The 54742-nt window shown below is 62.9% G+C and carries 56 protein-coding genes (2 of these 56 running past the window's edge); 26 read left to right on the plus strand and 30 right to left on the minus strand.

Features of this window, described 5'->3' with window-relative positions:
- Together D906_RS04185 and D906_RS04190 are read left to right on the plus strand one after the other, a co-directional pair.
- Positions 1-914, plus strand: the 3' portion of a protein-coding gene (locus tag D906_RS04185; RefSeq protein ID WP_027615333.1) for a nitrous oxide reductase family maturation protein NosD. Its footprint begins 559 nt before the window's first position; the window shows 914 of its 1473 coding nt (coding positions 560-1473); its start codon lies beyond the left edge, outside the window; the stop codon is at positions 912-914.
- Between the two features lie 129 nt (positions 915-1043).
- A complete protein-coding gene (locus D906_RS04190) occupies positions 1044-1424 on the plus strand; it encodes a hypothetical protein (RefSeq protein ID WP_003254641.1) in 381 nt (126 codons plus the stop codon).
- Between the two features lie 6 nt (positions 1425-1430).
- Here D906_RS04190 and D906_RS04195 read toward each other — a convergent pair whose 3' ends face one another.
- Entirely contained in the window at positions 1431-2267 is an 837-nt protein-coding gene (locus tag D906_RS04195; RefSeq protein ID WP_016711920.1) for a S1 RNA-binding domain-containing protein, read from the minus strand.
- Between the two features lie 130 nt (positions 2268-2397).
- Between D906_RS04195 and D906_RS04200 the strand changes: the two genes are divergently transcribed.
- Positions 2398-3258 carry a DUF6279 family lipoprotein gene (locus tag D906_RS04200; protein ID WP_019098515.1) on the plus strand — a complete coding sequence of 287 codons (861 nt, stop codon included), beginning with the start codon at positions 2398-2400 and terminating at the stop codon, positions 3256-3258.
- Between the two features lie 46 nt (positions 3259-3304).
- Here D906_RS04200 and aceK read toward each other — a convergent pair whose 3' ends face one another.
- Complete coding sequence (gene aceK / locus D906_RS04205; RefSeq protein WP_027609394.1) at positions 3305-5014, minus strand: bifunctional isocitrate dehydrogenase kinase/phosphatase; 1710 nt, start codon at positions 5012-5014, stop codon at positions 3305-3307.
- A 126-nt stretch (positions 5015-5140) separates the two neighbouring features.
- Here aceK and D906_RS04210 point away from each other — a divergent pair, with 126 nt between their 5' ends.
- Positions 5141-6016: a DMT family transporter gene (locus D906_RS04210; RefSeq protein ID WP_019098513.1), complete on the plus strand. Its 876-nt coding sequence runs from the start codon at positions 5141-5143 to the stop codon at positions 6014-6016.
- A gap of 13 nt (positions 6017-6029) precedes the next feature.
- Positions 6030-6488, plus strand: a complete 459-nt coding sequence (locus D906_RS04215) for a DUF4265 domain-containing protein (protein WP_016711924.1) — start codon at positions 6030-6032, stop codon at positions 6486-6488.
- Between the two features lie 3 nt (positions 6489-6491).
- Here the strand turns inward: D906_RS04215 and D906_RS04220 are convergent, their stop codons facing one another.
- The 4 genes from D906_RS04220 to cysK form a co-directional block, all read right to left on the minus strand.
- Positions 6492-7373 (minus strand): DMT family transporter, encoded by an 882-nt coding sequence (locus D906_RS04220; protein WP_016711925.1) that lies wholly within the window; start codon positions 7371-7373, stop codon positions 6492-6494.
- 114 nt (positions 7374-7487) lie between these two features.
- A complete protein-coding gene (locus D906_RS26580) occupies positions 7488-7649 on the minus strand; it encodes a hypothetical protein (protein ID WP_174244679.1) in 162 nt (53 codons plus the stop codon).
- Between the two features lie 115 nt (positions 7650-7764).
- Positions 7765-8700, minus strand: a complete 936-nt coding sequence (locus D906_RS04225; protein ID WP_025753893.1) for an aspartyl/asparaginyl beta-hydroxylase domain-containing protein — start codon at positions 8698-8700, stop codon at positions 7765-7767.
- Between the two features lie 173 nt (positions 8701-8873).
- Positions 8874-9848: a cysteine synthase A gene (gene cysK / locus D906_RS04230; protein WP_019098511.1), complete on the minus strand. Its 975-nt coding sequence runs from the start codon at positions 9846-9848 to the stop codon at positions 8874-8876.
- A 134-nt stretch (positions 9849-9982) separates the two neighbouring features.
- Between cysK and D906_RS04235 the strand changes: the two genes are divergently transcribed.
- The 3 genes from D906_RS04235 to D906_RS04245 all read left to right on the plus strand — a co-directional run bounded on the left by D906_RS04235 (position 9983) and on the right by D906_RS04245 (position 13322).
- On the plus strand, positions 9983-11056 hold the full coding sequence (locus D906_RS04235; protein ID WP_019098510.1) for a DUF748 domain-containing protein: 1074 nt from the start codon (positions 9983-9985) through the stop codon (positions 11054-11056).
- A 228-nt stretch (positions 11057-11284) separates the two neighbouring features.
- Positions 11285-12130, plus strand: a complete 846-nt coding sequence (locus D906_RS04240) for a MoxR family ATPase (protein WP_012273667.1) — start codon at positions 11285-11287, stop codon at positions 12128-12130.
- A 13-nt stretch (positions 12131-12143) separates the two neighbouring features.
- Complete coding sequence (locus D906_RS04245) at positions 12144-13322, plus strand: VWA domain-containing protein (RefSeq protein WP_019098509.1); 1179 nt, start codon at positions 12144-12146, stop codon at positions 13320-13322.
- Positions 13323-13352: 30 nt separating this feature from the next.
- On the opposite strand, the gene D906_RS04250 is transcribed toward D906_RS04245, so the two are convergent.
- From D906_RS04250 to D906_RS04265, 4 genes are read right to left on the minus strand one after another with little or no spacing between them, the layout of a single operon-like run.
- On the minus strand, positions 13353-14270 hold the full coding sequence (locus D906_RS04250; RefSeq protein ID WP_019098508.1) for a biotin-dependent carboxyltransferase family protein: 918 nt from the start codon (positions 14268-14270) through the stop codon (positions 13353-13355).
- Positions 14267-14953, minus strand: a complete 687-nt coding sequence (pxpB, locus tag D906_RS04255) for a 5-oxoprolinase subunit PxpB (protein ID WP_019098507.1) — start codon at positions 14951-14953, stop codon at positions 14267-14269. Before pxpB ends, D906_RS04250 begins: the two co-directional genes overlap by 4 nt.
- Entirely contained in the window at positions 14950-15729 is a 780-nt protein-coding gene (locus D906_RS04260) for a 5-oxoprolinase subunit PxpA (RefSeq protein WP_027615334.1), read from the minus strand. The genes pxpB and D906_RS04260 overlap by 4 nt, the downstream gene beginning before the upstream one ends.
- A 9-nt stretch (positions 15730-15738) precedes the next feature.
- The gene (locus D906_RS04265) at positions 15739-17025 is read right to left on the minus strand and encodes an MFS transporter (RefSeq protein WP_019098505.1); all 1287 of its coding nucleotides are present in this window, start codon (positions 17023-17025) and stop codon (positions 15739-15741) included.
- 130 nt (positions 17026-17155) lie between these two features.
- Between D906_RS04265 and D906_RS04270 the strand changes: the two genes are divergently transcribed.
- The gene (locus D906_RS04270) at positions 17156-18070 is read left to right on the plus strand and encodes a LysR family transcriptional regulator (protein ID WP_016711934.1); all 915 of its coding nucleotides are present in this window, start codon (positions 17156-17158) and stop codon (positions 18068-18070) included.
- A 45-nt stretch (positions 18071-18115) separates the two neighbouring features.
- Here D906_RS04270 and D906_RS04275 read toward each other — a convergent pair whose 3' ends face one another.
- Genes D906_RS04275 through D906_RS04285 form a run of 3 tightly spaced genes read right to left on the minus strand, consistent with a single transcriptional unit; the run spans position 18116 to position 19935 of the window.
- Positions 18116-18637, minus strand: a complete 522-nt coding sequence (locus D906_RS04275) for a DUF2937 family protein (RefSeq protein ID WP_025753894.1) — start codon at positions 18635-18637, stop codon at positions 18116-18118.
- A gap of 9 nt (positions 18638-18646) precedes the next feature.
- A complete protein-coding gene (locus tag D906_RS04280; protein ID WP_016711936.1) occupies positions 18647-19420 on the minus strand; it encodes a class II glutamine amidotransferase in 774 nt (257 codons plus the stop codon).
- A gap of 17 nt (positions 19421-19437) precedes the next feature.
- Positions 19438-19935, minus strand: coding sequence for a hypothetical protein (locus tag D906_RS04285; RefSeq protein ID WP_025753895.1), 498 nt, complete (start codon positions 19933-19935; stop codon positions 19438-19440).
- Between the two features lie 92 nt (positions 19936-20027).
- Here D906_RS04285 and D906_RS04290 point away from each other — a divergent pair, with 92 nt between their 5' ends.
- Entirely contained in the window at positions 20028-22070 is a 2043-nt protein-coding gene (locus D906_RS04290; protein ID WP_027615335.1) for a S9 family peptidase, read from the plus strand.
- 102 nt (positions 22071-22172) lie between these two features.
- Here the strand turns inward: D906_RS04290 and D906_RS04295 are convergent, their stop codons facing one another.
- Positions 22173-22451 (minus strand): hypothetical protein, encoded by a 279-nt coding sequence (locus tag D906_RS04295; RefSeq protein WP_019098502.1) that lies wholly within the window; start codon positions 22449-22451, stop codon positions 22173-22175.
- 132 nt (positions 22452-22583) lie between these two features.
- Between D906_RS04295 and D906_RS04300 the strand changes: the two genes are divergently transcribed.
- From D906_RS04300 to D906_RS04310, 3 genes are all read left to right on the plus strand, one after another.
- On the plus strand, positions 22584-22955 hold the full coding sequence (locus tag D906_RS04300) for a YajD family HNH nuclease (RefSeq protein ID WP_016711940.1): 372 nt from the start codon (positions 22584-22586) through the stop codon (positions 22953-22955).
- 72 nt (positions 22956-23027) lie between these two features.
- On the plus strand, positions 23028-23498 hold the full coding sequence (locus tag D906_RS04305) for an RNA methyltransferase (RefSeq protein ID WP_016711941.1): 471 nt from the start codon (positions 23028-23030) through the stop codon (positions 23496-23498).
- Between the two features lie 194 nt (positions 23499-23692).
- Positions 23693-24031 (plus strand): YgaP-like transmembrane domain, encoded by a 339-nt coding sequence (locus tag D906_RS04310; RefSeq protein WP_019098501.1) that lies wholly within the window; start codon positions 23693-23695, stop codon positions 24029-24031.
- Positions 24032-24076: 45 nt separating this feature from the next.
- Here the strand turns inward: D906_RS04310 and D906_RS04315 are convergent, their stop codons facing one another.
- Together D906_RS04315 and D906_RS04320 are read right to left on the minus strand one after the other, a co-directional pair.
- Positions 24077-25285, minus strand: coding sequence for a hypothetical protein (locus D906_RS04315; protein WP_027615336.1), 1209 nt, complete (start codon positions 25283-25285; stop codon positions 24077-24079).
- Positions 25286-25326: 41 nt separating this feature from the next.
- A complete protein-coding gene (locus tag D906_RS04320) occupies positions 25327-25776 on the minus strand; it encodes a YcgN family cysteine cluster protein (protein ID WP_025753897.1) in 450 nt (149 codons plus the stop codon).
- Between the two features lie 143 nt (positions 25777-25919).
- Here D906_RS04320 and D906_RS04325 point away from each other — a divergent pair, with 143 nt between their 5' ends.
- Complete coding sequence (locus D906_RS04325; RefSeq protein WP_016711945.1) at positions 25920-26513, plus strand: nitroreductase family protein; 594 nt, start codon at positions 25920-25922, stop codon at positions 26511-26513.
- Positions 26514-26581: 68 nt separating this feature from the next.
- Here D906_RS04325 and D906_RS04330 read toward each other — a convergent pair whose 3' ends face one another.
- The 4 genes from D906_RS04330 to D906_RS04345 all read right to left on the minus strand — a co-directional run bounded on the left by D906_RS04330 (position 26582) and on the right by D906_RS04345 (position 30679).
- A complete protein-coding gene (locus D906_RS04330; protein WP_027615337.1) occupies positions 26582-27514 on the minus strand; it encodes a D-2-hydroxyacid dehydrogenase in 933 nt (310 codons plus the stop codon).
- A gap of 2 nt (positions 27515-27516) precedes the next feature.
- Positions 27517-27810, minus strand: coding sequence for a YcgL domain-containing protein (locus D906_RS04335; RefSeq protein ID WP_025753899.1), 294 nt, complete (start codon positions 27808-27810; stop codon positions 27517-27519).
- Positions 27807-28940 carry a ribonuclease D gene (rnd, locus tag D906_RS04340; protein WP_025753900.1) on the minus strand — a complete coding sequence of 378 codons (1134 nt, stop codon included), beginning with the start codon at positions 28938-28940 and terminating at the stop codon, positions 27807-27809. Before rnd ends, D906_RS04335 begins: the two co-directional genes overlap by 4 nt.
- Before the next feature lie 101 nt (positions 28941-29041).
- Entirely contained in the window at positions 29042-30679 is a 1638-nt protein-coding gene (locus D906_RS04345; protein WP_019098496.1) for a phosphoethanolamine transferase, read from the minus strand.
- 252 nt (positions 30680-30931) lie between these two features.
- Between D906_RS04345 and D906_RS04350 the strand changes: the two genes are divergently transcribed.
- Complete coding sequence (locus D906_RS04350; protein WP_019098495.1) at positions 30932-31168, plus strand: YdcH family protein; 237 nt, start codon at positions 30932-30934, stop codon at positions 31166-31168.
- A gap of 61 nt (positions 31169-31229) precedes the next feature.
- Here D906_RS04350 and D906_RS04355 read toward each other — a convergent pair whose 3' ends face one another.
- On the minus strand, positions 31230-32411 hold the full coding sequence (locus D906_RS04355) for a PLP-dependent aspartate aminotransferase family protein (protein ID WP_027609390.1): 1182 nt from the start codon (positions 32409-32411) through the stop codon (positions 31230-31232).
- Between the two features lie 91 nt (positions 32412-32502).
- Here D906_RS04355 and D906_RS04360 point away from each other — a divergent pair, with 91 nt between their 5' ends.
- Positions 32503-32964, plus strand: coding sequence for an Lrp/AsnC family transcriptional regulator (locus D906_RS04360; protein ID WP_016498365.1), 462 nt, complete (start codon positions 32503-32505; stop codon positions 32962-32964).
- Between the two features lie 56 nt (positions 32965-33020).
- On the opposite strand, the gene D906_RS04365 is transcribed toward D906_RS04360, so the two are convergent.
- Positions 33021-35351, minus strand: coding sequence for an FdhF/YdeP family oxidoreductase (locus tag D906_RS04365; RefSeq protein WP_019098494.1), 2331 nt, complete (start codon positions 35349-35351; stop codon positions 33021-33023).
- A 234-nt stretch (positions 35352-35585) separates the two neighbouring features.
- On the opposite strand from D906_RS04365, the gene moaA reads away from it, so the two are divergent.
- Both moaA and D906_RS04375 read left to right on the plus strand, forming a co-directional pair.
- A complete protein-coding gene (gene moaA / locus D906_RS04370; protein WP_016711953.1) occupies positions 35586-36590 on the plus strand; it encodes a GTP 3',8-cyclase MoaA in 1005 nt (334 codons plus the stop codon).
- Between the two features lie 20 nt (positions 36591-36610).
- Positions 36611-37510 (plus strand): bestrophin family protein, encoded by a 900-nt coding sequence (locus D906_RS04375; protein WP_019098492.1) that lies wholly within the window; start codon positions 36611-36613, stop codon positions 37508-37510.
- Between the two features lie 20 nt (positions 37511-37530).
- On the opposite strand, the gene moaB is transcribed toward D906_RS04375, so the two are convergent.
- A complete protein-coding gene (gene moaB, locus D906_RS04380) occupies positions 37531-38070 on the minus strand; it encodes a molybdenum cofactor biosynthesis protein B (RefSeq protein ID WP_012273701.1) in 540 nt (179 codons plus the stop codon).
- A 141-nt stretch (positions 38071-38211) separates the two neighbouring features.
- Here moaB and D906_RS04385 point away from each other — a divergent pair, with 141 nt between their 5' ends.
- Complete coding sequence (locus tag D906_RS04385) at positions 38212-39099, plus strand: LysR family transcriptional regulator (RefSeq protein WP_019098491.1); 888 nt, start codon at positions 38212-38214, stop codon at positions 39097-39099.
- Here D906_RS04385 and D906_RS04390 read toward each other — a convergent pair.
- Positions 39087-39869, minus strand: coding sequence for an AraC family transcriptional regulator (locus D906_RS04390; RefSeq protein WP_025753902.1), 783 nt, complete (start codon positions 39867-39869; stop codon positions 39087-39089). The genes D906_RS04385 and D906_RS04390 overlap by 13 nt on opposite strands.
- A 294-nt stretch (positions 39870-40163) precedes the next feature.
- Here D906_RS04390 and D906_RS04395 point away from each other — a divergent pair, with 294 nt between their 5' ends.
- The 5 genes from D906_RS04395 to D906_RS04415 all read left to right on the plus strand — a co-directional run bounded on the left by D906_RS04395 (position 40164) and on the right by D906_RS04415 (position 46730).
- Positions 40164-41777: an APC family permease gene (locus tag D906_RS04395; protein ID WP_027615338.1), complete on the plus strand. Its 1614-nt coding sequence runs from the start codon at positions 40164-40166 to the stop codon at positions 41775-41777.
- A gap of 23 nt (positions 41778-41800) precedes the next feature.
- Positions 41801-42727 (plus strand): 4-hydroxyproline epimerase, encoded by a 927-nt coding sequence (locus D906_RS04400; protein ID WP_016711959.1) that lies wholly within the window; start codon positions 41801-41803, stop codon positions 42725-42727.
- A gap of 41 nt (positions 42728-42768) precedes the next feature.
- Positions 42769-43716, plus strand: a complete 948-nt coding sequence (locus tag D906_RS04405) for a dihydrodipicolinate synthase family protein (protein ID WP_016711960.1) — start codon at positions 42769-42771, stop codon at positions 43714-43716.
- A 186-nt stretch (positions 43717-43902) separates the two neighbouring features.
- Positions 43903-45480: an aldehyde dehydrogenase (NADP(+)) gene (locus D906_RS04410; protein ID WP_027615339.1), complete on the plus strand. Its 1578-nt coding sequence runs from the start codon at positions 43903-43905 to the stop codon at positions 45478-45480.
- 2 nt (positions 45481-45482) lie between these two features.
- Positions 45483-46730, plus strand: a complete 1248-nt coding sequence (locus D906_RS04415; RefSeq protein ID WP_019098487.1) for an FAD-binding oxidoreductase — start codon at positions 45483-45485, stop codon at positions 46728-46730.
- A gap of 33 nt (positions 46731-46763) precedes the next feature.
- On the opposite strand, the gene xenA is transcribed toward D906_RS04415, so the two are convergent.
- Positions 46764-47855: a xenobiotic reductase XenA gene (gene xenA / locus D906_RS04420; protein WP_016711963.1), complete on the minus strand. Its 1092-nt coding sequence runs from the start codon at positions 47853-47855 to the stop codon at positions 46764-46766.
- 85 nt (positions 47856-47940) lie between these two features.
- Here xenA and D906_RS04425 point away from each other — a divergent pair, with 85 nt between their 5' ends.
- Positions 47941-48240, plus strand: a complete 300-nt coding sequence (locus D906_RS04425) for a helix-turn-helix transcriptional regulator (protein ID WP_025753907.1) — start codon at positions 47941-47943, stop codon at positions 48238-48240.
- A gap of 84 nt (positions 48241-48324) precedes the next feature.
- Here D906_RS04425 and mqo read toward each other — a convergent pair whose 3' ends face one another.
- Both mqo and D906_RS04435 read right to left on the minus strand, forming a co-directional pair.
- On the minus strand, positions 48325-49962 hold the full coding sequence (gene mqo, locus D906_RS04430; protein ID WP_027615340.1) for a malate dehydrogenase (quinone): 1638 nt from the start codon (positions 49960-49962) through the stop codon (positions 48325-48327).
- Positions 49963-50289: 327 nt separating this feature from the next.
- Positions 50290-50481, minus strand: coding sequence for a YhfL family protein (locus D906_RS04435; protein WP_003254720.1), 192 nt, complete (start codon positions 50479-50481; stop codon positions 50290-50292).
- A 189-nt stretch (positions 50482-50670) separates the two neighbouring features.
- Between D906_RS04435 and D906_RS04440 the strand changes: the two genes are divergently transcribed.
- Positions 50671-51288, plus strand: a complete 618-nt coding sequence (locus tag D906_RS04440; RefSeq protein WP_016711965.1) for a LysE family transporter — start codon at positions 50671-50673, stop codon at positions 51286-51288.
- Between the two features lie 78 nt (positions 51289-51366).
- Here the strand turns inward: D906_RS04440 and D906_RS04445 are convergent, their stop codons facing one another.
- The 3 genes in view from D906_RS04445 to D906_RS04455 are tightly spaced (at most 10 nt apart) and all read right to left on the minus strand, a layout consistent with a single transcriptional unit that may run on beyond the window.
- A complete protein-coding gene (locus D906_RS04445; protein ID WP_025753908.1) occupies positions 51367-52575 on the minus strand; it encodes a hypothetical protein in 1209 nt (402 codons plus the stop codon).
- A gap of 10 nt (positions 52576-52585) precedes the next feature.
- Positions 52586-54463, minus strand: coding sequence for a hypothetical protein (locus D906_RS04450; protein WP_027615341.1), 1878 nt, complete (start codon positions 54461-54463; stop codon positions 52586-52588).
- Between the two features lie 8 nt (positions 54464-54471).
- Positions 54472-54742: the end of an SH3 domain-containing protein gene (locus D906_RS04455; protein ID WP_016711968.1), read on the minus strand. The gene runs 590 nt beyond the window's last position; 271 of the gene's 861 nt are visible here — the last part of the coding sequence; the start codon falls outside the window, past its right edge — the gene reads right to left on this strand; its stop codon occupies positions 54472-54474.

Raw genomic sequence — 54742 nt, forward strand, 5'->3', positions numbered from 1 at the left:
GTGCCGGTAACCCCACCGCCACCACCACGAACAACAACAAGGTGCTGCGCAACCAGCTGATCGACAATGGCGACGGCCTGGAGCTGACCCGTGGCGCGGCGTTCAACCTGGTGGCCGACAACCTGTTCCGCTCCACCGCTGCCAACCCGGAGCCCTCGCAAGGCATCGAGATTCTGCTGGGCAACGACAACAGCGTGGTGCGCAACCGCTTCGAGAACTACTCCGACGGCCTGCAGATCAACTGGGGCAAGCGCAATTACCTGGCAGCCAATACCTTCAGCGGCAACTCGATCGGGGTCAGCGTGACCGGCGAGGGCAACGTCCTCGACGGCAACCTGATCCACGGTAACCGCATCGGCGTGGCCCTGCGCCCGGAGCCGGACACGACCGCCACGCGCCTGAGCGCCAACCGCATCTGGGGTAACACCCAGGATATCCGCCGCTGCGAGGCGGGCGGCTCCTGCGTGCCTGACCAACGCACGGGCGCCATCGTGTTTGGCGTCCCGGCGCAGGCGCATGCGCTGTATGTAGGTTCGCGCGGGGTGGGGGCCGATTTGCCCAAGCAGGACCAGGCGATCATCTGTGATGCCAAGGGCGAGCCCAAGCCTTGCCAGCCGCTGCCTAACCACAACCAACAGGCGCCACGGCTGATGGCGCTGGAAGGCAATGTATTGCGCGGCGAGGTGCAGGGACCGGTGTCGAGCCTGTTGCGCGTGGAGTTCTTTGGTAATGCCCAAGCCGATGGCACCGAGGCGGAGCAGTACCTTGGGGACGTGCTGGTGAACAGTGACGAGCAGGGGCAGGCGCGGTTTGCCCAGGTGCTGGAGAACATCGGCGGGTTGCGCAGCTTTACTGCAACCGTGACCACTGCCGATGGGGCAACCTCCGAGTTGAGCCTGCCGGTTCGGCGGTAAGGCTACTGGCCTCTTCGCGGGTAAACCCGCGAAGAGGCCGGCACAGGCACCGCAAATCACAAACCTTGCCCCGCCCCGTGCCACCCCTCACAATGCAGGCCTTCATAGCGTCAACCCGCAGGAACCTGCATGAAACTCGACAAACCCGCCGCCATCGCCCGGCGCAACGAAGCATTGGCCCGGCCGGTGCTGACCAGCAGCAACACCCTGTTCGCCATCCTGGACAACAAACGCAACCTGTGGTGGTTCGAAGTGCCCGTGGCGCTGTTGGGCAAGGGCCAGGCCGACTGGGTCAACCTGCTGTTGCACACGCCAGAAAGCGATGAGCTGCAGCACCTGAAGGTGCCCACCAACTTCCTCAAGGCTCACCTGGAGCAGATGGAAGTGCGCAAGCCCGGCAAGCGCCGCTCGACCATCAGCCTGGCCCTCAGCGCTGACCGCGACTCGCTGCTGCGCGACACCCGTCCGGGTGGCGAGCAACTGGACTTCCGCAACTTCGTACAGGCGTAAGGGCAGTCAGACCTTTTCGATACGGTCGTCATGGATGACGATCAGGCCCTGCTTGAACAACCCGCCAATGGCCTTCTTGAAGTTGCCTTTGCTGACGTTGAACAGCTTGCTGATCAGCGCCGGGTCGCTCTTGTCGCACACGCCCAACACCCCACCTTCAGCCTCCAGGCGTGCCATGATCTGTTCTTGCAGGCTGTCGGACAGGGCCGCGCCCACTGGCTGCAGGCTGAGGGCGATCTTGCCGTCGTGGCGCACTTCCTTGATGAAGCCCTTCTCGTGCATGCCCGAACGCAGGAACTTGAACACCTCGTTCTTGTGAATCAGGCCCCAGTGACGGTTGTTGATGATGGCCTTGAAGCCCATCGGTGTTTCACCGGCGACCAGCAGCTCGACCGGTTGCCCGACCTTGTAGTCAGCCGGGGTGACGTCGAGGTAGCGGTCCAGGCGTGAAGTAGCGGTGATGCGGCGGGTGCGCTTGTCGAGGTAGACGTGCACCACGCAGTAGTCGCCGATCTTCAGCGGCCGTGCCTCTTCCGAATACGGCATCAGCAGGTCCTTGGACAGGCCCCAATCCAGGAAGATGCCGGCACCGTTGATATCCTTGACCTTGAGGCTGGCGAATTCGCCGACCTGCACCTTGGGCTTTTCGGTGGTGGCGATCAGCTGGTCTTCGCTGTCCAGGTAGATGAACACGTTCAGCCAGTCATCCACCTCGGTTTCGGCGTTTTTCGGGATGTAGCGCCCGGGCAGCAGGATCTCGCCGTCGGCACCGCCGTCCAGGTACAGGCCGAAGTCCACGTGCTTCACGATTTGCAAACTGTTGTAACGCCCAAGCAGAGCCATTTCTGATGATCCTCAAGACAAGGGGGCTATTCTACACCTGAAGCCATCACACCGTCCGACCGCTGATGCAGTGGAACCGTCCGTGCTCCTTGGCGTCTACGGTCTGGCCCGATTCGGGAAGGAACAGTACATGCCTGCACGCCTGTCCAAAGCCCTGCTTGTCGCTATCGGCTTCGCCCTGGCCTTGGCCGCCTGCAGCCGTATCGACCTGGCTTACCGCAACCTTGATCGCCTGGTGCCGTGGTCGCTGGGCGATTACCTGGACATGAACCGCGAGCAGAAGGCCATGCTCGACGACCGCTTGCGCGAGCACCTGGCCTGGCATTGCAAGACCCAACTGCCCGGTTACCTCGACTGGCTGGACCGGGTACGCGGCATGGTCGCTGACGACCAGGTGACCGACCAGGCCCTGCAGCAACGTACCCATGAGGCCCGCGAGGCGATTGGCCGGGTGGCAGAGGAAATCACCCCGTCGGCCACTGAACTGTTGCGTGGCATGAGCGACACCCAAGTGGCGGAAATGCGTGATGCCTTTCGCGACGACATCAGCGAACGGCAGAAGCAGTATGTGGATACACCGCTGGCCAAACAGATCGCCCGCCGTACCGAGCGCATGGAAAAACGCCTGACGCCATGGCTGGGGGAACTGACACCAGTGCAGAAACAGCGGGTGCAAGCCTGGTCGCAGGCGCTGGGTGACCAGAACCGCGAATGGATCGCCAACCGCGCCCACTGGCAGCAGCAATTGCTGCTGGCGATGAACCAGCGCAATGACGCGAGTTTCGAGCCGCGGCTGGCGACGTTGCTGCAGCGCAAGGAGAGTTTGTGGACGCCGGCGTATCGTGCGGCGTTTCAGAATACCGAACGACAGGCCCGGAGTTTACTGGTGGACCTGGTGCAGCAAAGCACGCCGCAACAGCGGCGGTTTTTGCAGGATAGGTTGGCCAAGGTGCGAACGGATTTCAGTGAGTTGAAGTGTTTGAGGGGATAATTGTGCTCAACAGGCCTGGCCTCTTCGCGGGCCTGCAAAAACAGGTTTACCGAGCCTTGCGCCGATAAGGAAACACATCAATCACCTTCCCTTCCCTGATCGCCGCCTGCAACCCCTTCCAGTAATCCGCGTCATACAACTCCCCATGCAACCGGCTGAACAACCGCCGCTGGCCGATATCGGCAAACAGAAACGGCGGAAACTCTTCGGGAAACACATCATGCGGGCCGATCGAGTACCACGGTTCGCCCGACATTTCGTCTTCCGGGTAACGCGGCGGCGGGATATGGCGGAAATTCACTTCGGTCAAAAAGCTGATTTCGTCATAGTCGTAGAACACCACCCGGCCATGACGCGTCACCCCAAAGTTCTTCAGCAACATGTCACCCGGGAAGATGTTCGCCGCCGCCAACTGCTTGATGGCCAAACCATAGTCTTCCAGCGCCTCATGCACCTGGCCTTCGCTGGCATGCTCCAGGTACAGGTTCAGCGGCGTCATGCGCCGCTCGGTCCAGCAGTGGCGGATCAGCACCGTGTCACCCTCCAGCGCCACGGTCGATGGCGCCACCTCCAGCAGCTCGGCCAGGCACTCTGGCTCGAACTTGTCACGCGGGAAGCGAAAGTCTGCAAATTCCTGGGTATCGGCCAAACGCCCGACACGGTCGACACTTTTCACCAGCCGGTACTTGTCGATCACCGTGGCGCGGTCAACGGTTTTCGAGGGCGAAAAACGGTCCTTGATGATCTTGAACACCGTATTGAAGCCCGGCAGGGTAAACACGCTCATGACCATGCCACGCACACCGGGTGCCATGACGAAGCGGTCGTCGCTGCTGGCCAGGTGGTTGATCAGCGCCCGGTAGAACTCCGACTTGCCGTGTTTGTAGAAACCGATTGAAGTGTACAGCTCGGCAATGTGCTTGCCGGGCAAGATGCGCTTGAGGAAGTTGACGAACTCGGCCGGCACCGGCACATCGACCATGAAGTACGAGCGGGTGAAGGAAAAGATGATCGACACCTCGGCCTCGTCGGTAATCAGCGCATCGGCCTCTACACCATGCCCTTCGCGGTGCAACAGCGGGATCACCAGTGGCCACTGCTCGTCGCTGTTGTAAAGCCGACCGACCAGGTAGGCCCCCTTGTTGCGGTACAACACCGGTGAAAACAGCTCCACCGCGAGCGTCGGGTCCTTGCAGACCCAGTCCGGCAGGCATTCGCGCAGTTGCTCCTCAAGGCGTGACAGGTCGCTTTCAAGGTCGCCATAGACGAATGCGTAGTCGGCGAAGATCGCGCGCAACAGGCCCTTGAGGCTGCCATCGGGGCAATAGGTACGGGTTTGCGCAGCGCGCTGATGGCTGCGGATCGACGGCCGGGTGGTGTGGATGAACATGCAGCCGTCGCTGATCTGGTCATGGCTGAACAGGCTGCAGAACAGCGAGTTGTACCAGGTCTCCGACAGTTCATCGTCCAGGCGCGGGTCGATCAGGCCTATGTAGGCACTTTTCACCAAGGGCCACTGGCCGACCTCCAGCAGCACCTCGTCATCGAACGCATCCCGCAACCAGCCGTTGACCTCGCCGACCTTCTGCTCATACAGGTTGATCCGTGCGGCAGCGGCGCGCTGGCACGCTTGCCAGCGCGCCTGTTCGAAACGCTCACGGGCACCGAGGGTGATGCGGCGAAAATGCTCGCGATAGTCGTCAAAGCCATCGAGGATCATCCGGGCGATCTCGCCGGCAGGCCAGTGCTGGGTCATGCGGGACACCTCGGTGCGGGGTGAGATAGACAGCTTAGCCGCACAGGATTACACCGCAAGAAAGCACAAGAATCTCCCCGCCCCCTCGCGTAAACTCGCGCCCCTGCCCTGCCTCCGGAGACCGTTGTGAGCCCCATCGCCCTAGCCCGCCTGCTAACCCTTGCCGCCGTCTGGGGAGCGAGTTTCCTGTTCATGCGCATCATCGCCCCCGAGTTGGGCACGGTGCCGACCGCGTTCTTCCGTGTGTCCATCGCTTGCCTGGGCCTGGTCGCCATCGTCGCCGCCGCCCGCGTACGCTGGGATTTCCAGGGCAAGCTCGGCGCCTGCCTGGTGCTGGGCATGATCAACTCCGGCATCCCCGCCACCTTCTATTCCGTAGCGGCCCAGGTATTGCCGGCTGGCTATTCGGCCATTTTCAACGCTACCACGCCGCTGATGGGCGTACTGATCGGCGTGCTGTTCTTCCGCGAACCCATGACCCTGCCCAAGCTCTGCGGCATTTTCCTGGGCCTGTTCGGGGTCGGCATCCTCAGCGGCGCTGGCCCGGTGGCACTGGACATGGCCTTGGTGCAAGGCGCCCTCGCCTGCCTGGCGGCCACCACCTGCTACGGCTTTGCCGGGTTCCTCGCCCGCCGCTGGGTCAGTGGTCTGGACAGCCGCCTGTCAGCACTGGGCAGCATGCTCGGCGCCACCCTCATGTTGAGCCCGCTGTTCGGCTGGAGCGCACTCACCCAACCGCCCGCCAGCTGGGGGGGCTGGCAGGTATGGCTGTCGCTGCTGGGCCTGGGCCTGCTGTGCACTGCATTCGCCTACATCCTGTACTTCCGCCTGCTGGAAGAAATCGGCCCGGTAAAAGCCAGCACCGTAACCTTCCTGATCCCGGCATTCGGCGTATTGTGGGGGGCGTGGTTGCTGGACGAGCCGCTGTCGATGGCACACCTGTACGGCGGCTTGCTGATTGGCGTGGCACTGTGGCTGGTGCTGCGCCCGGCGCGCAGTTGAAGCGGGGTACACGATGAACAGCGCGTACAAGAAAGTCCTGTTCCGCCTGGAACAGGACGAGACCGGCTACCCACCGGCCTCGGTCGAGGGCCTGTGGGCAAAAGCCGTGGAAGGTGGCTATGCCGTCGACAATATTCCCTTCCACGTTTACGGCATCGCCCCGGGCGACGTGATCGGCACCCGTGAAGACGCCGGCGAGACCTGGTTCGCCGAACTGCGCCAGCGCAGCGGCAGCTCGGTGTTTCGGGTGGTGGTCAAACCGCCGGAAACCCTGGACCAGGTACGCGCAGCGTTGCAGGACTTCGGCTGCAACTGCGAAACCGAGCAGGCCGTGAAGATGCTGGCTGTCGAGGTGCCATCGCAGCGGTCGCTCGATACCCTGCTCTACTACCTGCTCACCCAGCGCGAAGCCGGCCTGCTGGACTTCGAGGAAGGCGTGCTGCGCCACACCATCCCCGAAGAGTTCCGCTAAGGCTTACGCCTCGGCCAACCGGGCAGCGGGTTTGCGAAACACGAACAGCAGGCCCACCACGATCAGCCCCATGCCCAGCAGGCTGAGCGGTGCCAGGCGGTTACCGAAGATCAGGAAGTCCATCACTGCGGTCACTGCCGGCACCAGGTAGAACAGGCTGGTGACATTGACCAGGTTACCCTTGGCGATCAGCCGGTACAGCAGCAGGGTCGCCAGCAACGAGACCACCAGGCCCATCCACAGCAGCGCGCCGATGAAGCCGCCGGTCCACTCGACCTGCAGCGGTTGCAAAGGCGCGAACAGCGCACACATGGCAAAACCGGCCAGGTACTGCAGCGGCAGCGTGCCCATGGGGTTGTCGGTGATGCGCTTCTGCAGGATCGAACCCAAGGTCATGCTGGCCAGCGCCAGCAGGGCGAACAGCATCCCCGCCAGCGACACGCCGCCCAGGTTGATGCCCTGGTAGACCACCATGATCAAGCCAGCCAAGCCCAGCCCCAGTCCGAACAGACGGCTCCAGGAACGTTGCCGCTCCATCAGCACCACGGTCAGGATGGGTTGAACCCCCATCACCGTGGCCATGACGCCCGGGGTGACATGGGTATTGAGCGCCAGCAAATAGAAGATCTGGTAGGCGCCGAGCAGCACACACCCGGTGCCCAGGGCACGCAGAATGGCCCCACGGCTACGCGGCCAGCGCAGCCCCAGCAACGGGCCGATCAACAGCAGGCCCGTCAGCGCCAGCGCCGAGCGCAACAGCAGGAAGGCAAACGGGCTGGCATGCGCCAGGCCCAGCTTGGAGACGATCGCCCCGCTGCTCCACAGCAGGACGAACAGGCTGGTAGTGGCCGCCGAGGCCACGGATGTTTTGGAAAAGACAGACATGTATGCACCTGTATTCGGGCAAATAAGCCGAACGGTGGGCGTAGACTTCAGCAGGGGAAGTAGCCGACCGTGTTCAGTAGGTTGCGTGTGCGAAAGGGTTCGGCCAGAAGCCGATCAGCCCAGCACGACCACGCAAGGAGGCGGTGCTACGCCGCCTACAACGCCACTGACAGGTGGTGGGTAGTGACTGATCATGGCCGGCTGCTGGCTGCCACGCACGACCATGCCCGCGACTGGCGCGATGGCAAAGTTTGCGGTGGAAGGGGTGGCTGGCATGTTCAGGTCTTCAGGGAAGATATGTGTTTCGGAATATAACGGTGAATGCTGGATTGGGCAACAACCTGAGCCGGCCAGTTCGCGGCTAAACCCGCAAAGAGGCCGGCCCTGCCGGTCAGAACAACCAACGATAAAGCAAATAGGCCACCAACACCGCCAGCACCGGCCGCAGCACGCGGTAGGCCTTGGGGTTGGCGCGCTTGAACTGCTTCACATGGCCGCTGATCCTGTTGCTGAAGCGCTTGCTCCAGGCATACGCCTGGTTGATCCCGCCCACGCGCTCGTCATCGGTATTCTGCGGCGCGGTGGCGCGACCGAGGAAGGCACTGACCTGGCGGTTGATGCGGGTCATCAGCGGGCTGCTCAGCGGGCGTTCGATGTCGCAGAACAGAATGACGCGGGTAACGTCGGTCTCGTTCTTGACCCAGTGCACATAGGTTTCGTCGAACATCACGTCTTCGCCATCACGCCAGGCATATTCCTCGCCATCGACGTAGATGCGGCAAGCATCGGAGTTGGGGGTGGACAGGCCCAGGTGGTAGCGCAGGGACCCTGCGAACGGGTCACGGTGCGGGTTCAGGTGGCTGCCGCCAGGCAGCAGGGCAAACATCGCACCCTTGACGTTGGGGATACTGCTGACCAGCTCGACGGTGCGTGGGCACAGCGTTTCGGCCGAAGGCAGAGGTTTGTCGTACCACTTCAGGTAAAAACGCTTCCAGCCTTTCTTGAAGAACGAGCCGAAACCGGCGTCGTTGTCCTTCTCGGCGGCGCGGATGTAGCCCTCGTCGAACAGGCGCATGGCCTCTTCGCGGATTTCCTGCCAGTTGTCTTTCAACACGTCCAGTTCAGGGAAGCGCTGACGGTCCAGGTAGGGCTTGGACGGCACGCCGGAGAACAGGTACATCAAAGCGTTGTACGGGGCGAACAGCGCCGAATGGTTGACGAACTGGCGCAACACTGGCAGGCGGGCCTTGCCGCGCAAGTGCACGAACAGCACGCTGCCGAAAAACACCAGCAAGACACCCGCCTTGGCTGCAAAGGAAAAGGTCATGCTTTCACTCCTTGGGGAAGAGCCAGGGCTGCGCGTCCTGCTCTCCTGAAAATCATCCTGCCATCATAAACCGATCCCGCCGAGGTAAAAACAACCCGGGCGGGATCGCATTCATGAAGATTTTGCAATAAACCAGGCCGCCGATTGTTGCGCCGGGTCAGCGGCGAGGCCGATTACTGCTGGTTTTCCTGCTCGCTGAACATGTCGCTGAACAACATGCTCGACAGGTAACGCTCGCCCGAATCCGGCAGTATTACGACGATGGTCTTACCTTGCATTTCCGGCTTTTCGGCCAGGCGCACGGCGGCAGCCATGGCTGCGCCACAGGAAATACCGCAGAGGATGCCCTCTTCCTGCATCAGGCGGATGGCCATGGCCTTGGACTCTTCATCGGTTACCGTTTCCACCTGGTCGACGATGGACAGGTCGAGGTTTTTTGGCACGAAACCGGCGCCGATGCCCTGGATCTTGTGCGGGCTGGGCTTGAGTTCTTCGCCGGCCAGGGTCTGGGTAATCAGCGGCGACGACGCCGGCTCAACGGCCACCGACAGAATGGCTTTGCCCTGAGTGTGCTTGATGTAGCGCGATACACCGGTGATGGTGCCGCCGGTGCCCACACCCGCCACCAGCACGTCGACTGCGCCGTCGGTGTCGTTCCAGATTTCCGGGCCGGTGGTTTTTTCATGGATGGCCGGGTTGGCCGGGTTTTCGAACTGGCCCGGCAGGAAGTACTGGGCCGGGTCGGACGCGACGATTTCGTTGGCCTTCTCGATGGCGCCTTTCATGCCCTTGGCCGGGTCGGTCAGTACCAGTTCGGCGCCCAGTGCCTTCAGTACCTTGCGACGCTCCAGGCTCATGGAAGCGGGCATGGTCAGCATCAGTTTGTAACCACGGGCAGCGGCGACGAAGGCCAGGCCGATACCGGTGTTGCCCGAGGTGGGTTCGACGATGGTCATGCCCGGTTTGAGCTTGCCGCTGCTCTCGGCGTCCCAGACCATGTTCGCACCGATGCGGCACTTGACCGAGTAGCCTGGGTTGCGCCCTTCGATCTTGGCCAGGATGGTCACACCACGTGGGGCGATGCGGTTGATCTGCACCAGCGGCGTGTTACCGATGGAGTGGGCATTGTCTGCAAAGATACGGCTCATGGCAGGGGTCCTTGGCATGAAAAAGAGCAGGGAAAGACCTCAAGGGTAAGCCCCGGCCAGTGGCCCGTAAAGCCTGTTCGAACTCAACCGGGGGCATTGCGGTCAACCGCACATCCCGCCTTGGAGACGCCCCGATGAGAGCCCGTTATCGCTGGCCGCTGATCGGCATATGCAGCCTGGTCGTGCTGTTGGTAACGCTGCACCTGGCCCTGCCCTACCTGGTGCGCGACTACCTGAACGACAAACTGGCCAACATGGGCGACTATCGGGGCCAGGTGGCCGACGTGGACCTGGCCTGGTGGCGCGGCGCTTACCAGATCAACGGGCTGAAAATCGTCAAGACGAGCGGCAGGGTTCCGGTGCCCTTCCTTGATGCACCGCTGATCGACCTGTCGGTGAGTTGGGCCTCGCTCTGGTACGACAAGGCCGTGGTGGCCACAGTGACCTTCGCCCGTCCTGTGCTGAATTTCGTCGACGGCGGCAGCAAACAGGCATCGCAGACCGGCCGGGGAACCGACTGGCGGCAACAACTGGAAAAACTGCTGCCCATTACGCTCAACGAGGTGCGTATCGACAACGGCGTGCTGACCTTCCGCAACTTCAACTCCAAACCACCGGTCGACCTCAAGGCCACCCAGCTCAATGCCAACATTCGCAACCTGACCAACGTGCGCAACAAGCAGGGCCGGCGCGACGCCAGTCTGGAGGCCAGTGCCCTGCTGCTGGGCGATGCCAGGGTCGAAAGCCGTGCCACATTCGACCCGTTCAGCGATTTCGACGACTTCCAGTTCCGCTTGCGCGCCACGGGCATTGAGCTGCGCAGGCTCAATGACTTTTCCAGCGCCTACGGTAAGTTCGATTTCAATGCAGGCCATGGTGACCTGGTGATCGAGGCGCAGGCCGAGAATGGCCGGCTTACGGGGTATATCAAACCGTTATTGCGTGATGTGGACGTGTTCAACTGGCAACAGGACGTGCAGGAAAAGGACAAAGGCTTTTTCCGCTCGGTGTGGGAGGCGCTGATTGGGGCGACCGAAACTGTACTGAAGAACCAGCGCAAGAACCAGTTCGCCACCCGTGTGGAGCTCAGTGGCAGTGTGCGTAAACAGGATGTCAGCGCATTCGAGGCGTTCTTGCAGATACTGCGTAATGGCTTCATCCAGGCGTTCAATGCGCGGTATGAGCAGCCCAGGCCGGATTCCGACTGAGTGAGCGTGACGGGGCATTCAGGGACTGAATACCCGGTCTGCGTTTTCAGCCAGCCAACCCCGCGTTATAGTCGGTAACACATCAAAAACTGGTGTGTGTGTACTGGCCCTATCGTCGACAAGCCAGCTCCCACAGGGACCCCACGGTTTTCAAGACTTGTGCAGTACCTGTGGGAGCTGGCTTGCCGACGATAGGGCCAGAACAGCACACCCGCAGAGGACACACCCATGAAGTTCGAAGGCACCCGCGACTACGTCGCCACAGACGACCTGAAACTGGCGGTAAACGCGGCCATCACCCTCGAACGCCCGCTGCTGGTCAAGGGCGAGCCCGGCACCGGCAAGACCATGCTTGCCGAGCAACTGGCTGCCTCGTTCGGCGCGCGCCTGATCACCTGGCACATCAAGTCCACCACCAAGGCCCACCAGGGGTTGTACGAGTACGACGCAGTGAGCCGCCTGCGTGACTCGCAACTGGGCGTGGACAAGGTGCACGATGTGCGCAACTACCTGAAAAAGGGCAAGCTGTGGGAGGCCTTCGAGGCCGAAGAACGGGTCATCCTGCTGATCGACGAAATCGACAAGGCCGACATCGAGTTCCCCAACGACCTGCTGCAAGAGCTGGACAAGATGGAGTTCTACGTCTACGAAATCGACGAGACCATCAAGGCCAAGCAGCGCCCGATCATCATCATCACCTCCAACAACGAAAAGGAGCTGCCGGACGCCTTCCTGCGCCGCTGCTTCTTCCACTACATCGCCTTCCCTGACCGCACTACCCTGCAGCAGATCGTCGACGTGCACTATCCGAACATCAGCCAGTCGCTGGTCAGCGAGGCGCTGGATGTGTTCTTCGATGTGCGCAAGGTACCTGGCCTGAAGAAAAAGCCGTCCACCTCCGAGCTGGTCGACTGGCTGAAGCTGCTGATGGCCGACAACATCGGTGAAGCGGTGCTGCGCGAGCGCGACCCGACCAAGGCCATCCCACCCTTGGCCGGTGCGCTGGTAAAGAACGAGCAGGACGTGCAACTGCTGGAGCGCCTGGCCTTCATGAGCCGGCGCGGCAACCGCTGACAGGAGCCGGGCCATGCTGCTCAACCTGTTCAATGAAATGCGCGCGGCCAAGGTGCCGGTGTCGGTACGCGAGTTGCTGGACCTGCACCAGGCCCTGCAAAAGCGCGTGGTATTCGCCGACATGGACGAATTCTACTACCTCGCCCGCGCCATTCTGGTGAAAGACGAACGCCATTTCGACAAGTTCGACCGGGCGTTTGCCGCCTATTTCAAGGGCCTTGAAAACCTCGACCGGCACATCGAGGCACTGATCCCCGAAGACTGGCTGCGCAAGGAATTCGAGCGCTCGCTCACTGACGAAGAGCGTGCACAGATCCAGTCCCTTGGCGGCCTGGACAAGCTGATCGAAGAATTCAAGAAGCGCCTTGAGGAGCAGAAGGAGCGTCACGCCGGTGGCAACAAGTGGATCGGCACTGGCGGTACCAGCCCGTTCGGCTCAGGCGGCTTCAACCCCGAGGGTATCCGCGTGGGCGAAGCCGGCAAGCGCCAGGGCAAGGCAGTGAAAGTGTGGGACCAGCGCGAGTACAAGAACCTGGACGACCAGGTGGAACTGGGCACGCGCAACATCAAGCTGGCCCTGCGCCGGCTGCGCAAGTTCGCCCGTGAGGGGGCTGCCGAAGAGCTGGACATCGACGGCACCATCGACCACACCGCGCGTGATGCCGGGTTGCTGAACATCCAGATGCGCCCTGAGCGGCGCAACACGGTTAAGCTGCTGTTGCTGTTCGACATCGGCGGCTCGATGGACGCGCACATCAAGGTGTGCGAAGAGCTGTTTTCGGCGTGCAAGACCGAGTTCAAGCACCTGGAGTACTACTACTTCCACAATTTCGTGTACGAGTCGGTATGGAAGAACAACCTGCGCCGCACCTCGGAGCGGTATTCCACCTTCGACCTGCTGCACAAGTATGGCGACGACTACAAGGTGGTGTTCGTGGGTGACGCGGCCATGGCGCCCTACGAAATCACCCAGCCGGGGGGTAGCGTGGAGCACTGGAACGAAGAGGCCGGGTATGTGTGGATGCTGCGCTTCATGGAGAAGTTCAGGAAGATCATCTGGATCAACCCGTATCCGAAGCAGGCCTGGGACTACACCGCTTCGACCCATCTGGTGCGGGATTTGATCGAAGACAAGATGTATCCGCTGACCTTGCAGGGGTTGGAGGAAGGGATGCGGTACCTGTCCAAGTGAGTATGGGGCCGCTTTGCGGCCCCATAGATCTCAAAGCCAACGCACTCCAAAAGCCTGCTGCTCTCGCCACGCCTCATCCTGCACCACCGCCCTGAACCGCACCACTGCCCCCGGCATGCACTGCGCCAGTTGCGCCAACGCCAGCGGCGTCAACGCCCCCAGCCTCGGATAACCACCAATGGTCTGCCGGTCATTGAGCAGCACGATCGGCTGCCCATCTGGCGGCACCTGCACGGCCCCCAGCGGTATGCCTTCGGAAATCATCGGCGCGCCCTGATAGACCAGCTGCGGCCCCAGCAGGCGGATGCCCATGCGGTCGGCCCGGCTGTCCAGCGCCCAGTCACTGTTGAACGCCTCGAACAGGCTGATACCACTGAAGTCGCCGATCTGCGCGCCCATGACCAAATCGAGCACAGGCTTTTGTGCGTACTGCGGCCGCAACGCATGCGGCACCTCGCGCAGGGTTGCATCGCTACCGGTGAACGCTAATGCCTGGCCTTTAACCAGCGCAGCCCCTTGGCCATCAATGCCACCCAGCTCTTCACGTACCACCGTGGCACAACTGCCCAGCACATCTTCGCCCAGGAACCCGCCCGGTGCCGCCAGATAAGCCCGAACGCCCTGCTTAGGCTGCTTCAGGGTCAAGCGCTGCCCCTTGGCCAGGGCAAAGCTGCGCCAGGGGGCCAAAGGCTGATCATCAACCCGCGCATCCAGATCGGCACCGGCCAAGGCCAGCACACACGCCTGTTCGGCCACCACGCAGAACCCACCCAGCGCTACCTCGACCACCGGCGCCCCCAACGGGTTGCCGAGCAGCCAGTTGGCCCAGTGCATCGCCACCCAGTCCAGCGCACCGCCTTGGGTTACGCCCAAGTGGCGCACGCCAAAGCGCCCGGCGTCCTGCAACTGGCACAACGGCGTACTGGCCTCGATCTTCAACTGCTTCATCCCTGCGCCTCCACATCACCACCCAAGGCCAGGAATTCGCTGCGCGAAACCGGCACGAAGCGCACCCGGTCACCGGGTTGCAACAGGCTGTAGCCCTCGCGATCCCGGTCGAACAGGCGCACCGGGGTACGGCCAATCAGGTTCCAGCCGCCCGGCGATACCGCCGGATACGCTGCCGTCTGCCGCTCGGCAATGCCCACGCTACCCGCCGCCACGCGCTTGCGCGGGGTGCTCAGGCGCGGGCTGGCCAGGCGCTCGTCCACCAGGCCCATAAAGCCAAAACCTGGGGCGAAGCCCAAAGCGAATACCGGATAGTCGCGCTCGCTGTGCAAGCGGATGACATCGGCTTCATTCAAGCCGCTGCGGGCCGCCAGAACGGGCAGCTCCGGGCCGACGCTGGCGTCATACCAGACTGGAATCTCATGACGCCGACCGCCGCTGCCGGTGTCTGGCTGCAAACCGTCCAGGGCCTGGAAGATCAGCGCCCTCGCCTCACCCGGCGGCAAGTCGAACTGCACCATCAGGGTTGTATAGGACGGCACCAGGTCCAGCAAGTGCTTACCGAACGCGGCGCTCAGGCGCTGACTGGCGGCGAGCATCCAGGGCATGTTCGCCTCGTCGATACGATCGAACAGGCGCACCATCAGGCTGTCGATGGCCACCGTTTCGATGCGCGGCTTCATCGTGCCTCCATGGCATCAAGGGCCTGGCGTATCTGCCGCACCGCTGCCACCGAACTGTCGTTGTCGCCATGCACGCAGAGGGTGCTGGCGTGCAGGCGCAGGGCACTGCCATCGTCCGCCACCAGAGTGTCGCCCCGAGCCAGACGCACGGCCTGCTCAACGACCAGTGCCGGGTCGTGATGCACCGCCCCAGGCAGGCGTCGCGACACCAGGTGGCCGCTGGCGGTGTAGGCGCGGTCGGCGAACGCTTCGAACCACAGCGGCACGCCGACTTCATCGCCCAGAGCCTGGGCAGCACGGTTGTCGGCAGTGGCCATGAGCATCAGCGGCAGGTTGCTGTCGTAGGCTGCCACGGCCTCCAGCACGGTGCGCAGCTTGAGCGGGTCGGCCATCATGTCGTTGTACAGCGCGCCATGAGGTTTCACATAGGCCACGCGGCCCCCCAGCACTTTGCAGATACCCGCCAACGCACCGACCTGGTAGTGCAGCAGGTCGCGGATTTCTTCCGGGCTGCAAGCCATGGAGCGGCGGCCAAAGCCGACCAGGTCCGGGTAAGCGGGGTGCGCGCCGATGGTCACCCCATGCTCCAGCGCCAGGGCCACGGTTCGGCGCATGATGCCGGGGTCACCTGCGTGGTAGCCACAGGCGATGTTGGCGCAATCGATGTAGGGCATCACCTCGGCGTCCAGGCCCATGCGCCAGCTGCCGAAGCTCTCGCCCATGTCGCAATTGAGTAGCAGGCGTTCCACCACGCGGTCTCCCTTGTTGTTGTCCATAGCCCTACCTTACCGCGCCTTGAGCTGTTTGCCGCAGGTTTCCGGCAGGCTCAAGGCGGCCACGATGACAATCCCGTAGGACACAGCAGAGAACACACCGATACCCAAGCCCAGCGGCACATTTTGGCCAAGCATGCCGATCAGCAACGGGAACAGTGCCGCAACGACCTTGCCGATGTTGTAGCAAAAGCCCTGCCCCGAACCGCGAATGCGCGTAGGGAACAGTTCGGTGAGGAACGCCCCCATGCCGCTGAAGATGCCCGAAGCGAAGAAGCCCAGCGGGAAGCCCAGCCACAGCATCACGCCATCGCTGACCGGCATTTGCGTGTACAGCAGCACGATGACGAACGAGCCCACGGCGAACAGGATGAAGTTCTTCTTGCGCCCCAGCAGGTCGGACAGGTAAGCGCTGACCACATAGCCCACGTAGGAGCCGACGATCACCATGGCCAGGTAGCCACCTGTGCCCAGCACGCTCAGGCCGCGCTCGTTCTTGAGGAAGGTCGGCAGCCACGAAGTGATGGCGTAGTAGCCGCCCAGTGCGCCGGTGGTCAGCAAGGACGCACGTACAGTGGTCCAGAGCATGCCCGGGGCGAAGATTTCGTAGAAGTGCGAAGGTGCCTCGGCGTTTTCCACCGCCTTGGCCTCGCGGTACACCTCAGGGTCCTTGACCAGGCGACGGACGAAGATCACGAAGACAGCGGGTACCAGCCCCAGCAGGAACAGCGCACGCCAGGCCTGCTCTGGCGGCAGCCAGGAGAACAGCAGCGCGTAGAGAATCGCCGTAAGGCCCCAACCGATGGCCCAGCCGGATTGCACCATGCCCACCGCCTTGCCACGGTCCTGGGCGCGGATGACCTCGCCGATCAATACCGCGCCAGCAGTCCATTCACCGCCGAAGCCAAAGCCCATCAGCGTCCGGGCGATCAGCAACTGTTCGTAGTTCTGGGCAAAACCGCACAGGAAGGTGAAAAAGGCGAACCACAGCACCGTCAGTTGCAGGGTACGCACCCGGCCGATGCGGTCGGAGAGGATGCCGGCGACCCAGCCGCCTACGGCCGAGGCGATCAACGTGCTGGTGTGGATCAACCCGGCTTCGGTGGTGGTGATGCCCCACAGCATGATCAGCGTAGGGATGACGAAGCTGAGCATCTGCGTGTCCATGCCGTCCAGGCCGTAGCCGATCTTGCAGCTCCAGAACGTGCGCCGTTGCTGTTTGTCGATATCGCGGTACCAGGCGAAAGGCCCGGACGAAGGTGGGGAACTGACCTGCTGCTGCACGCCGGTGGGGTTCATGGATGCCTCGGCTTGTTGGTATTGTTTTATGGGCGACATAAAGCGTCGCGGCCTGGGCACCATTGTTCAGAGGCCACGCCGCCTGCGTCCAACGAGAAAAACCGCCGGTCTGGAACAAGAAAAACTGATCATGAACCTTCGCTTCCTCGAAACCTTCGTCTGGGTCGCCCGGCTCAAGAGCTTCCGCCTGACCGCAGAAAAGCTGTTCACCACTCAAGCCTCGGTGTCCAGCCGCATTGCCGCGCTGGAGGCAGACCTTGGCGTGAAGCTGTTGCTGCGCGACTCACGCGGGGTCAGCCTGACGCCGGAAGGCGGCAAGGTGCTGGAATATGCCGAACGCATGCTGGAAACCGCCAAGGCCATGAAACAGTCGCTGGACAGCGACCGGGCCAAGGTTGGGCGCATTCGTATCGGGGTGATGGACACCGTGATCCACACCTGGATGAGCGCACTGGTGGCGGAGCTGACCGAGCGCTACCCACAGGTGGAAATCGAACTGGTGGCCGACACTGCGCTGAACCTGCGCGAGCAGCTGCAGAAGGGTTTTCTGGACGTGATCCTGCAGACCGACCTCCTGCGCGAGCAGTCGATCCGCAGCCTGGACCTGGCGCGTTACCCGATGGGCTGGGTAGTGGCCGCAGGCTCGCACCAGCACCGGGACTATGCGTCGCTGGCCGAGCTTGGGCGCGAGCGCATCATCACCTTTTCGAAAAATTCGCGGCCACACCAGGAGGTGCTGAGCTTGCTGCAAGCTGCGGGGGCTGAGGCACCGCGGCTGAACTGCGTGAACTCGGTGGCGGCGATTACCCGGCTGTTACGCGATGGGTTTGGTATTGGCGCGTTGCCGCCAGCGTTGGTGGATGCCGAGTTGGGCCGGGGTGAGTTGGTGTTGCTGGAAGGGCTACAACCCCCGCCCAGCCTGGAGCTGGTGGTGGCCTGGCAGACCGGGGTGGCGCTGGTGGATGAAGTGGTCGGGGTTTGCCGGCAGGTACTGGAGCTGTATGCCCGAGATGTGGGTGGGCAGCGGATTGTGCTAGCTTCGTAGCTGTTCGCCGTTAGGTTTTCCGCGCCTGTGAGATCGAGGCGAACGTCAGCGCCAGCTCTCTTTCACCGCGCCACGCCGCCCGCCCAGGATCACCCAGCCAATCCCCAGCAACAGGCTCTCAACCACAAAGGCCAGCACAAACCCGGCCCCTACACCCCAGCCGACCGCCTCGGGGACCAACAGAATCTGGTAGCTGTAGCCATTCAGCGTTTCTTCCCGCAACTGCGGATCAGCCTGCACCAGCACATGCCAGGTACGCTGCGCCCACGGCCCTTGCAACGCTTGCCATTCGTTTTCCAGCAGTTCGTTGCGGATCATCAGGCTTTCGATGCTGTTGGCATCACTGTTGAACACCGGGTCGTCACTGCTGCGGTAATGCTGCAGCAGCGCCTGCAAGTCGCCCTTGAAAAAACGCTCGGCCGTTTGCCGAAAGCCATCCAGCGCCTCGCGCGATTCGAACAGGTGCGCCTCGACCCGCTGGCTGTAGTCCTTGACCAGCCCCGGGACCTGAATACCGGCCAGCAGGCCGAAGGTGAACAGCAGCAACCGCAGGTAACTTCTGAACATGCAGCGTCCTTAGCTCTGGCCGTGCGCCACGCACTCGCCGTGCCGCCACAGGGCCCACTGACCCGGCTCGTAGCGCTGCCAGGTCTCATTTTCGGTCAGGGCCTCGGTGGCGATCACCGTGACCACGTCGTTGGGGGTGGTTTCGGTATGGAAATCGACGATCAGGTCGACATCCTTCAACCGCGCGGCACCAAAAGGCGCACGTCGGGTAATGTGTACCAGCTTGGTCGAGCAGAAGCAGAACAGCCAGTCGCCGTCACTGAGCATGCAGTTGAACACACCCTGGCCACGGTAGCCGGCACAGGCTTCGACCAGCACCGGCAGCAGCTGTTCCACCGGCACCGGCTCGGGGAACGCACTGCGGATGCGGTTGAGCAGGTCGCAGAAGGCCGCTTCGCTGTCGGTGTCGCCGACCGGCCGGTAGAAACTGGCCAGGCCTTTGAAGTCGCCCAGCTGGCCGTTGTGCGCGAAGCACCAGTTGCGGCCCCACATTTCCCGCACGAACGGGTGGGTGTTGGACAAGCACACCCGGCCGACGTTGGCCTGGCGGATGTGGCCGATCACCACCTCGCTCTTGATCGGATAGCGCTGCACCAGGTTGGCCACCTCCGATTCGCTGCTAGCTGCCGGGTCCTGGAACAGGCGCAGACCACGGCCTTCGTAAAAGCCGATGCCCCAGCCGTCACGGTGCGGGCCAGTACGCCCGCCGCGCTGCATCAGACCGGTGAAGCTGAAAACGATATCGGTGGGGACGTTGGCACTCATGCCCAGCAGTTCGCACATAGGCGTGTCTCCTGCGCTTACAGACGGGGCTCGACCCGGCCATTGCCGCGCGGTGCGGCAGGGCGTGGGTCGTCGCGGTAACGGTCACCGCGATCGGCAGCCAAGGGCGCCTGGGCGGAGAGCTGGTCATCTTCGGTCGCCTGGCGATGGGCAGCAGCCTCGGCTTGCGCACGGCGCTCGCGGGCGCGCTTTTCCAGTGGCCAGCGCAGCAACACGAAGAGGAAATACAGGCCGAAGGCGATCATGCCGTACATGGCGAAGTCGGACACCGCACGCCAGGCGTTGTTGCCGACCTTGAACGCGACATCCAGGGCCGTGATGGCGATGGCCGGGGCGAAGCTGTCCTTTACCGGGTCAACCACGGTCGGGGTCAGCAACAGCACCGCCAGCACCACCCGCAGCGGTTCGCGCAGCCAGCGCCACATCCAGCCGGTGAGCTTGAAGCCCACCAGCAGGCAGCCCAAAGCGGCCACAGCGTACAGGCCCCAGGCGAAGGTGTAGTCGTTCTCGGTCATGGTGTTCGTGCAAGCCAGGCAAAGAGACGCCTATGATAAACACTTTTCCGGGCGCAGACAGTGTTTGCCTGTCCCTAGCCAAGAGATCACCAATGCCCAACAAGCCCCAGCCGCCCATCGCCCACGCCGACAACACCACCGACCCGTACGCCTGGCTGCAACAGCGCGACACGCCCGAGGTGCTCGCCTACCTGCAAGCCGAAAACGCCTACCAGGAAGCCTGCCTGGCTGACCAGGCCCCCTTGCGCGAGCAACTGTTCGAAGAAATCAAGGGCCGCATCCAGGAAACCGACCTGTCGCTGCCGTCTCCCTGGGGCCCTTACCTCTATTACACCCGCACCACCGCTGGCGACGAATACCCACGCCATTACCGCTGCCCTCGTCCGGCCGACGACGCCAATACGGTCGATGAAAGCCAGGAGCAACTGCTGCTCGACCCCAACGCCCTGGCCAAGGGTGGTTTCCTGTCGCTGGGCGCCTTCAACGTCAGCCCCGACCACCGCCTGCTGGCCTACAGCCTCGACACCAGCGGCGACGAAATCTACACCCTGTACGTCAAAGACCTGGCCAACGGCAACGTCACTGCCCTGCCCTTCGACGACTGCGACGGCAGCCTGACCTGGGCCAACGACAGCCAGACGCTGTTCTTCGCCGAACTGGATGACACCCACCGGCCATGGCGCCTGCGCCGCCACACCCTGGGCAACGACGGTGCCCAGACCGTGTTCGAAGAGCCCGACGGGCGCTTTTTCCTGCACTGCTACCGCACCAGCTCCGAGCGCCAGCTGGTGCTGCTGCTGAACAGCAAAACCACCTGCGAAGCCTGGGTACTGGACGCCGAAACTCCACAGGCGCCGTTTACCTGCCTGGCCCCGCGTGTCGAAGGCCACGAGTACTTCCCCGACCACGGTCAGCTCGATGGCGAATGGCGCTGGTTTATCCGCACCAACCAGGACGGCATCAACTTTGCCCTGTACCACGCACCGGCCACGCCCGTACCAAGCCGTGAGCAATGGCAGGTGCTGGTGGCACACCGCGACACGATCATGCTCGAAGGCCTCAGCCTGAACGCCAGCGCCCTGACCCTGAGCCTGCGCGAAGGCGGCCTGCCGATCATCGAAGTACGCCCGCAGGCTCTGCCGGCCTATCGCGTCGAACTCCCAGACGCGGCCTACAGCCTGTACGTGCAGGACAGCCTGGAGTTCGCCAGCACCCGCATACGCCTGCGCTACGAGGCACTCAACCGCCCAGCCCAGGTGCGCCAGCTGGAGCTGGCCACAGGCGCCCAGGCCGTGCTCAAGCAAACCCCTGTACTGGGTGCGTTCAATGCCGATGACTATGTGAGTGAGCGCCTGTGGGCAAGCGCAGCAGACGGCACCCGGGTGCCGATCAGCCTGGTGCGTCGCCGCCAGGACCTGGGCAAGACCGTGCCGCTCTACCTGTACGGTTACGGTGCCTACGGCGAAAGCCTCGACCCGTGGTTCTCCCATGCACGTCTGAGCCTGCTGGAGCGCGGCGTGGCCTTTGCCATCGCCCATGTGCGTGGCGGCGGTGAACTGGGTGAGGCCTGGTACCGCGCCGGCAAGCAGGAGCACAAACACAACACCTTCAGCGACTTCATCGCCTGTGCGCAGCACCTGATTGCCGAAGGCGTCACCTCATCTGACCGCCTGGCCATCAGTGGCGGCAGCGCCGGTGGCCTGCTGATGGGCGCGGTGCTCAACCTGCGCCCCGAGCTGTTCCGCTGTGCAATTGCCGAAGTGCCGTTCGTCGACGTGCTCAACACCATGCTCGACCCCGAGCTGCCGCTGACCGTGACCGAGTACGACGAATGGGGCAACCCTGAAGAGCCCGAGGTGTATGAGCGGATCAAGGCGTATGCGCCGTATGAGAACGTGAAAGCCCAGGCCTACCCGGCGATGCTGGTGGTGGCGGGTTACAACGACAGCCGCGTGCAGTACTGGGAAGCGGCCAAATGGGTGGCGCGGTTGCGTACCCGCAAGACCGACAGCAACCTGCTGCTGCTCAAGACCGAGATGGGTGCTGGCCATGGGGGCATGAGCGGCCGGTACCAGGGGCTCAAGGATGTGGCGCTGGAATATGCGTTCGTGTTTGGCGAGCTGGGTATGGTGTGAGGTTTGGAGGGTTCGCCGACAGGTTTTCTGCGCCTGTGAAACCGAGCGCCGCCGGCGCGGCGCTCGATCTCACAGGCGCCAAAAAACTAAAGCCGTATAGCCCTAATCATCCTGCACCGCCGGCTTCGGCGGCTCCGGCCGCAACCCCGGCAACGGCTGATCCTTCGGTGGCCCCGGCACCGGCATGGGCGGCAACAGCGGCGCCCCCGGCTGGCTGTCATAAGCCTTGGGCGGCGTACTCGGGGTAACCTGCGGGTATGGCGTGGGCGTCGGCGTACCCGGTGCACCAGGCACAGGCGTCGTCAACCGGGGTGGCGTGCTGGCCGCTTCGGCCAGCGGCAAGCCAACCAACAACAGCACGGTGAGGATCGCGTGAACCATCAGCAACCTCCTGTCGGGAACCTTCCTACAGGCTACGCCTAAATCAAAGCTTTCGCCTGTCCGCCCGCCCTGCTAGCGCGCTAGACTCAATGACATAACCGTCATTTGCCTGATCAGAACAAAGGAAACACCATGAGCTCCACCTCTTCCGCCGCCGCCACCGCGCGCCTCGACCGCATCCTGGCCGATGCCAAGCGTGACAAGGAAATGGGCTACCGCGACAAGGCCCTGAGAATGTACCCGCACGTGTGCGGCCGCTGCGCCCGCGAGTTCTCAGGCAAGCGCCTGAGCGAGCTGACCGTACACCACCGCGACCACAACCACGACAACAACCCGCAGGACGGCTCCAACTGGGAACTGCTGTGCCTGTACTGCCACGACAACGAGCACTCGCGCTACACCGACCAGCAGTACTTCAGCGAAGGCTCCACCAGCACCCCGAGCATCGCCAAGGCCACCCACAACCCGTTCGCCGGGCTGGCGGGCATGTTGAAGAAAGACTGACCATCGATTCGCCCCCCCGCTGCTACCGGGCAGCCCGTATAATCGCGCTTTTTTCGCGAAGGGCCCCGGTACGTGGCAAACAAACGATACAGCTGCATCGGCCTGTTCAACCCCAAGTCGCCAGAAAACGTCGGCTCGGTGATGCGCGCGGCGGGCTGCTACGGCGTCAATTCGGTGTTCTACACCGGCAAACGCTACGAACGCGCGCGTGACTTCGTCACCGACACCAAGCGCGTGCATTACGACATTCCGCTGATCGGCATCGACGACCTGCAACGCATCATCCCGCTAGGCTGCACGCCGGTGGCGGTGGAGCTGGTGGAAGGTGCGCGGCCATTGCCGGAATACACCCACCCGGACCGTGCCATCTACATCTTCGGGCCAGAGGACGGCTCGTTGAGCGAGGATGTGCGGGGCTGGTGTGAAGAGACCATCTACATACCGACCGAAGGTTGCATGAACCTGGCGGCGACGGTGAATGTGGTGTTGTACGACCGCATGGCCAAGGGGCTGAATACCCGCTCGGGGCCGAAGTTCAAGTAATAAAAAGGCCGCCACTGCAATAGCAGGGCGGCCAGGTGCCGAACTCCGTCAGAACAGCACCGGTCTTGCTCTTCTGGATCGAAACCCAGCGTGGATGAGCCTTCTGCACGACACGGGATGTCGCCGGGCGCACCGACTGAACCCTGGCGAGGGTGAAAGGGTCAGCTGCTTACACTTCACAAGGAGGCCTTGCCATGCTTGATATCCATAACGCGACGTCGTCGCAGCACAATGTCCATGGCCTGGAACGGGTCGGCTCGCTGGCCGGTGGCGCGTTGATGTTCAGCAAGGGGCTGCGCCATGGCGGCCTGATTGGTTTGCTGCAAATGGTGGTGGGAGGCGTTGCGGTGGCACGCGGGGTCAGCGGGCATTGCTCGACCAAGGCGTGGTGGCAGCGGCATCGGCAGGAATATCACCGGTTGCGTTCGGACATAGAACGCAGCGCGGCGGAGCTGGAGGCGTTGAAGGCCAGTGCCAAGGCCGCGACCAGAGGGGTGTCGGTGACTGGGCAGGATCCGTTGGCTGGACGTTGATTTCTGCACTGCCCGCGCAGAGGCCGGTACAGGCGATGCAGATATCTAGCGCAACGCCTTGCTCTGCAACACCTCGGACTTGCGACCCAGCACGTTCTCGCTGATTTGGACGAAGTCTTCGGTGCTCACGCCGGGCAGACGCATCAACCCGCGTACCACATCGTCCAGCGAACGCTTGGCCTGGGTATGGATACGGATTTCCTTGTCCAGTGCCTGCAACAGCATCACCCCGCGCGCCACCTGAGCCGGGCTTGCGCGCTCGCCCTTGAGCCGGGTGACCTTGGCGCCCTGCTTGCTCAGGCGTGCCTGCCAGGCCTGGTAGCGGTCATCGCTCACCCCGCCCGAGCGGCGCAGCAACTCGCTGGCGTAGTAGTCGGTCAGGCTTTCCACCAGCCAGTCACTGCCGTCACGCCCATGGATCTGCGCAAACAACTGAACCACTTCGCGCAGCAACGGGCTGCTGCCGTTCTCGCTTACCATCGGCCGGGCGCTGTGCAGGTACAGCGAACCCTGTGCCGCCATTACACCACGCCACATGCCGTCACGGGCACCGACCAGCAGCAGCTTCGGCGGATTGCGCGGGAACACCGCCTGCAACTGCGGCCATATGAACGTCAGCAGGGTCAGGCTGTCCATACGCCGCATACCCTGCCCCACCGGTGCGGCCACGGTGACCTCGGTATCGCCAAGGCGAGCACGGCGGCTGCCAAGATCGCCAGCCAGCATCCAGCCAGTGGGGCGGTCGAACAGGCGCGAAACGTTGTCGATGCGGAACTTGTCCTTGCCGATGCGCGGCCAGGAGGTCTCGATACTCTTCCAGCCCTCGGGCAGGTCGAACGCCAGGCGTGCCACCAGCTCGGTGCCATCCTGCTTATCAAGGCGCGCGGGCGGCACCAGCTGGTCACCGAGGAACAACGCCCAGTGCGGGGTAACACGCGAAGAATAGGCACCGCTGGCGAGCTTCTGGTCCAACTGCACGCGGTAGGTGAGACTGGTCTTGCCGGCCGCCGGCTGCCACACACCGCGCTGCCCCTGCAGTTGCCATTGGCCATCGGCCTGGAAGCCGCTGTAGGCCCCGGCCTTGCCCAGGTCGAAGTCCAGGCTGCGCACGGCGCTGCCTTCGGCCAATGTGAGGCGGACTTCAGCCTGGCCACTGGCAGGCAACAAACGCACCTGGTAGTCGAGGTCGACCTTTTTCGCCCAGGCCGGCGAACTGGCCATCAGGCCCAACAACAGCAACAGCTGGCAACGCATACAGAAACTCCTTGTTTCCCCGTGGCAGCGGGCCGCGCCGGTCAGCTGGCGCGGAAGATCAGGTGGTCTTCCCAGTCGTCTTCGTGCACATCGTGTTCACTGAGCATACGCCCCGACTGGGAAATGCGCTGTTCATGGACTTGCTGGCGGTCGCCGCAGACCAGGTGGTGCCAGGCGGGCAAGTCCTTGCCCTCGCTGACAAGGCGGTAACCGCAGGTACTCGGCAGCCACTTGAACTGGTCGGCCTTGCCCGGAGTGAGCTGGATGCAGTCCGGCACGTGGGCAAAGCGGTTGGGGTAGTCGCTGCACTGGCAGGTGTGCAAGTCCAGCAGCTTGCAGGCGATGCGCGTGTAATAGACGCTGTTGTCGTCCTCGTCCTCAAGCTTTTGCAGGCAGCACAGGCCGCAGCCGTCGCACAGCGACTCCCACTCTTGTGGGCTGAGTTGTTCGAGGGTCTTGCGCCGCCAGAACGGCGCGTTTTCAGCGATCATCACACGGTTTCCTGCATTCATCGATAGGCCACGGCGCGCGGCGGCGCCAGTCTAGAGCCTGACCTTGCGCAAAGCCAGACCGCTTGTCAGTCGCGACGGGACGCAGTAGCGTGCGGGTTTCCCGTCCTTTTGCAGGAGCTGTCATGAGTGCCAACCCTCGCATTGCCGATTACGCCATCAACGAACAGTTCATCAACCGCTGGTCGCCGCGTGCTTTCACCGCCGAGCCGATCAGCGAAGAGACCCTGCTGAGCTTCCTGGAAGCCGCCCGTTGGGCTCCGTCGGCGTACAACTCGCAGCCTTGGCGCTTCCTGTATGCCCGCCGCGACACGCCAAACTGGGAGCGTTACCTGAACCTGTTGGTGCCGTTCAACCGCAGCTGGGCACAACAGGCCTCGGCGCTGGTGCTGATCATTTCCAAGACCACCTTCGCCGCCCCGGGCGCCACGGAGGAAAAGCCGGCGCTGTGGCATACCTTCGACACCGGTTCCGCCTGGGGGCACCTGGCCCTGCAGGCCAGCATCAGCGGCTGGCACACCCATGGCATGGCCGGCTTCGACCAGGACCTGGCGCGTCAGGAGCTGAAGGTTCCTGAAGGTTATGTGCTGCATGCCATGGTGGCGATCGGCAAACTGGGTGACAAGGCCAGCCTGGATGAGGCGTTGCAGGCACGTGAAGTGCCGAGCCCGCGCAAACCATTGAGCGAGCTGGCTGCCGAGGGTGATTTCAGCCTGTAAGCCCTGTGATGGCCTTACTGGCCTTTTCGCGGGCATGCCCGCGAAAAGGCCAGTACAGGCACTACAAATCAATAGCCCCGGGCAAAATCCACTTCACCCCGCAACCCCTGCCCCGCTTCATACGCCTGCATATTCTCGACAAACAGCCGCACCATCGCCGCCGGCGAGGTAGGTGCCGAGCTGTGTCCGGTCAGCAGCAAGCCCCAGGCGGTCCAGAACGGGTGCTGTTTAGGCAGTGGTTCCTGGCGGCACACATCGATCACTGCACCGGCCAGATGCCCTTCCTTCAGCGCCTCGACCAGGTCCGCATCCACCACCGCCGCGCCTCGCCCGGCATTGATGAACAGCGTGCTCGGCTGGAAGCACTTGAACAGCGCCGCGTCATACAGGTCATGGGTCGCCGGGGTATCCGGCAACAGGTTGAGCACGTAGTCGACCTGGCCAACCATGCGCGGCAAGTCGGCCAGTGCCGCCACCTCGACGAACGGTGCCTGCTCCCGGGCACTGCTGGCAACCCCATACAACACCACACCAAACGGCAGCAGGAACTCGGCCACGCGCTGGCCAATATCGCCGGTGCCCACGATCAGCACCTTGCGCCCTTCCAGCGTACGTCCTGGGCGAGCGTCCCAGCGCCGCTCCACCTGGCTGACCAGGCGCGACAGCACCTCGCGTTCGTGGCCGAGCATGTAGGTAAGCATGTACTCGGCCATCACCTGGCCAAAGATGCCTACTGCGCGGGTCAGGCGATAGTCACGCGGCAAGCCATCGGCCAGCAACGGCGTGATACCCGCCCAGGTCGACTGCACCCAGTCCGGCTTGTGGCCTTGGCGCAGCAAGCTCGCCAGCAGGTCCGGCTGGCCCAGCCACACCTTGCACTGTGGTGCCAGGCGGGCCAGTTCGGCGGAATCACCGCTGGTCAGTACTTCCACATCAGGCGCGGCTTCACGCAAAAGCGCGGCGTAACGAGCATGATCATGCTCAGCAATCAGTACGCGCATGGTCAGACCGGGTCGTTTCGGCGCAGCAGCTCTTCAGGCAGGTGCTCGATGTACTCGTCTTCCGCTGGCGGCATCTGCAGGTGGTAGCCTTGGTTGTCGAGGTTCTCCAGCACCTTGGCGATGTCCTCGCGGGCCAGCTTGCGCTCCGGGGTGAGCACCAGGTCGAAGGCATGCACAGGGGTGCCGAAGAATGGCAGCAGAGCTTCCGGCACGCGCTCCAGGCCCTCGGCCTTGAGCACATACAGGTACATTTCGTTCTTGCGGGGGCTCTTGTAGATCGAGCAAATGCGTTTCATCGGGTCTCTCCGGCACCTGCAAGGCTGTCCAGCAGGGCCTGGCCCATACGCTCACGGCGCCAGCCGCGCAGCGAATCGGGCAGTTGATAAGGGCCATTGGGGTAGCCGCTCTTGAGCAGCGCTTCCAGGGCTTTCTTGCGCAGCATCAGCTCGGGGGCGATCCCCAGGCGCTCGCCTTCGGCCTGGCCGATGGCACGCAGCTGCTTGAGGATGCCGGCGGCCTCGATCGGCAACGGCTCGGGCAAAGGCGCGGGCCACTGCTCGGCAGGCAGGCTGGCGGCGCGCTGGATCAGCTTGATCAGGCACTCACCGTCCTGACGAATGGTGCGCGGGTGCATCTCGTCGATCCTGGCCAGCGCCGACAGGTTGGTCGGCTGGCTCTTGGCCATGGGCCACAGCGAGTGCTCCTTGAGGATGCGGTTGCGCGGCACATCGCGGCTACGGGCTTCACGCTCGCGCCAGGCACACAGCTCTCGCAACACCGCCAGTTGCTGAGGGGCCAGCTTCCAGGCCAGCTTGACGTCGCGGTACAGGGTCTCGGGCTCGACCTCACGGCGCAACGCAGCCACCAGCTCGGCGCCGTCTTCCAGCACCCAGGCGTACTTGTCGTCGCTCAGGCGCGGGCGCAAGGCGGTGAACAGCTCGGCCAGGTGCACGGCATCTTCGGCGGCATAGCTGACCTGCGTGTCGGAGAGCGGGCGCTGCAGCCAGTCGGAGCGGGTTTCGCCCTTGGGCAGCTCGATACCCAGCACCTCCTGCACCAGGCGCGAATAGCCCATGGAGAAGCCCAGGTTCAGGTAGCCGGCTGCCAGCTGAGTGTCGAACAGCGGCTGCGGCAGCTTGCCGGTCAGGCGCAACAGCACTTCGAGGTCTTCGCTGCAGGCGTGCAGCACCTTGACCACACCGCTGTCTTCGAGCAAGTCGGCCAAGGGTTGCCAGTTACCGATCAGCAACGGGTCGATCAGATAGGCACGCTGGCCGTCGCCGATCTGGATCAGCCCGGCTTTCGGGTAGAAGGTGTCAACCCGCATGAACTCGGTGTCGACAGCGACAAAAGGCAGTTGGTGCCAGTCGCGGCAGTGTTCGGCCAGGCTCTGGTCGTCACGGATCCAGTGAATTTCGATGGCCACAAGGCTCTCCCACTAACATTGGCGCGCAGTATATACGGCGCGGGCACTGCTGGTGAAACCCGGGCCATCCTTGATATCGATAAGTGGTGGTGTTGTGTGGGTCAGCGTTTGGCCGCCAACCACGGACGGCAGCTGGCAAACATGTCCAGCGACTGCTGATACACCTCGGTACGCACCTGCAACAGGCCGAGCATGGAGTGGAACAGGTTGTCCTGCGACAGCGGCGCATCGCTGAGCTTGGCCAGGCAGTCGGTGTCGATACCGAAATCCTCTTTGTAGCTGTCGGAGAACCAGGTCAGCAATGGCACGTGCTTCTGCTGTTCCGGGGCGATGGCGTAAGGCGTGCCGTGCAGGAACAGGTTGTACTCACCCAGCGACTCGCCATGGTCGGACAGGTAAATCATCGCGGTGTCGACCTTGTCCTGTTTGCTGCGCAGGGTGTCGATCAGCGACGCCAGCACTTTGTCGGTGTAAGCCAGGGTGTTGTCGTAACCGTTGATGATGTCTTGCTCGCTGCACTGGTTCAGCGCGTTGCTCTGGCACACCGGCGTGAAGCGCTCACTGTCACTTGGGTAGCGCTTGAAATATTCCGGGCCGTGGCTGCCCATCTGGTGCAGCACCAGCACGGTGTCCTTGTCGAGGTTGTCGATCAGCGCGTCCAGCCCTTGCAGCAGGATCTGGTCATGGCATTCGCCATTGGCGCACAGCTGCGGGTCGTTGAGGTTGCTGACATCGATGAACTGCACACGGTCGCAGGTACCTTTGCAGCCCGACTGGTTGTCGCGCCACTGCACGGCCAGGCCGGCCCGCTGGAGGATATCCAGCAGCCCTTCGCGGTTCTTGGCCACGCGGGCATCATATTCCTTGCGGGCCATACCCGAGAACATGCACGGCACCGAGACAGCCGTTTCCGTACCGCACGAATGCACATCGGAAAACGCCACCAGGCCCTGCTCCTTGGCCAGGTTCGGGGTGGTATCGCGGTCATAGCCCAACACGCCAAAGTGGTCGGCCCGCGCACTTTCACCCACCACCAGCACGGTCAACGACTTGCGCTCATGCTTCTGCCAGGCGACATCACGCTTGGCATCTTCGCCATAGTGCTGGAAAGGACGCGATGCCGTACCGACGCGTTCGCTGACATAGCCAATGGAAGCACCGACGATATTGCTGGGGGTCAGCATCAGGCGCAATTCGTGGTGGTTGCGAAACAGCGAGGACAACCCTTGATAGTTGACCAGCGCCACCGAGCCCAGGGCTACCACGCAGGCGCCACTGACTACCAGCTTGCCCAGCAGCTCGCGGTGCCAGGGACGGTAGGCAATGGGCGCCTTCCACAACAGCACCGAAGGCACCACGCCCAAGCCCAGAATATACAAGCCAAACTTCAGCGAAAGCAGGTCGCGTACTTCGGTTACGTTGGTTTCTGCAATGTTGCGGAACATACCCGCATCTATAAGTACGCCGTATTGATTCATGAAGTAAGCCACACCTGCGCCACTCATGAACAACAGGATAAGTATCGGCTTGAATACATATCGGAAGGCAAACAACGTGAGGATGAGATTGAAAGCGAACAACATCAGCACGGCAAACGCCAGGCTCAGCCACAGCCCGGACAGGCCGGCAGGCACCACCTCTTGCAGGTGCTCCCAGAGGAACATGTTCAAGCCAATCAGCAGATAAAGGCTGGCCAGCAGCGTGACCCATTCAGTCCGCAGGGATTTGAAGTTGAGCATTAGCGTTCGCAATCAAGAGTGATTATCAACCCCCAGGCCGGCTGGCACCGTGGGAAAGTTGGGCGAACTCTAGAAAGCGCGTCATCAATTTTTTGTGAAAAAGTTGGTAACAATTTCGTGAGGGCGCGTCTTTCGGTGATTTACGGCGCTTCATTCAGCTGCCATTCAGGCTGGCCGACATCACCGGCCTGCGCAAAGGCGGCTATCCTCAGAGGTCAGGACCTTACCGACAACCCTGACAGAGGTGAAGAAATGCCAGTTCCGCATGATCTGCTCGCTGACCTGCACGTTACCGCCGATGCATTCCAGGCGCTCATTGACAAGGACCAGACGCTGCACTCACTGCACAAGGAATACAACGCCAAGGACAAGGAGGTGGTCGCCGCCGAAGTCAACGGCACCAACGACGACGCCGTCAACCGCCTGCGCAAGGAACGGTTGCTGATCAAGGACAAGATCGAACGGATCATTCATCCGCCGAAATCCTGATGGAAATGTATTGAATTCACTGGCCCCTTCGCGGGTTCACCCGCGAAGGGGCCAGCAACCCTTACACAGCTGCCGAAGCTTTCAAGGCGCCATCCAGATCCTCGATCAGATCACGGTAATCCTCGATCCCCATCGAAAGCCGCAGCAGGTTCTCGCTGATCCCCATCACCCCTTTCTGCTCCGGGCTCAGCGAGCAGTGCGACATGGTCCACGAGTGGTTGATCATGCTCTCCACCCCACCCAGCGAGTCGGCCAGCACAAAGATCTGCAACGCTTCCACCAAGCGGTTGAGCGCGGCGCGGTCGCCCTTGACCTTCATGGCCACCACCGCCCCGCCACTGCGCATCTGGCGTTTGCACAATTCGTGTTGCGGGTGGCTTTCCAGCCCCGGGTAATACACCTGCTCGATCTGCGGATGGTTTTCGAGGAAGCGCGCCACCTGCAGGGCATTGCCACATTGGCGCTCCATGCGCACATCCAGAGTTTTCAGGCCACGCAGGGCCAGGTAGCAGTCGAACGGCCCCTGCACCGCGCCAATTGCCATGCTGATGCGGCGAAGGCGCGCCAGCAGTGCATCGTTGGCCGCCACCACCACACCACCGGTGAGGTCGGAGTGGCCACCGATGTACTTGCTGGCCGAGTGCATCACCAGGTCCACGCCCAAGGTGATGGGGCGCTGGTTCCACGGCGAGCAGAAGGTATTGTCGATGCAGGTGAGGATGCCCCGGGCCTTGGCCAGGTCGCACACGGCCTTGATGTCGACCAGGTGCAGCAGCGGGTTGGTCGGCGATTCGATCCAGATCAGCTGGGTTTCCGGCTTGATGGCGGCAGCCACGGCCTCCAGGTCGTTGAGGTCGACATAGGTGGTGGTCAGGCCCGAGGTGCGGCTGCGGTAGTCTTCCAGAATACGGAAAGTGCCGCCGTACACGCCGTTCATCACCACGACATGGGCATCCTTGGACAGCAGCTCCAACACCGTCGCGGTAGCGTTCACGCCCGAGGCACAGGCAACCGCCCCCACGCCCTCTTCCAGCGCGGCGACACAGGTTTCGTAGGCATGCCGGGTGGGGTTGCCAACGCGGCTGTAGGAGTATTCCGGTTTGTCATCCAGGCTGCGTTTGGTGAACGAGCTGGCGGTGACGATGGCTGGAAAAATGGCGTTTTCAGCGACGCTGAACTGCTCGCCGGCGTGAATGGTACGGGTGGCGAAATTGCGCGGCTTGTCGGACATGGTCAGGCCCATTGGCAGAGTTAAGGCAGCAACTATCGCACAACCCAAATGTTCTGGCCTTGGGGTAATCTGTGAAAAATTTTCTTCACGGCCCGCACGCGATATGGACAGTTTCGACCAGCACATTCTTACCCTGCTTCAGCGCGATGCCTCGATATCGCTCAAGGACCTGGCCGAGGCCGTCAACCTGTCCACCACGCCCTGCTGGAAGCGGGTCAAGCGCCTGGAAGAAGAAGGCTACATTCTTGGCCGCGTCGCCCTGCTCGACCCCGAACGGCTTGGCCTGGGGCTGACGGTGTTCGTCCAGCTCAAGACCCAGCGCCACGACAGCGCCTGGCTTGAGCAGTTTGCCGCGACCGTGACCGGGTTCGAGGAAGTGATGGAGTTCTACCGCATGTCCGGCGACTGGGATTACATGCTGCGGGTGGTGGTGGGGGATATTGCGGCGTATGACCGGTTCTACAAAAAGCTGATTACCCGTACCGATGGGCTGTCGAACATTACGTCCAGTTTTGCCATGGAGCAGATGAAGTACACCACAGCGTACCCGGTGCATCGATCCTGAATCGGTGATGGATTCTTCGCGGGCAAGCCCGCGAAGAGGCCGGTACAGGCAACCAATCAGTTAGCCGCCAGCACCGCCGCAATCCGGTTCCCCGCCTTGGCTTTCTCAACCTTGATCGCCACAAACTTCGACGTCGGTGTATAGGTCCCCTCGCCATAACTCTCCAGCGGCACCAGCGGATTGGTCTCCGGGTAATACGCCGCCGCCTGCCCTTCAGGCACGTCATACGCCACCAGGCGGAACCCCGACACCCGCCGCTCGACGCCATCCTCCCACAGCGACACCAGGTCCACATGCTCACCCGGCTCGAAGCCCAGGCGACGAATATCGGCCTCGTTCACGAACACCACTTCACGCAGGCCGAACACGCCACGGTAGCGGTCGTCCAGGCCATACAGCGTGGTGTTGTACTGGTCGTGCGAGCGCAGGGTCTGCAGGATCAGGTCGGGCTTGTCACCCCGCGCCAGCACCTTGGCGTTGATCAACTCCTCTGGCAGCGCGTGGGGCATGAACCGTGCCTTGCCCGTGGCCGTGCGGAAGTTGCGATCGGCGGCATTGTTGCCCAGGTGGAAACCGCCCGGGCTATGCAGGCGTTCGTTGAAGCCGGTGAAACCAGGGATCACGTCGGCAATCATGTCACGAATGCGGTTGTAGTCAGCCACCGCATACTCCCAGTCGATTGGCTGATTGCCCAGCGTGGCCTTGGCCATACCGGCGATGATCCAAGGCTCCGAGCGCATGTGCGGTGAACGCGGGCGCAACTGGCCGTTAGAGATGTGCACCATGCTGAAGGTGTCTTCCACGGTCACGCCTTGAGGCCCTTCGGCCTGCAGGTCGATTTCGGTCCGGCCCAGGCAGGGCAGGATCAACGCATCGCGGCCAGTGACCAGGTGCGAGCGGTTGAGCTTGGTGGAAATCTGCACGGTCAACGCGCAGTTCTGAAGCGCCGCGTGGGTGCGCGGGGTGTCCGGGGTGGCTTGGGCAAAGTTGCCGCCCAGGGCGACGAACACCTTGGCCCGCCCCTCTTCCATGGCCTTGATCGCCAGCACCGCGTTGTGCCCATGGGCACGCGGCACACGGAACCGGAAGCGTTTTTCGAGGGCATCGAGCAGCGCCGGTTTGGGCTTTTCGTCGATGCCCATGGTGCGGTCGCCCTGCACGTTGCTGTGGCCACGTACCGGCGACAGGCCAGCGCCGGGTTTGCCGACGTTGCCGCGCAGCAACTGCAGGTTGACGATTTCCTGCACGGTAGGCACCGAATGGCGGTGCTGGGTGACGCCCATGGCCCAGCACATGATCACCCGCTCTGCCTTGCGGTACATGCGGGCCGCCAGCTCGATCTCGGCCAGGGTCAAGCCCGACTGCTTGACGATGTGCGCCCAGGAGGTGGCGTCCACTGCCGCCAGGTAGTCATCGACGCCACTGGTGTGCTCGGCGATGAAGGCATGGTCGAACACCGCCGGCTCACCGTTGGCCTGGGCTTCGCGCTCCCACTGCAACAGGAATTTGGCAATGCCACGCATGGCCGCCATGTCACCGCCCAAGGCCGGGCGGAAGTAGGCGCTGGAAGTCGGCTCGGAGCCGTTGCTGAGCATTTCGAACGGGTGCTGCGGGTGCTGGAAGCGCTCCAGGCCACGCTCTTTCAGCGGGTTGAAGCACACCACCTGAGCCCCGCGCTTGACCGCCTCACGCAGCGGTTCGAGCATGCGCGGGTGGTTGGTGCCTGGGTTCTGACCGATGACAAAGATCGCATCGGCCAGCTCCAGGTCGTGAAACACGACAGTGCCTTTGCCCACCCCGAGGGTTTCCGACATGCCTGCACCACTGGCTTCGTGGCACATGTTCGAGCAATCGGGGAAGTTGTTGGTGCCGTAAGCGCGCACGAACAACTGGTAGAGGAACGCCGCCTCGTTGCTGGCCCGGCCCGACGTGTAGAACTCGGCCTCGTCTGGCGACTGCAGCGCACGCAGGTGTCTGGCGACCAGCTCGAAGGCCTCCTGCCAAGTAGTTTCGACATAGTGGTCGGTGGCAGCGTCGTAGCGCATCGGGTGCGTGAGGCGGCCCTGGTATTCGAGCCAATAGTCAGTCTGGTCCTTCAGCGCGCTGACGCTGTATTTGGCGAAGAAAGCCGGGTCAACCGAGCGGCCGGTGGCTTCCCAGTTGACCGCCTTGGCGCCGTTTTCGCAGAACTTGACCATGTCGCTTTCCGGCGACTCCCCCCAGGCACAGCCGGGGCAGTCGAAGCCGCCGTTCTGGTTGGTCTTGAGCATGGCCCGCAGGTTCTTGAAGGCATTTTCGCTGCCCAGCCAGCTTTTGGTCACGCTCTTGAGCGCTCCCCAGCCGGCGGCTGCGCCTTTGTAGTCCCTGATGTGTTCGTCCTGGCTCATGCGATGAATCCTCACGCTTCGATGCTTTTATTCAGCCTATTGAGCGTGGGGGTGGGGCGTCCAATCGAAAGATCTTACGGCGTGATAAGCGGTTTCGATCATGGGGTGGAAGCTTTGAGGCATCGGGCCTGCAGCCGTGATAGAAACCATCGATCAACCAGTCGGGCAAAGCAATTTGACGGCCCTGCGGCCAGGCTATAGCTTGGAGTGAACCCACCCCATTCGAGCGCGAACGTGGAACAGAACAGCCGGGCCCTGATCGACGGCTTCAACCGGAAAATCGACTACCTGCGGATGTCGGTCACCGACCGCTGTGACTTCCGTTGCGTGTACTGCATGGCCGAAGACATGCAGTTTTTGCCGCGCCAGCAGATCCTCAGCCTCGAAGAACTGTTCCAGGTGGCCGAGCGCTTCGTCGCCCTGGGCACCCGCAAAATCCGCTTGACCGGCGGCGAGCCGCTGGTACGCCAGGGCATCGTCGAGCTGTGCGGGCGGATTGCCGCCCTGCCCGGCTTGCGCGAACTGTGCATGACCAGCAACGGCTCGCAACTCGGGCGCCTGGCACAGCCACTGTTCGACGCCGGGCTGTCGCGCTTGAACATCAGCCTCGACAGCCTGGATACCGAACGCTTCAAGCAGCTGACCCGTACCGGCGACCTGCACCAGGTCATCGCTGGTATCGACGCCGCACGCCAGGCCGGCTTCAAACGCATCAAGCTCAACTGTGTAGTACTCAAAGGCCGCAACGACCACGAACTGGTCGACCTGGTACGCTTTGCCATCGATCGCGAGCTGGACATCACCTTCATCGAAGAAATGCCGCTGGGGGTAATCAGCGAACACGAGCGCGGCGAGTCGTTCTGCTCCAGCGACGAAGTACGCGAGCGCCTGGCAGAACAGTTCACCTTGGTGGAGTCCACCGAATCATCACAGGGCCCTGCCCGCTACTGGCGCCTGGCCGAAGCCGCCAACACCCGGGTCGGTTTCATCTCGCCGCACAGCCACAACTTTTGCGCCACCTGCAACCGCGTGCGCCTGACGGTCGAAGGCCGCCTGTTGCTGTGCCTGGGCAACGAACACTCGGTAGACCTGAAGCACGTGCTGCGTGCTCACCCAGGCAACCGCGAGCGCCTGGAAAAGGCCATCCGCGACTCCCTGCACCTCAAGCCCTACCGCCACCACTTCGAAGTGGGTGGCGATGTGCAGATCCTGCGCTTCATGAACATGACCGGCGGCTGAATGGCCGTCTCTGGATTTCCATGATTGTTCACCCAACCCCCGATGTACTGCGTGTGCTGTTCACCCTCAAGGGGTCGATCGTCAAGCGCATCGCCCTGCGCTGCCTGATGGTGACCCTGCTGGCCGCGCTGATCGTGCTGGTCGAGCGCCATTTCCCCGCGTTTTTCTACCCGGTCAGTGCCACGCCGTTTACGTTGCTGGGCCTGTCGCTGTCGATCTTCATGAGCTTTCGCAACAACGCCTGCTACGACCGCTGGTGGGAGGGCCGTAAGGCCTGGGGCAAGCTGATTATAGAAACCCGCTCGTTCGTGCGCGAAAGCGTGGTGATTGCTGACGAAGCGCTGCGCGCAGAGCTGCTGCGCAGCCTGTGTGGCTATGCCCATGCGCTGAATGCCCGCCTGCGTAACGAGGACGACCTGGCAGCCGCCCGGCCCTGGCTGGCCCGGCCAGAGACGATCAGCCCGCACAACGTGTGCGACGGCATCCTGCGCGACATCGGCCAGCATTGCTCGCGGCTGGCGGAACAACAGCACATCAGCGATTGGCGCTACAGCCTGCTGGAACAGCGGCTGGTAGGCCTGACCGAGGTGCAGGCCACCTGTGAGCGGATCAAGTTCACACCGTTGCCGTTCCCCTACACGCTGTTGCTGCACCGCACCATCTACATCTTCTGCCTGCTGCTGCCGTTTGCCCTGGCCGAGCCGCTGGGCTGGCTGGCACCGCTGTTCACCACCATCGTGGGCTACACGTTCTTCGGGCTGGATGCGATTGGCAACGAACTGGAGGACCCGTTCGGGCGGGATGAGAACGACCTGCCAACCGATGCCATGGTGCGGACGGTGGAGCGGGATGTGTTGGCGGGGTTGGGCGAGACACAGTTGCCACCGGCGTTGTTGCCGGTGGAGCATGTGTTGAGCTGATAGCCGTCACAGGAGAAAACTCACCCCCGGCTGGCACAGGCCTCGATCGGCAGCAGGTGTTTGACGAAATTGCACGGCCGGTGCCGGGCATCCAGCTGCTCCGCCAGTATTCCTTCCCACGCCGTACGGCAGGCGCCAGTGGAACCCGGCAAGCAGCACACCAACGTGCGGTTGGACAACCCGGCCAGCGCTCGGCTCTGCACGGTAGAACTGCCGATATCCAGAATCGACAGCGCCCGGAACAACTCGCCAAAGCCATCGATGCGCTTGTCCAGCAGGCACTCGACCGCCTCCGGTGTGCTGTCACGCCCGGTAAAGCCGGTACCGCCGGTAATCAGCACCACCTGCACCTGCTCGTCGGCAATCCAGGTGGCGACCTGGGCGCGGATCTTGTACAGGTCGTCCTTGAGCAACGCCCGCGCCACCAGCCGGTGGCCGATCTCGACCGACCGGCTGGCCAGCAGCTCGCCGGAGGTATCGTTGTCGTAGGTACGGGTGTCGCTGACGGTCAGCACGGCAATGTTGAGCGGTACGAAGACCGCATCGGGTTGGACGCGCACAGTAAAAGCTCCTTGAATGGCATTGTCACCACGCTAGAGGCGTGGCGCGGGGGCGTCCAATCGTTATGGCTTACCGGCCGATCAATGACATCTATCGCAGACGTGGGTTATGGTCTGCACAACCATACGCCAGGCACTTTCATGGACATCAAGCAGCTCAAGTTCCTCATCGCCCTCGACCAGACCCGCCACTTCGGCCAGGCGGCGGCGCTGTGCCATATCACTCAGCCGACGCTGTCCATGCGCCTGCGCAACCTGGAGGACGAGCTGGACCTGGTGCTGGTCAAACGCGGCCAGCGCTTCGAAGGCTTCACCGAGGCCGGCGAGCGTATTCTGGCCTGGGCCCGCACCCTGCTCGCCGCCCACGACGGCCTGCAGGCCGAGGCCGCCAGTTGCCGGGGCCAGGTGGTCGGCAGCCTGCGACTGGGCACAGTGCCGCTGGCCAGCTTCAACCCCATGCACCTGCTGCTGCCGCTGCGCGAAAAATACCCCGAACTGCACTTCCAGCTCAGTTCGCTGAGCTCGGAGCAAGTCATCGACGGACTGAGCCGCAACCAGCTCGACCTGGGTATCTGCTACCTGGACCAGGTCAACACCAGCTTCTTCGAAGTACTGGAACTGGGCACCACCACCATGGGCCTGCTGCACGACACCCGGCACTTCCAGTTTGACAGCGACACCCTGCGCTGGGACGCGCTCAGCGACATACCGCTGGGCCTGTTGAGCAAGGGTATGCACTACCGACAGTCGCTGGACCTGAGCTTGCGCAGCCGTGGCCTGGAACCGCATGCGGTACTGGAAAGCGACTCGACTTTCCAGCTGATACAGGCCATCAACACCGGCATGTGCTGCGCGATCATGCCGTTGGACTGCGGCCTCGAAGACCTCAGCGAGCACCTGCGCATTCTGCCGGTGGCCGACGCTGCCATCCACAGCCCGGTCGGCCTGTTGCTGCGCCGTAGCGAGCCGCGCTCGGCGATTGCCGAGCAGTGCTTTGCCGAGGCACGGGCGCTGTTTCAAGCCACCTGATCGCTGGTTGCCTGGCGGTACTGGCGCGGGGTGAAACCAGTCAGTTGCTTGAACTGGCGGCTGAAGGCGCTGTGGTCGGTGTAGCCACAGCGCATCGCCACGTCAGTGATCGGCAGGTCCGAATGCAGCAGGCGGTGGGCGTGCTCCAGGCGCGCCTTGTGGATCATCTGTCGGGGCGTGAGGTGAAATACCCGCTTGCAGTAGCGCTCCAGCTGAGCCACGGAAATGCCAGCGATGCGGGTCAGCTCGCCCATGCTGATCGGCTGGTGAAAGTGCTGGCGGATATGCTCGTCCACCGCGGCCAGGCGCTGGTAGGCAGGGTGAGTGTCGGCGGCTGATTGCAGGTCGACCGAAATGCCTACCAAGCCGATGATCTCGCCCGCCTGGTTGTACAGCGGGCGCTTGTGGGTCAGGCACCAGCCGGGCTCGCGGCTGCCGTACAGGTGCAGCTCCAGCTGGTCGTCCAGCACCAGCCCTTCCTTGAGTACGCGGCGGTCCTGCTCGGTGTAGCCGGGGCCAAGCTGTGCCGGGAAGACTTCAGCGCTGGTCTTGCCGAGCAACGGCTGCAAGCGCTTGAGGCCGCAACGCTGGACCAGGGTGTTGTTGGCCAGCACGTAGCGGGCGGCCGGGTCTTTGATGAAGATGGCGGCGTTGGGGATGACGTCGAGGATCGGCAATAGCAGGGAAACGCTGGCCAGCAGGGCCTCAAGGCTCGCGGGGCGGTGAAGGTCGAGAGACTGGTACAGGGTTGCCAAGGGATTGTCGGTCATCTTCGGTTCTCTGCTGGCTGTGCCCGCGAAGAGGCCAGTACTACCAACACATCTCTACAGCCCTTATTCGCTAAGGCCTACAGCCTATCCAGCACCCCACCCTCGCCGCCAGCATTTTTTGCAACTGTGCCGATTTCGTCATCCCCCTTGCAGAAAACCATCAAGAACCGCCGCCCCGACCGGTTCACTCTATGCCCCACGCAAGCCGCCCAAGTCCTACAAGAGCGCGGCCCAAAAAGCCGCATCTCGTGACATCAGACCTGCCTATCCAATAACCAACAAAAAGGCGAACCCATGTCAGGCAAATTCAAGAAACAGTTATCACTGCTGGACCTCACCTTCATCGGCCTGGGGGCCATTTTCGGCTCTGGCTGGCTGTTCGCCGCCAGCCACGTCTCGGCCATCGCCGGCCCGGCGGGCATCCTGTCCTGGTTCCTCGGCGGTTTCGCCGTACTGCTGCTGGGCATCGTCTACTGCGAACTGGGCGCCGCCCTGCCCCGCGCCGGTGGCGTGGTGCGCTACCCGGTTTACTCGCACGGCCCGCTGCTGGGCTACCTGATGGGTTTCATCACCCTGATCGCCTTTTCCAGCCTGATCGCCATCGAAGTGGTCGCCTCGCGCCAGTACGCCGCCGCCTGGTTTCCCGGGCTGACCAAAACCGGTTCAAGCGACCCGACCGTGCTTGGCTGGCTCGTGCAGTTCGCGCTGTTGGGGCTGTTCTTCTTCCTCAATTACCGCAGCGTGAAAACCTTCGCCAAGGCCAACAACCTGGTCAGCGTATTCAAGTTCATCGTGCCGCTGCTGGTGATTGGCGTGCTGTTCACCTTCTTCAAACCGGAAAACTTCGAAGTCCACGGTTTTGCTCCGTTCGGCCTGTCCGGCGTAGAAATGGCCGTGTCGGCCGGTGGCATCATCTTCGCCTACCTGGGCCTGACGCCGATCATTTCGGTGGCCAGCGAAGTGAAGAACCCGCAGCGCACCATCCCGATTGCGCTGATGCTTTCGGTGCTGCTGTCCACCGCTATCTACGCCCTGCTGCAACTGGCCTTCCTCGGCAGCGTACCGACCGAAATGCTCACCAACGGCTGGGCTGCGGTCACCAAGGAACTGGCCCTGCCCTACCGTGACATCGCCCTTGCCCTGGGTGTGGGCTGGCTGGCCTACCTGGTGGTGGCCGACGCGGTGATCTCGCCCAGCGGCTGCGGCAACATCTACATGAACGCCACCCCGCGCGTGATCTATGGCTGGGCGCAGACCGGCACCTTCTTCAAGTACTTCACCCGCATCGATGCAGAGTCCGGCATCCCGCGCCCAGCGCTGTGGCTGACGTTTGGCCTGTCGGTGTTCTGGACCCTGCCATTCCCATCGTGGGAAGCACTGATCAACGTGGTATCCGCCGCCCTGGTACTGAGCTACGCCGTGGCCCCGGTCACCGTCGCCGCCCTGCGCCGCAATGCGCCAGACATGCCGCGCCCGTTCCGGGTCAAGGGTATGGGCGTGCTCGGCCCGCTGTCGTTCATCATCGCCGCGCTGATCGTGTACTGGTCCGGCTGGAATACCGTGTCGTGGCTACTGGCCCTGCAAATCGTGATGTTCGTGCTGTACCTGCTGTGCGGTCGCTTCGTGCCCACCCAGCACCTGTCGCTGGCCCAGCAAGTGCGCTCGTCGGCATGGCTGATCGGCTTCTACGCAGTAACCATCCTGCTGTCGTGGCTGGGCAGCTTCGGCGGCCTGGGGGTCATTGGCCACCCGCTCGACACCGTAGCCGTGGCGGCTTGTGCTCTGGGCATCTACTACTGGGGAGCGGCCACTGGCGTGCCTGCACACCTTGTACGCCTGGAAGGCGAGGACGAAAGCGAAACCACCGCTGACACCTATGCCGGCCGCCCTGCCGCCGTCGCCTCCTGATCTTTTACGCAAGGGACAAGCCCATGAAACAGATTCACGTCATCGACTCCCACACTGGCGGCGAACCGACCCGCCTGGTGATGAAGGGCTTCCCGCAACTGCATGGCCGCAGCATGGCCGAACAGCGCGACGAACTGCGCGAGCTGCACGACCACTGGCGCCGTGCCTGCCTGCTGGAGCCTCGCGGCAACGATGTGCTGGTGGGCGCGCTGTACTGCCCACCGGTGTCGGCCGACGCCACCTGCGGGGTGATTTTCTTCAACAACGCCGGCTACCTGAACATGTGCGGCCACGGCACCATCGGCCTGGTCGCCTCGTTGCAGCACCTGGGCCTGATCGCGCCCGGCGTGCACAAGATAGACACCCCGGTCGGCCAAGTCAGCGCCACCCTGCATGAAGATGGCGCCATCACCGTCGCCAATGTGCCCTCTTACCGCTATCGCCAGCAGGTGGCGGTGGATGTGCCCGGGCACGGCGTGGTGCACGGCGACATTGCCTGGGGCGGCAACTGGTTCTTCCTGGTTTCCGAACACGGCCAGCGCATAGAGCTGGGCAACCGCGAAGCGCTCACCGAGTACACCTGGGCCATGCTCAAGGCCCTCGAAGCCCAGGGCATCACGGGTGAAAACGGCGCCCCCATCGACCACGTCGAGTTGTTCGCCAACGACGCCAACGCCGACAGCCGCAACTTCGTGATGTGCCCCGGCAAGGCCTACGACCGCTCGCCCTGCGGCACCGGCACCAGCGCCAAGCTGGCCTGCCTGGCCGCCGACGGCAAGCTTGCCGAAGGCCAGACCTGGGTGCAGGCCAGCATCACCGGCAGCCAGTTCCACGGCCGCTACGAGCGCGACGGCGAACACATTCGCCCGTTCATCACCGGCCGCGCCTACATGACCGCCGACAGCACCCTGCTGATCGACGAACAAGACCCGTTCGCCTGGGGTATCTGACCCCGGCTTTTTCCGACTGAACATTGCGAGGAGTGACAACAATGACTGACAACATCTTCACCGGCACCATGCCCGCCTTGATGACCCCATGCACCGCCGACCGCAAGCCGGACTTCGACGCCCTGGTGCGCAAGGGCCGCGAACTGATCGAGGCCGGCATGAGCGCCGTGGTGTACTGCGGCTCGATGGGTGACTGGCCGCTGCTGACCGAAGCCGAGCGCCAGGAAGGTGTGGCGCGCCTGGTGGCCGCAGGCATTCCCACCATCGTCGGCACGGGTGCGGTGAACACCCGCGAAGCGGTTTCCCACGCGGCCCATGCTGCCAAGGTCGGTGCCGCCGGCCTTATGGTCATCCCCCGCGTGCTTAGCCGTGGTGCTTCGTTGATCGCCCAGAAGCACCACTTCTCGGCCATCCTCGCCGCCGCGCCCAAGCTGCCAGCAGTGATCTACAACAGCCCCTACTACGGCTTCGCCACCCGCGCCGACCTGTTCTTCGAACTGCGCCGCGAATTCTCCAACCTGATCGGCTTCAAGGAGTTCGGCGGTGGCGCCGACCTGCGCTACGCCGCCGAGCACATCACCTCCAAGGATGACGATGTGACCCTGATGGTCGGCGTGGATACCCAGGTGGTGCATGGTTTCGTCAACTGCAACGCCACCGGTGCCATCACCGGCATCGGCAACGCCCTGCCGCGTGAAGTGCTGCACTTGGTGAGCCTGAGCAAGCAGGCGGCCAAGGGCGATGCGAAGGCCCGTCGCCTGGCACGTGAGCTGGAAGCGGCACTGGCGGTGCTGTCGTCGTTCGATGAGGGTTGCGACCTGGTGCTGTACTACAAGCATCTGATGGTGCTGAACGGTGACCGCGAGTACAGCCTGCACTTCAACGAGACCGACGTGCTGACCGATGCCCAGCGCAACTATGCCGAGCAGCAGTACGCGCTGTTCCGCAGCTGGTATGCCAGCTGGTCGGCTGAGCAAAACGTCGCCTGACTTTGGACCTGCGCGGACTCTTGTAAGAGCGGCCTTGTGTCGCGAACGGGCTGCCAAGCGGCCCCGGGATTTTCGCGCAGAGGCACAAATTGCTGGGGCTGCTTCGCAGCCCTTTCGCGACACAAGGCCGCTCCTACAGGGGCTGCGGTTTCCCTTGATACCCGTATTTGATTCCAAGGAGGCTACATGCCCCTCACAGGCAACCTGCTGATCGGCCAGACGCCGGTAACTGGCAGCCGCGAAGCCATCCACGCCATCAACCCGGCTACCGGCCAAACGCTGGAACCGGCCTACCTCGGCGGCACCGGCGAACACGTCGCCCAGGCCTGCGCCCTGGCCTGGGCGGCGTTCGATGCCTACCGCGAAACCTCGCTCGAACAACGGGCACAATTTCTCGAAACCATCGCCGCGCAGATCGAAGCCCTCGGCGATGCCCTGATCGACCGCGCCGTGGCCGAAACCGGCCTGCCCAAAGCGCGCATCCAGGGTGAACGGGGCCGCACCTGCACCCAGCTGCGCACTTTTGCCCGGGTGGTGCGGGCTGGTGAATGGCTGGATGTACGGGTCGACAATGCCCAGCCCGAACGCCAGCCCCTGCCCCGCGCCGACCTGCGTCAGCGCCAGGTCGCCCTGGGGCCGGTGGCCGTGTTCGGCGCCAGCAATTTTCCGCTGGCATTTTCGGTAGCCGGTGGCGACACCGCGTCGGCATTGGCCGCTGGCTGCCCGGTGGTGGTCAAGGCCCACAGCGCCCACCCTGGCACCAGCGAACTGGTCGGCCAGGCCGTGACGCAAGCGGTGAAGCTGTGCGGTTTGCCGGCCGGCGTGTTCTCGCTGCTGTACGGCTCTGGCCGAGAAGTGGGCATCGCCCTGGTCAGCGACCCGCGTATCAAGGCAGTAGGTTTTACCGGCTCGCGCAGCGGTGGTGTCGCACTGTGCCAAGCCGCTCAGGCACGCCCGGAGCCGATCCCGGTGTACGCCGAAATGAGCTCAATCAACCCGGTATTCCTCTTCGAGGCCGCTTTGCAGGCCCGCGCCGAAGCGCTGGCGCAAGGCTTCGTCGCCTCGTTGTCCCAAGGTGCTGGCCAGTTCTGCACCAACCCCGGCCTGGTGATCGCCCGACAAGGGCCCGCGTTGCAGCGCTTCATCGCTGCCGCCAGCGAACACGTACAACAGGCCGCCGCGCAGACCATGCTCACCCCGGGCATCTTCAGTGCTTACCAGGCCGGTGTCGGTGCCCTGGCGGAAAACGCCAATGCCAAGACGGCAGCCAGTGGTCAGGCAGGGCAAGGCCCCAACCAATGCCAGGCACAGTTGTTCGTGACCCAGGCCGAAGCCTTCCTGGCAGACCCGGCGTTGCAGGCCGAAGTGTTCGGTGCTGCGTCGTTGGTCGTGGCCTGCGCGAGCGATGAACAGGTACGCCAGGTGGCCGAGCATCTGGAGGGCCAACTGACCGCTACGTTGCAGCTGGACGATGCCGACATCACCAGCGCTCGCGCCCTGCTGCCGACCCTTGAACGCAAGGCCGGGCGCATTCTGGTCAATGGCTGGCCGACCGGCGTTGAGGTGTGCGATGCGATGGTCCACGGCGGACCGTTCCCGGCCACCTCCGATGCCCGCACCACCTCAGTGGGCACGGCGGCGATCCTGCGCTTCCTGCGTCCGGTGTGCTACCAGGACTTCCCCGATGCCTTGCTGCCGTCGGCGTTGCAGCACGGCAACCCGCTGCAGCTGCGGCGCCTGCTTGACGGTAAACGGGAAGGCTGAGCATGCTCGAAACCGCTGAAACCGATATCGCGGTGGTTGGCGCCGGCATTGTCGGCGTCGCTTGCGCCCTGCAACTGGCCCGTCAGGGCCGCCGAGTGCTGCTGGTCGACCGTCAGGCGCCCGGCCAGGGCGCGTCCTATGGCAATGCCGGGCACCTGGCGACCGAGCAGGTGTTCCCGATCGCCGACCTGTCGATCCTCAAGCGCTTGCCGCGCATGCTGCTGGACCCGATGGGCCCGTTGCGCCTGGACTGGAAGTACCTGCCCAAGGCCATGCCGTGGTTCACTCGCTTGCTGCTCAACCTGCGCCCGGCGCCGTTCCAGCGCAGCGTGGCCGGCATCCGCACACTGAACGAAGGCAGCCTGGGTGCCTGGCAGCGATTATTGGGCTCGATCGGGCGCAGCGAGCTGTTCCAGGAAGATGGCTCACTGCTGGTGTTCGAGAAGCCTGAATCACGCCAGGCGCTGGAGGCCTTGCGCGCACGCATGCAACAGCAGGCGGTGCCGGTGGACTTCTGGTCGGCCGAAGCCATACGCGAAGCGGCACCGCAGTTGAACCCATCATTGCTGGGCGGGCTGTTCTTTCCCAAGACCGGTCATTTCATCGATCCGTACAGGGTGGTGTGCGAGCTGTTCGAAGCGGCCAAAGCCAGTGGCGTACGGTTTGCCCGGGCGCAGGTCGAGGGTGGCCGGTTGCACAGCGGCGGGGTCACCCTGGTCAGCGACCATGGCACGTTCAATACCCGTCAGGTGCTGATCAGCTGTGGTGCGCACTCTGCGAAACTGACCGCCGTACTGACGGGCAAGCGGGTGCCGCTGGACACGGAGCGCGGTTACCACCTGATGCTGCCGGGCGAGCGTCAGCGCCTGCCGTTTGCGGTCACGTCGCTGGAACGCAAGTTCATCATGACGCCCATGGCCGACGGCTTGCGCCTGGCCGGCACGGTGGAGTTCGCCGGGCTGGAGGCACCGCCGAGCATGCAGCGCGCCTGGCAGTTGCACCATTTGAGCAAGGGGCTGTTTCGGCAAGACTTGTGTGCCGAAGGGGCTACGCCGTGGATGGGCTTCAGGCCTTCGTTGCCAGACTCGTTGCCGGTGATCGACAGGGTGTGTGATGGGCGGGTGCTGCTGGCGTTTGGGCATCAGCATTTGGGGCTGACCCAGGCAGCGGTGACGGCGGAGTGGGTGGGGCGGTTGGCTGAGCAGGCCAGTGGGCCTGAGATGGGGGCCTACCGGTTGGATCGGTTTTAGATTCGGGGGCTGCTGCGCAGCCCCCGGCATCACTCAGCGATAGCGCTCAAGCCAGTGCGCATAAGGCGCCGGCAAGGTCCAGGAGGCTTTTTCCACGCCCAGCTCCTTGGCCGCAAAGTACGCCCAGTGCGGATCAGCCAAATGCGCGCGCCCTACCGACACCAGGTCCAACTGGTTGGCCTGCAACGCGGCTTCAGCCAGTTGCGGCGTACCAAAGCCCCACGCCGAGGTCACCGGCAGCTTCGCCTCACGGCGCACGCGTTCGGCGATCGGCCCCATGAACGCCGGGCCCCACGGGATGTTGGTCTCGGGAATGGTGAAACCGACACTCACGCTCAGCAGGTCCAGGCCACCCGCCTTGAAGCGGCGCGCCAGCTCGATCGACTCTTCCAGGGTCTGCTCGTCGCGGCCGTCGTATTCCAGCACACCAAAGCGTGCGGTCAGCGGCAGGTTTTCTGGCCACACCTCACGTACCGCTGCCAGGGTTTCCAGCAGGAAACGACTGCGGTTGTCGAAGCTGCCACCGTAGGCGTCGGTACGCTTGTTGGAGTGCTCGGAGAAAAAGCTCTGGCCCAGGTAGCCATGGGCGAAGTGCAGTTCGATCCACTCGAAGCCGGCATCACGCGCACGGCGGGCGGCATCGACGAAGTCCTGCTTGACCCGGGCGATGTCGTCCAGGGTCATTGCGCGCGGCACGTTTGGCAGGTGCGCGCCAAAGGCAATGGCGGACGGGGCGATGGTCTCCCAGCCACGCGCGTCATCAGCACCAATGTGGTCGTCACCCTCCCACGGGCGGTTGGCGCTGGCCTTGCGGCCGGCGTGCGCAATCTGGATGCCCGGCACCGAACCGGCCGCCTTGATGGCCTGCACCACCGGCACGAAAGCCTGGGCGTGGGCATCGCTCCAGATTCCGGCGCAACCAGGGGTGATGCGCCCTTCCGGTGCCACCGCCGTGGCTTCGACCACCAGCAGGCCGGCACCGCCACGGGCCATGCTGGCGTAATGCACCTGGTGCCAGTCGTTGATCAGGCCATCCTCGGCCATGTACTGGCACATGGGCGGAATGGCGATGCGGTTGCGCAGGGTGACGTCTTTGAGGGTGTAGGGTTCGAACAGTGCGGACATGGGAAACTCCGGGCTCATCTGAATACTGTTGTTCGATCATAATCGAACTATGGCAATTAATGAAACCCCCGTTATCATGTGAGCCATGCGAGCCTACAAACACCCCACCGCTGAAGACCTGATCCTCGAACGCCTGCTCTATGCGCTGAGCGACCCCGTGCGCCTGGAAATCGTCCGACACCTGGCCGGTGTCACCGAAGCCAGCTGCGGCGAGCTGGATGGCGGCCGGCCGAAGTCGAGCATGTCCCATCACTTTCGCGTCCTGCGTGATGCGGGGCTGGTGCATACCCGCAATGTGGGGACGACCCACATGAACTCGCTGCGCAGCGAAATGCTGGGTGAGCGGTTTCCCGGGTTGCTGGAGTGCATTCTTCGGCAGAGCTGATTTTCCTGTACCCGCGAAAGGGCCCGAACAGGCAAAAAAAAACCACGAGGTTTCCCCCGTGGCTTCTTTCACAACAATGGCCGATTACAGCGCCATGTCGTTCGCAGGCTTGCTCTCAACCGGCTCGCTCGGCGCGCCGTTGAAGTCAACGCTGGCATCGATCACCGGCGGTTTCTCCAGCTGCAGCACTTCAGCGGTGTAGTTCCACTCTTTCTGGGTGGCCGCTGCCGAATCGTTCAGCTTGGTGCCGTAGCTTGGCACGATTTCCTTGATCTTGGCCTGCCACTCAGGAGTAGCGACCTTCTCCTTGAACACGGTTTCCAGCACGTTCAGCATGATCGGCGCAGCCGTCGAGGCGCCTGGCGATGCACCCAGCAGGCCAGCAATGGTGCGGTCTTGCGACGCCACCACTTCAGTGCCCAGCTTCAGCACGCCGCCTTTCTCGGCATCACGCTTGATGATTTGCACACGCTGGCCGGCCTGCCACAGGCGCCAGTCTTCCTTCTTGGCGTTCGGGAAGTAGGTGCGCAGGGCTTCGAAGCGGTCATCATCCGACAGCATCAGCTGGCCAGCGAGGTACTCGACCAGCGGGTACTGCTCGATACCCACCTTGGTCATTGGCCACACGTTGTGGGTGGTGGTGCTGCTCAGCAGGTCCAGGTACGAGCCGTTCTTCAGGAACTTGGTCGAGAAGGTGGCGAACGGGCCAAACAGGATCACGCGCTTGCCGTCCAGCACGCGGGTGTCCAGGTGCGGTACCGACATGGGTGGTGCGCCAGTCGAGGCGATGCCGTAGGCCTTGGCCATGTGCTGCATGGCAACGGTCGGGTTCTCGGTCACCAGGAACGAGCCGCCCACCGGGAAGCCTGCGTATTCCTTGGCTTCAGGAATGCCCGACTTCTGCAGCAGCTTCAGTGCGCCGCCACCAGCACCGATGAACAGGAACTTGGCGTCGGTGGCCGATTCGGTACCGTCCTTCAGGTTCTTGTACTCGACGTGCCAGGAGCCGTCCTTGTTGCGGGTGATGTCCTGCACTTCGGTGGACAGCTTCAGGTCGAAGCCTTTCTGGGTTTGCAGGTGGCCAACGAACTGGCGGGTGATCTCGCCGAAGTTCACGTCGGTGCCGATCGGCGTCCAGGTCACGGCCAGCTTCTGGTTCGGGTCGCGGCCTTCCATCATCAGCGGGACCCACTTGGCGATCTGCGCGTGGTCCTCGGAGTACTGCATCGAGCGGAACAGCGGGCTGGCCTGCAGCGCGTCGTAGCGCTTCTTCAGGAACTTGATGTTGTCATCGCCCCACACGAAGCTCATGTGCGGGGTGGTGTTGATGAACGAGTGCGGATTCTTCAACACGCCCTGGCGTACCTGCCACGACCAGAACTGACGGGAAATCTGGAAGGCTTCGTTGATTTCGATGGCCTTGGCGATGTTGACGTTGCCGTCTTTGTCTTCCGGGGTGTAGTTCAGCTCGGCCAGCGCGGAATGGCCGGTACCGGCGTTGTTCCAGCCGTTGGAGCTTTCTTCGGCCACGCCGTCCAGGCGCTCGACCATTTCCATCGACCAGCTTGGCTCCAGCTCATGCAGCCACACGGCCAGGGTGGAGCTCATGATGCCGCCGCCGACCAGCAGCACGTCTACTTTCTTGGTTTCTGCGGCGTGCGCTTGCATGAAGCTTGCAGCGACAGCCAGACCCAGCAAGGTCTTGCCAGCTTTCTTGAACATTGATCAATTCCAGTCAGGAGAACAGAGGGCGGGCCTGTGGCTGGCCCAGGTAAAGCGTGTTCTTCAGCGCAGGCTTGTTGTTGATCATTGTTCAGCAGCCAGAGAACCAGAAAACGACTCGGCCTTTTGTCGAATTGACCGACAACGCTGAATCGTTTTTCTGATTGTATATGAAATGCCAGCACAAACAAATTGCCCGCCCCGGCGTCAAGACGACGGGTTGCCCCAGTGGCAGATTGTCACGCCAAAAACAAAAACCCCCGGCCATCTACATGACCGGGGGCCTTGGATCACGCCGCAAGCGTCGCGATCAGGGTACCGCCAAGATTACTGCTGCTGAGGCAGTTTATCGATCGGGCCGCAGCCACCGATGATCTTGGAGATGGAAACCGAAGGGTGGAACAGGTAGTCGTAGGTGCAGTTTTTCGGCTGGTTGTAAACCTGGCCAGTGCAACCCGACAGCAGGGCAACACCCGAAACTACAGCAACGGCTACGGTGGCCTTGAACAGCTTTTTCATTACAAAGTCCTTTAAATGAATCATCTTCGACCATCGTCTGATGGCGGCGGGATAATACAGAAAACAGGCATTGGATCCAAGTCGTGCTTGGCAATGATGGATTGCGAATGTGCAACAACAGGTTGTAAAGCACGCTGTTGGCGACGATAGTCATGACTCTGCCTTTGCATTGCTCTACAGGAGTTCACCATGCTCGGCGTCACCGACTACGGCGCATTCGTCATCGCCTTCATCATTCTTCTGGCCATCCCGGGCCCGGGCAATTTTGCCCTGATCACTGCCACCGGCAAGGGCGGCATCAAGGCAGGCCTGGCCGCGACCTGTGGGGTGATCGTCGGTGACCAAGTCCTGTTGTGGCTAGCGGTAGCTGGCGTCGCCACCTTGCTGGCCACCTACCCTGCGGCCTTCCACATCGTGCAATGGGCCGGCGCCGCGTACCTCGCCTACCTGGGCCTGCGCATGCTGTTGAGCAAACCGGGTGACGCGCCGCGCACCAGCCGCATGGACAACGGCCAATACCTGCGCCAGACCATGCTGATCACCCTGCTCAACCCCAAGGCGATCATGTTCTACATGGCGTTCTTCCCATTATTCATCGACCCGGTGAAGCATCAGGGGTTGGTGACGTTCGGCTTCATGGCGGCAACGGTGGCGGTGATCACGTTCCTGTACGGGTTGATCGCCGTGGTGCTGACCCACCGGCTGGCCGAACGCATGCGCGCCAACCCGCGCATTACCAATATGTTCGAGCGGCTGGCCGGGGCTTGCCTGGTAGGGTTCGGCATCAAGCTGGCGGCGATGCGCTGAAACCTCTGATTCGCAGAATTGAAAAAGCCCCCGGCAACTCATCGTTGCCGGGGGCTTTGTTTATCAGCGATCAACCGGTCAATTGGTTTCCAGCTCATACGCCTTGCTCACGAACAACGCCGCAAACAGGCTCTTGCCTTCCTTGAAGGTGTAGTGCTCTTCAAACTTGCCATCCTCGACCAGCTTCTGCCCGATGGCACATTCCGAGTCACTGTGGTTCTTGCCCTTGGCACCGAAATCACTGCTCCACGTCGACAACCCGACCTGTTCACAGAAGGCGGCAAACTTCGCCTTCGGAACATTCTGCTGGTAGTCGCTGTAAGCCTCTTTCAGCGGTTTGAAGCCGCTGTAGCTCACGCTGTAGTTCTCCACCTTGGCCTTGCGTGCAAAACCACTCACCGCCTCGGCCAGTACAGCCTGACCGGTGTACGTGCTGTAGGCCCCGATCAGCATGGCGCTCAACGCACTCTTGAGTTGGGTTTCGACATCGTCGAGCTCCGGCAGCGACTGGAACTCGGCCTTGCGCACGATCTCACCCACCTTGGAGCCATCGTTACGGTGGGTCACGACGAACGCCATCGAGCCCTCGCCGTCACTGGAGCGCTTGAGGGTGAAGTCCACGTCTACCGTGGTGCCGAATTCCCCCGTGCTACTGACCAAAAACGCGCCGGTCATTGGCTGACGCACAACCACGTTACTACCCCAGTCGAAGTTCGACTGGGTGGCCCGGCCATTGGCGGCCAGTTCGGCACGCGGCTGGATCTCGTCGCTGACATCAGACACCAGCACCACTTCAGCGCCCTTGCTGGCAACGAAAGGGTTGCCCATCTGCATCCCAAGCAGCTGGATGTGGATCGTGCCGTCCTTGCTGTCACCATCGTGCGCCAGCTTCAGCGCATCGGCCTTCAGGTAGACGCCTGCAACATTGCCGCTGGCGTTGAGTTGGTACTTGGCCCAACCGGCCAGGCCTTCCTCCGCCGAGCTACCGCGAACCGACTCCATCAGGCCCGACAGGCCACGCATGAATTGCTGGGCACCGTTGGTCTGCGCGGCCGCCACGCGGATCTCGGGGTCGGCGACAGTCAGGTTGCCAGAGAACGCCGAGTAGGAAATATCACCTTCAGACAGCACGTCCTCAAGGAAGTAGCGCTCCTTGAAGTCGTCGTAGTAGGCCATCGCAGCCTTCTTGCCCGAGCTGGACAGCATCGCGTAACCACCGCCGAGCACCAGCACCGCTGCGGCCACACCGCCAATCAGCAGCTGCTTCTTGTTCATCTGTTTGATCATGGTGTTTGCCTCACTGGACCATGGCGGAAGCGTTGTTCCAGTCGTTCACGTACTTTTGGGAGACCTCGGGGGTCCAGCTGAAATCGATACCGGCGTTAGGGAATTCCTTGGCCAGCACGGCGCCGAACGACACGAGGTCCGCACACTTGTCCTGTTTGCATGCCTGGGGCTCGCCCGCGTTATAGGCACGGTATGTGGGCACCGCGCGGCCATCGTCCAGCGGGTAGTACGGCGTGGCGTTGGCCACTTGCGCCACGTACCAGCCTTCGCTGTACTCCTCGTCCGCCACCAGGCGGCCCTTGCTCGGGAAGTCGATGGCGTAGAAGTCGCCCTGCTTGCCGGTGACGTGGACCATCATCGGCGCCACGCGGGCCGAGGTTGCCGGGTTTTGCTGTTCCAGCGGCGAAGCGAAGCGCACCTTGATGCCGGCCATTTGTGCCAGGGCTTCGGTTTCGCGCCCTTTGAACTCGCTCATGCCGTCTTGCAACTGCTGGTAACGCTCCAGTACGCGGGTGTGGACGCTGGCCAGTTCCTGTTGACGCCGGCGCGCCTCACGCACGCGCTGCTCCTCACGCTGAACCGCCCAGTTCGCGCCATCGCGCACATCGAAGAACAGGCCTTGGCGATTGATGCCGATGCGGTTGCGGGTGATCTTCTGCGCGTCGTTGCCCCACATGTTGTTCGTGATCGCCGAAATGTCTTTGACGATGAGCAGGTCGGCCACGTCGGTGGTGGTCGGCGAGGTGGTCTTGATCAGGTCAAAGATTTCCAGCGCAGCTTCCTTGTACTTGGCTGCGTCCAGAGCGAACGACTCGTCCGGGGTTACTGCCACGTAGTAAGGGTCGCTGCCGAACGGACGGAGCACGCCGTAGCTGCCACGGGTGAAGGCCAGGTACACCTTCATCTGCCGGCTGGGGATCTCGCCCACCAGGAATGCGGCCTGGCCAGCGTCTGCCGTGAGGTAGGAAACGGCCTTGTCCTTGACCGCAGGCTCGTAGACCTTGTTGAAAATCAGGCCGCTCGGGTGCACGTATACGCGGCTCCAGTTATCCCCACGGTAGGTGCCCACGGCCTTCCAGCTGATTTTTTCGAAGTTGCCTTCGCCAAAACCGGACGCCGGGCACGGCATGGCCGGGGTGGTGCCGAACGACAGGGTGTCACCGTTGCTGATGATCTCGCGGCTGAGTACCCATTTGCAGCCAGAACCGTCCGTTACCTGCATCAGGTTGCGGTTTTCCAGGACCACGGCGCGACCGAAATCCGAGGTGGGGGCTGCGGCTACTGCGGCGGCAGGGGCTGCGACGGGCGGAGCGGCAGGCGCTGCGGCGGGGGTTTCGGCTGCTGGTGCTGGTGCGGGCTCTGCGGCAACGGCTGGAGCTGGTACTGCAGCAGGGGCTGCTTCTACTTTCGCAGGTGTCGATTCGACTACCGCAGGAGCTGGCTCAGGCGCTGGGGCTGGAGCAACAGCCGCCGGGGCTTCTGCCGGTGCAGGTGCCGGGGCTGGCGCAGACGGAGCGGGTGCCGGAACAGCAGCGACAGCGGCAGGCGCGGCGGCCAGGGTCACCAGGCCCAGGTTGCTGGCATTGCCCGAACCGCTGGCGTAGAGGTTGCCTTTGGCGTCCACGGCTTTCCAGCTCACCTTGGCGGTCGAGCAGTCCTTGGCGAACACGAACGGCAGCTTGGTCAGCAAGCCCGATAGCAGCTCCTGGTTGTCCCAGGCCGGACGGGTGATGGTCAGCTCGACCTCGGGTTTGCACCAGGTGGTGGCGTCCCCAGGTACTTCGACCTTGATGTTTTCTTTCTTCGAGAAGGCCAGCTCATGGGCGAACGCCTGCGGTACCAGACCACAAGCGCCGATCACAGCCAGCGCGAGCGCGTGCTTTTTCATGGAGTTCCTCAGATCAGTTCCCAGGTGCCGTTGGCTTGTTTGCAGAAGGTGTTCTGCTCTTGCTCGGTCTTGCCGCTTTGCGACTTCAGGTTGACCGTGACCGGGCGGCAGGCCGCTTCGGCAGCGACGGTTTCGGTCGGCAGCGACTGCACCGAGTCCAGGTCGAAGCCTTGGGTTTCCTTGCTGGCGGCTACGTCCAGTTCGTCCAGGTTCACTGCCGGCGTTACGCGCTTGGCAACTGCCTGCGCCTTCGGTTCGACGTAGTTCTTGTGCACATAG

Origin of the sequence: Pseudomonas sp. LAIL14HWK12:I1, assembly GCF_003202095.1 — a bacterium.
Classification (GTDB): Bacteria; Pseudomonadota; Gammaproteobacteria; order Pseudomonadales; family Pseudomonadaceae; genus Aquipseudomonas; species Aquipseudomonas monteilii.

What these genes read in the sequence shown, in the direction of transcription:
- D906_RS04190 (WP_003254641.1), top strand. Translation starts at nt 1,044, where the DNA reads ATGAAACTCGACAAACCCGCCGCCATCGCCCGGCGCAACGAAGCATTG.
- D906_RS04195 (WP_016711920.1), bottom strand. Translation starts at nt 2,267, where the DNA reads ATGGCTCTGCTTGGGCGTTACAACAGTTTGCAAATCGTGAAGCACGTG.
- D906_RS04200 (WP_019098515.1), top strand. Translation starts at nt 2,398, where the DNA reads ATGCCTGCACGCCTGTCCAAAGCCCTGCTTGTCGCTATCGGCTTCGCC.
- aceK (WP_027609394.1), bottom strand. Translation starts at nt 5,014, where the DNA reads ATGACCCAGCACTGGCCTGCCGGCGAGATCGCCCGGATGATCCTCGAT.
- D906_RS04215 (WP_016711924.1), top strand. Translation starts at nt 6,030, where the DNA reads ATGAACAGCGCGTACAAGAAAGTCCTGTTCCGCCTGGAACAGGACGAG.
- D906_RS04220 (WP_016711925.1), bottom strand. Translation starts at nt 7,373, where the DNA reads ATGTCTGTCTTTTCCAAAACATCCGTGGCCTCGGCGGCCACTACCAGC.
- D906_RS26580 (WP_174244679.1), bottom strand. Translation starts at nt 7,649, where the DNA reads ATGCCAGCCACCCCTTCCACCGCAAACTTTGCCATCGCGCCAGTCGCG.
- D906_RS04225 (WP_025753893.1), bottom strand. Translation starts at nt 8,700, where the DNA reads ATGACCTTTTCCTTTGCAGCCAAGGCGGGTGTCTTGCTGGTGTTTTTC.
- cysK (WP_019098511.1), bottom strand. Translation starts at nt 9,848, where the DNA reads ATGAGCCGTATCTTTGCAGACAATGCCCACTCCATCGGTAACACGCCG.
- D906_RS04235 (WP_019098510.1), top strand. Translation starts at nt 9,983, where the DNA reads ATGAGAGCCCGTTATCGCTGGCCGCTGATCGGCATATGCAGCCTGGTC.
- D906_RS04240 (WP_012273667.1), top strand. Translation starts at nt 11,285, where the DNA reads ATGAAGTTCGAAGGCACCCGCGACTACGTCGCCACAGACGACCTGAAA.
- D906_RS04245 (WP_019098509.1), top strand. Translation starts at nt 12,144, where the DNA reads ATGCTGCTCAACCTGTTCAATGAAATGCGCGCGGCCAAGGTGCCGGTG.
- D906_RS04250 (WP_019098508.1), bottom strand. Translation starts at nt 14,270, where the DNA reads ATGAAGCAGTTGAAGATCGAGGCCAGTACGCCGTTGTGCCAGTTGCAG.
- pxpB (WP_019098507.1), bottom strand. Translation starts at nt 14,953, where the DNA reads ATGAAGCCGCGCATCGAAACGGTGGCCATCGACAGCCTGATGGTGCGC.
- D906_RS04260 (WP_027615334.1), bottom strand. Translation starts at nt 15,729, where the DNA reads ATGGACAACAACAAGGGAGACCGCGTGGTGGAACGCCTGCTACTCAAT.
- D906_RS04265 (WP_019098505.1), bottom strand. Translation starts at nt 17,025, where the DNA reads ATGAACCCCACCGGCGTGCAGCAGCAGGTCAGTTCCCCACCTTCGTCC.
- D906_RS04270 (WP_016711934.1), top strand. Translation starts at nt 17,156, where the DNA reads ATGAACCTTCGCTTCCTCGAAACCTTCGTCTGGGTCGCCCGGCTCAAG.
- D906_RS04275 (WP_025753894.1), bottom strand. Translation starts at nt 18,637, where the DNA reads ATGTTCAGAAGTTACCTGCGGTTGCTGCTGTTCACCTTCGGCCTGCTG.
- D906_RS04280 (WP_016711936.1), bottom strand. Translation starts at nt 19,420, where the DNA reads ATGTGCGAACTGCTGGGCATGAGTGCCAACGTCCCCACCGATATCGTT.
- D906_RS04285 (WP_025753895.1), bottom strand. Translation starts at nt 19,935, where the DNA reads ATGACCGAGAACGACTACACCTTCGCCTGGGGCCTGTACGCTGTGGCC.
- D906_RS04290 (WP_027615335.1), top strand. Translation starts at nt 20,028, where the DNA reads ATGCCCAACAAGCCCCAGCCGCCCATCGCCCACGCCGACAACACCACC.
- D906_RS04295 (WP_019098502.1), bottom strand. Translation starts at nt 22,451, where the DNA reads ATGGTTCACGCGATCCTCACCGTGCTGTTGTTGGTTGGCTTGCCGCTG.
- D906_RS04300 (WP_016711940.1), top strand. Translation starts at nt 22,584, where the DNA reads ATGAGCTCCACCTCTTCCGCCGCCGCCACCGCGCGCCTCGACCGCATC.
- D906_RS04310 (WP_019098501.1), top strand. Translation starts at nt 23,693, where the DNA reads ATGCTTGATATCCATAACGCGACGTCGTCGCAGCACAATGTCCATGGC.
- D906_RS04315 (WP_027615336.1), bottom strand. Translation starts at nt 25,285, where the DNA reads ATGCGTTGCCAGCTGTTGCTGTTGTTGGGCCTGATGGCCAGTTCGCCG.
- D906_RS04320 (WP_025753897.1), bottom strand. Translation starts at nt 25,776, where the DNA reads ATGATCGCTGAAAACGCGCCGTTCTGGCGGCGCAAGACCCTCGAACAA.
- D906_RS04325 (WP_016711945.1), top strand. Translation starts at nt 25,920, where the DNA reads ATGAGTGCCAACCCTCGCATTGCCGATTACGCCATCAACGAACAGTTC.
- D906_RS04330 (WP_027615337.1), bottom strand. Translation starts at nt 27,514, where the DNA reads ATGCGCGTACTGATTGCTGAGCATGATCATGCTCGTTACGCCGCGCTT.
- D906_RS04335 (WP_025753899.1), bottom strand. Translation starts at nt 27,810, where the DNA reads ATGAAACGCATTTGCTCGATCTACAAGAGCCCCCGCAAGAACGAAATG.
- D906_RS04345 (WP_019098496.1), bottom strand. Translation starts at nt 30,679, where the DNA reads ATGCTCAACTTCAAATCCCTGCGGACTGAATGGGTCACGCTGCTGGCC.
- D906_RS04350 (WP_019098495.1), top strand. Translation starts at nt 30,932, where the DNA reads ATGCCAGTTCCGCATGATCTGCTCGCTGACCTGCACGTTACCGCCGAT.
- D906_RS04355 (WP_027609390.1), bottom strand. Translation starts at nt 32,411, where the DNA reads ATGGGCCTGACCATGTCCGACAAGCCGCGCAATTTCGCCACCCGTACC.
- D906_RS04360 (WP_016498365.1), top strand. Translation starts at nt 32,503, where the DNA reads ATGGACAGTTTCGACCAGCACATTCTTACCCTGCTTCAGCGCGATGCC.
- D906_RS04365 (WP_019098494.1), bottom strand. Translation starts at nt 35,351, where the DNA reads ATGAGCCAGGACGAACACATCAGGGACTACAAAGGCGCAGCCGCCGGC.
- D906_RS04375 (WP_019098492.1), top strand. Translation starts at nt 36,611, where the DNA reads ATGATTGTTCACCCAACCCCCGATGTACTGCGTGTGCTGTTCACCCTC.
- D906_RS04385 (WP_019098491.1), top strand. Translation starts at nt 38,212, where the DNA reads ATGGACATCAAGCAGCTCAAGTTCCTCATCGCCCTCGACCAGACCCGC.
- D906_RS04390 (WP_025753902.1), bottom strand. Translation starts at nt 39,869, where the DNA reads ATGACCGACAATCCCTTGGCAACCCTGTACCAGTCTCTCGACCTTCAC.
- D906_RS04395 (WP_027615338.1), top strand. Translation starts at nt 40,164, where the DNA reads ATGTCAGGCAAATTCAAGAAACAGTTATCACTGCTGGACCTCACCTTC.
- D906_RS04400 (WP_016711959.1), top strand. Translation starts at nt 41,801, where the DNA reads ATGAAACAGATTCACGTCATCGACTCCCACACTGGCGGCGAACCGACC.
- D906_RS04405 (WP_016711960.1), top strand. Translation starts at nt 42,769, where the DNA reads ATGACTGACAACATCTTCACCGGCACCATGCCCGCCTTGATGACCCCA.
- D906_RS04410 (WP_027615339.1), top strand. Translation starts at nt 43,903, where the DNA reads ATGCCCCTCACAGGCAACCTGCTGATCGGCCAGACGCCGGTAACTGGC.
- D906_RS04415 (WP_019098487.1), top strand. Translation starts at nt 45,483, where the DNA reads ATGCTCGAAACCGCTGAAACCGATATCGCGGTGGTTGGCGCCGGCATT.
- xenA (WP_016711963.1), bottom strand. Translation starts at nt 47,855, where the DNA reads ATGTCCGCACTGTTCGAACCCTACACCCTCAAAGACGTCACCCTGCGC.
- D906_RS04425 (WP_025753907.1), top strand. Translation starts at nt 47,941, where the DNA reads ATGCGAGCCTACAAACACCCCACCGCTGAAGACCTGATCCTCGAACGC.
- mqo (WP_027615340.1), bottom strand. Translation starts at nt 49,962, where the DNA reads ATGTTCAAGAAAGCTGGCAAGACCTTGCTGGGTCTGGCTGTCGCTGCA.
- D906_RS04435 (WP_003254720.1), bottom strand. Translation starts at nt 50,481, where the DNA reads ATGAAAAAGCTGTTCAAGGCCACCGTAGCCGTTGCTGTAGTTTCGGGT.
- D906_RS04440 (WP_016711965.1), top strand. Translation starts at nt 50,671, where the DNA reads ATGCTCGGCGTCACCGACTACGGCGCATTCGTCATCGCCTTCATCATT.
- D906_RS04445 (WP_025753908.1), bottom strand. Translation starts at nt 52,575, where the DNA reads ATGATCAAACAGATGAACAAGAAGCAGCTGCTGATTGGCGGTGTGGCC.
- D906_RS04450 (WP_027615341.1), bottom strand. Translation starts at nt 54,463, where the DNA reads ATGAAAAAGCACGCGCTCGCGCTGGCTGTGATCGGCGCTTGTGGTCTG.